45 protein-coding genes, 1 tRNA gene and 2 pseudogenes (1 of these 48 running past the window's edge) are annotated in these 49048 nt (G+C 71.7%); 30 read left to right on the top strand and 18 right to left on the bottom strand.

The annotated features are described in order from the left end of the window. Positions 1-723, bottom strand: partial view of an aldehyde dehydrogenase family protein gene (locus tag ACTWQE_RS07035; RefSeq protein WP_443327933.1) — the 5' end (the start) only. It extends 747 nt beyond the left edge of the window; 723 of the gene's 1470 nt are visible here — the first part of the coding sequence; the start codon lies at positions 721-723; its stop codon lies beyond the left edge, outside the window. 162 nt (positions 724-885) lie between these two features. Here ACTWQE_RS07035 and ACTWQE_RS07040 point away from each other — a divergent pair, with 162 nt between their 5' ends. Both ACTWQE_RS07040 and ACTWQE_RS07045 read left to right on the top strand, forming a co-directional pair. Continuing rightward, positions 886-1131: a WhiB family transcriptional regulator gene (locus tag ACTWQE_RS07040; protein WP_443327934.1), complete on the top strand. Its 246-nt coding sequence runs from the start codon at positions 886-888 to the stop codon at positions 1129-1131. Between the two features lie 53 nt (positions 1132-1184). After that, positions 1185-1258 (top strand) — tRNA-Met (locus ACTWQE_RS07045). 344 nt (positions 1259-1602) lie between these two features. Here the strand turns inward: ACTWQE_RS07045 and ACTWQE_RS07050 are convergent. From ACTWQE_RS07050 to ACTWQE_RS07065, 4 genes are all read right to left on the bottom strand, one after another. Next, positions 1603-2577 carry an acyl-ACP desaturase gene (locus tag ACTWQE_RS07050; protein WP_443327935.1) on the bottom strand — a complete coding sequence of 325 codons (975 nt, stop codon included), beginning with the start codon at positions 2575-2577 and terminating at the stop codon, positions 1603-1605. 121 nt (positions 2578-2698) lie between these two features. Next, complete coding sequence (gene ddaH / locus ACTWQE_RS07055; protein WP_443327936.1) at positions 2699-3475, bottom strand: dimethylargininase; 777 nt, start codon at positions 3473-3475, stop codon at positions 2699-2701. A gap of 96 nt (positions 3476-3571) precedes the next feature. Next, a complete protein-coding gene (locus ACTWQE_RS07060) occupies positions 3572-5191 on the bottom strand; it encodes an ABC-F family ATP-binding cassette domain-containing protein (protein WP_443327938.1) in 1620 nt (539 codons plus the stop codon). Between the two features lie 254 nt (positions 5192-5445). Continuing rightward, positions 5446-5859 (bottom strand): SsgA family sporulation/cell division regulator, encoded by a 414-nt coding sequence (locus ACTWQE_RS07065; protein ID WP_443327939.1) that lies wholly within the window; start codon positions 5857-5859, stop codon positions 5446-5448. A gap of 249 nt (positions 5860-6108) precedes the next feature. Between ACTWQE_RS07065 and ACTWQE_RS07070 the strand changes: the two genes are divergently transcribed. The 4 genes from ACTWQE_RS07070 to ACTWQE_RS07085 are packed head-to-tail and all read left to right on the top strand — an operon-like array spanning position 6109 to position 7774. Continuing rightward, positions 6109-6237 (top strand): hypothetical protein, encoded by a 129-nt coding sequence (locus ACTWQE_RS07070; protein ID WP_443327940.1) that lies wholly within the window; start codon positions 6109-6111, stop codon positions 6235-6237. A 12-nt stretch (positions 6238-6249) separates the two neighbouring features. Then, positions 6250-6939: an endonuclease V gene (locus ACTWQE_RS07075; RefSeq protein ID WP_443327941.1), complete on the top strand. Its 690-nt coding sequence runs from the start codon at positions 6250-6252 to the stop codon at positions 6937-6939. Positions 6940-6960: 21 nt separating this feature from the next. After that, positions 6961-7464: a pyridoxamine 5'-phosphate oxidase family protein gene (locus ACTWQE_RS07080; RefSeq protein WP_443327942.1), complete on the top strand. Its 504-nt coding sequence runs from the start codon at positions 6961-6963 to the stop codon at positions 7462-7464. Positions 7465-7474: 10 nt separating this feature from the next. Continuing rightward, complete coding sequence (locus ACTWQE_RS07085; RefSeq protein ID WP_443327943.1) at positions 7475-7774, top strand: YciI family protein; 300 nt, start codon at positions 7475-7477, stop codon at positions 7772-7774. Positions 7775-8114: 340 nt separating this feature from the next. Here the strand turns inward: ACTWQE_RS07085 and ACTWQE_RS07090 are convergent, their stop codons facing one another. Then, complete coding sequence (locus ACTWQE_RS07090) at positions 8115-9350, bottom strand: saccharopine dehydrogenase family protein (RefSeq protein ID WP_443327944.1); 1236 nt, start codon at positions 9348-9350, stop codon at positions 8115-8117. Between the two features lie 308 nt (positions 9351-9658). Here ACTWQE_RS07090 and ACTWQE_RS07095 point away from each other — a divergent pair, with 308 nt between their 5' ends. The 6 genes from ACTWQE_RS07095 to ACTWQE_RS07120 all read left to right on the top strand — a co-directional run bounded on the left by ACTWQE_RS07095 (position 9659) and on the right by ACTWQE_RS07120 (position 17422). Continuing rightward, a complete protein-coding gene (locus tag ACTWQE_RS07095) occupies positions 9659-10594 on the top strand; it encodes a dihydrodipicolinate synthase family protein (RefSeq protein ID WP_443327945.1) in 936 nt (311 codons plus the stop codon). Positions 10595-10659: 65 nt separating this feature from the next. Then, entirely contained in the window at positions 10660-12087 is a 1428-nt protein-coding gene (locus tag ACTWQE_RS07100; RefSeq protein ID WP_443327980.1) for a sialate:H+ symport family MFS transporter, read from the top strand. Between the two features lie 29 nt (positions 12088-12116). After that, positions 12117-12509, top strand: a complete 393-nt coding sequence (locus ACTWQE_RS07105) for an MmcQ/YjbR family DNA-binding protein (RefSeq protein ID WP_443327946.1) — start codon at positions 12117-12119, stop codon at positions 12507-12509. A 168-nt stretch (positions 12510-12677) separates the two neighbouring features. Then, positions 12678-13808, top strand: a complete 1131-nt coding sequence (locus ACTWQE_RS07110; protein ID WP_443327947.1) for a CaiB/BaiF CoA transferase family protein — start codon at positions 12678-12680, stop codon at positions 13806-13808. Positions 13809-14001: 193 nt separating this feature from the next. Beyond that, on the top strand, positions 14002-15216 hold the full coding sequence (locus ACTWQE_RS07115) for an acetyl-CoA C-acetyltransferase (protein ID WP_443327948.1): 1215 nt from the start codon (positions 14002-14004) through the stop codon (positions 15214-15216). A gap of 34 nt (positions 15217-15250) precedes the next feature. Beyond that, entirely contained in the window at positions 15251-17422 is a 2172-nt protein-coding gene (locus tag ACTWQE_RS07120) for a 3-hydroxyacyl-CoA dehydrogenase NAD-binding domain-containing protein (RefSeq protein WP_443327949.1), read from the top strand. A gap of 95 nt (positions 17423-17517) precedes the next feature. Here the strand turns inward: ACTWQE_RS07120 and ACTWQE_RS07125 are convergent, their stop codons facing one another. Together ACTWQE_RS07125 and ACTWQE_RS07130 are read right to left on the bottom strand one after the other, a co-directional pair. Further along, positions 17518-18036: a hypothetical protein gene (locus ACTWQE_RS07125; protein ID WP_443327950.1), complete on the bottom strand. Its 519-nt coding sequence runs from the start codon at positions 18034-18036 to the stop codon at positions 17518-17520. Between the two features lie 96 nt (positions 18037-18132). Next, entirely contained in the window at positions 18133-18885 is a 753-nt protein-coding gene (locus tag ACTWQE_RS07130; protein WP_443327951.1) for a MerR family transcriptional regulator, read from the bottom strand. A 257-nt stretch (positions 18886-19142) separates the two neighbouring features. Here ACTWQE_RS07130 and ACTWQE_RS07135 point away from each other — a divergent pair, with 257 nt between their 5' ends. Continuing rightward, positions 19143-19958 (top strand): oxygenase MpaB family protein, encoded by an 816-nt coding sequence (locus ACTWQE_RS07135; protein ID WP_443327981.1) that lies wholly within the window; start codon positions 19143-19145, stop codon positions 19956-19958. A 150-nt stretch (positions 19959-20108) separates the two neighbouring features. On the opposite strand, the gene ACTWQE_RS07140 is transcribed toward ACTWQE_RS07135, so the two are convergent. The 3 genes from ACTWQE_RS07140 to ACTWQE_RS07150 form a co-directional block, all read right to left on the bottom strand. After that, entirely contained in the window at positions 20109-21635 is a 1527-nt protein-coding gene (locus ACTWQE_RS07140; RefSeq protein WP_443327952.1) for a M1 family metallopeptidase, read from the bottom strand. Positions 21636-22318: 683 nt separating this feature from the next. Then, positions 22319-23008 carry a permease prefix domain 1-containing protein gene (locus tag ACTWQE_RS07145; protein WP_443327953.1) on the bottom strand — a complete coding sequence of 230 codons (690 nt, stop codon included), beginning with the start codon at positions 23006-23008 and terminating at the stop codon, positions 22319-22321. After that, positions 23005-23346, bottom strand: coding sequence for a PadR family transcriptional regulator (locus ACTWQE_RS07150; protein ID WP_443327954.1), 342 nt, complete (start codon positions 23344-23346; stop codon positions 23005-23007). Before ACTWQE_RS07150 ends, ACTWQE_RS07145 begins: the two co-directional genes overlap by 4 nt. Before the next feature lie 85 nt (positions 23347-23431). On the opposite strand from ACTWQE_RS07150, the gene ACTWQE_RS07155 reads away from it, so the two are divergent. The 7 genes from ACTWQE_RS07155 to ACTWQE_RS07185 all read left to right on the top strand — a co-directional run bounded on the left by ACTWQE_RS07155 (position 23432) and on the right by ACTWQE_RS07185 (position 32389). After that, positions 23432-23905: a hypothetical protein gene (locus ACTWQE_RS07155; protein ID WP_443327955.1), complete on the top strand. Its 474-nt coding sequence runs from the start codon at positions 23432-23434 to the stop codon at positions 23903-23905. Beyond that, positions 23902-24198, top strand: a complete 297-nt coding sequence (locus ACTWQE_RS07160) for a DUF3817 domain-containing protein (RefSeq protein ID WP_443327956.1) — start codon at positions 23902-23904, stop codon at positions 24196-24198. The genes ACTWQE_RS07155 and ACTWQE_RS07160 overlap by 4 nt, the downstream gene beginning before the upstream one ends. Before the next feature lie 106 nt (positions 24199-24304). Next, positions 24305-26305 carry a Xaa-Pro dipeptidyl-peptidase gene (locus ACTWQE_RS07165; RefSeq protein WP_443327957.1) on the top strand — a complete coding sequence of 667 codons (2001 nt, stop codon included), beginning with the start codon at positions 24305-24307 and terminating at the stop codon, positions 26303-26305. Next, positions 26302-27603, top strand: a complete 1302-nt coding sequence (locus ACTWQE_RS07170) for a M14 family metallopeptidase (protein ID WP_443327958.1) — start codon at positions 26302-26304, stop codon at positions 27601-27603. Before ACTWQE_RS07165 ends, ACTWQE_RS07170 begins: the two co-directional genes overlap by 4 nt. 112 nt (positions 27604-27715) lie before the next feature. After that, complete coding sequence (locus ACTWQE_RS07175; RefSeq protein WP_443327959.1) at positions 27716-29437, top strand: BCCT family transporter; 1722 nt, start codon at positions 27716-27718, stop codon at positions 29435-29437. Positions 29438-29648: 211 nt separating this feature from the next. Further along, entirely contained in the window at positions 29649-30674 is a 1026-nt protein-coding gene (locus ACTWQE_RS07180; RefSeq protein WP_443327960.1) for an oxidoreductase, read from the top strand. A gap of 77 nt (positions 30675-30751) precedes the next feature. Further along, positions 30752-32389 carry an ABC-F family ATP-binding cassette domain-containing protein gene (locus tag ACTWQE_RS07185; RefSeq protein WP_443327961.1) on the top strand — a complete coding sequence of 546 codons (1638 nt, stop codon included), beginning with the start codon at positions 30752-30754 and terminating at the stop codon, positions 32387-32389. Between the two features lie 319 nt (positions 32390-32708). On the opposite strand, the gene ACTWQE_RS07190 is transcribed toward ACTWQE_RS07185, so the two are convergent. The 3 genes from ACTWQE_RS07190 to ACTWQE_RS07200 all read right to left on the bottom strand — a co-directional run bounded on the left by ACTWQE_RS07190 (position 32709) and on the right by ACTWQE_RS07200 (position 36428). Further along, positions 32709-35114 carry a Tex family protein gene (locus ACTWQE_RS07190; protein WP_443327962.1) on the bottom strand — a complete coding sequence of 802 codons (2406 nt, stop codon included), beginning with the start codon at positions 35112-35114 and terminating at the stop codon, positions 32709-32711. A 217-nt stretch (positions 35115-35331) separates the two neighbouring features. After that, on the bottom strand, positions 35332-35466 hold the full coding sequence (locus ACTWQE_RS07195; RefSeq protein ID WP_443327963.1) for an LPFR motif small protein: 135 nt from the start codon (positions 35464-35466) through the stop codon (positions 35332-35334). A gap of 95 nt (positions 35467-35561) precedes the next feature. Next, positions 35562-36428 carry an SCO6745 family protein gene (locus tag ACTWQE_RS07200; protein WP_443327964.1) on the bottom strand — a complete coding sequence of 289 codons (867 nt, stop codon included), beginning with the start codon at positions 36426-36428 and terminating at the stop codon, positions 35562-35564. A gap of 237 nt (positions 36429-36665) precedes the next feature. Between ACTWQE_RS07200 and ACTWQE_RS07205 the strand changes: the two are divergent. Together ACTWQE_RS07205 and ACTWQE_RS07210 are read left to right on the top strand one after the other, a co-directional pair. Further along, a pseudogene (locus ACTWQE_RS07205) lies at positions 36666-36842 on the top strand (DJ-1/PfpI family protein); the annotation flags it as partial. Positions 36843-36943: 101 nt separating this feature from the next. After that, a complete protein-coding gene (locus ACTWQE_RS07210; RefSeq protein WP_443327965.1) occupies positions 36944-37075 on the top strand; it encodes a hypothetical protein in 132 nt (43 codons plus the stop codon). 3 nt (positions 37076-37078) lie between these two features. On the opposite strand, the gene ACTWQE_RS07215 is transcribed toward ACTWQE_RS07210, so the two are convergent. Beyond that, positions 37079-37828: an enoyl-CoA hydratase/isomerase family protein gene (locus ACTWQE_RS07215; protein ID WP_443327966.1), complete on the bottom strand. Its 750-nt coding sequence runs from the start codon at positions 37826-37828 to the stop codon at positions 37079-37081. Between the two features lie 362 nt (positions 37829-38190). Here ACTWQE_RS07215 and ACTWQE_RS07220 point away from each other — a divergent pair, with 362 nt between their 5' ends. Further along, positions 38191-38706 (top strand): ATP-binding protein, encoded by a 516-nt coding sequence (locus ACTWQE_RS07220; protein WP_443327967.1) that lies wholly within the window; start codon positions 38191-38193, stop codon positions 38704-38706. Between the two features lie 293 nt (positions 38707-38999). Here ACTWQE_RS07220 and idi read toward each other — a convergent pair whose 3' ends face one another. The 3 genes from idi to galE all read right to left on the bottom strand — a co-directional run bounded on the left by idi (position 39000) and on the right by galE (position 41951). Beyond that, positions 39000-39593, bottom strand: coding sequence for an isopentenyl-diphosphate Delta-isomerase (gene idi, locus ACTWQE_RS07225; RefSeq protein WP_443327968.1), 594 nt, complete (start codon positions 39591-39593; stop codon positions 39000-39002). A 168-nt stretch (positions 39594-39761) separates the two neighbouring features. Beyond that, a complete protein-coding gene (locus ACTWQE_RS07230) occupies positions 39762-40706 on the bottom strand; it encodes a cation diffusion facilitator family transporter (RefSeq protein ID WP_443327982.1) in 945 nt (314 codons plus the stop codon). 258 nt (positions 40707-40964) lie between these two features. Then, positions 40965-41951 (bottom strand): UDP-glucose 4-epimerase GalE, encoded by a 987-nt coding sequence (galE, locus tag ACTWQE_RS07235; protein ID WP_443327969.1) that lies wholly within the window; start codon positions 41949-41951, stop codon positions 40965-40967. Between the two features lie 382 nt (positions 41952-42333). On the opposite strand from galE, the pseudogene ACTWQE_RS07240 reads away from it, so the two are divergent. The 7 genes and pseudogenes from ACTWQE_RS07240 to ACTWQE_RS07270 form a co-directional block, all read left to right on the top strand. After that, a pseudogene (locus ACTWQE_RS07240) lies at positions 42334-44211 on the top strand (DUF5941 domain-containing protein). Next, a complete protein-coding gene (locus ACTWQE_RS07245; RefSeq protein ID WP_443327970.1) occupies positions 44208-44945 on the top strand; it encodes a phosphocholine cytidylyltransferase family protein in 738 nt (245 codons plus the stop codon). The pseudogene ACTWQE_RS07240 and the gene ACTWQE_RS07245 overlap by 4 nt, the downstream one beginning before the upstream one ends. Continuing rightward, entirely contained in the window at positions 44933-45994 is a 1062-nt protein-coding gene (locus ACTWQE_RS07250; RefSeq protein ID WP_443327971.1) for an iron-containing alcohol dehydrogenase family protein, read from the top strand. Before ACTWQE_RS07245 ends, ACTWQE_RS07250 begins: the two co-directional genes overlap by 13 nt. After that, on the top strand, positions 45972-46757 hold the full coding sequence (locus ACTWQE_RS07255; RefSeq protein WP_443327972.1) for a CDP-alcohol phosphatidyltransferase family protein: 786 nt from the start codon (positions 45972-45974) through the stop codon (positions 46755-46757). Before ACTWQE_RS07250 ends, ACTWQE_RS07255 begins: the two co-directional genes overlap by 23 nt. Then, a complete protein-coding gene (locus ACTWQE_RS07260; protein ID WP_443327973.1) occupies positions 46754-47686 on the top strand; it encodes a glycosyltransferase family 2 protein in 933 nt (310 codons plus the stop codon). The genes ACTWQE_RS07255 and ACTWQE_RS07260 overlap by 4 nt, the downstream gene beginning before the upstream one ends. Positions 47687-47789: 103 nt before the next feature. Beyond that, the gene (locus ACTWQE_RS07265) at positions 47790-48725 is read left to right on the top strand and encodes an ABC transporter permease (RefSeq protein WP_443327974.1); all 936 of its coding nucleotides are present in this window, start codon (positions 47790-47792) and stop codon (positions 48723-48725) included. Next, a partial coding sequence (locus ACTWQE_RS07270; protein WP_443327975.1) for an ATP-binding cassette domain-containing protein occupies positions 48718-49048 on the top strand: 331 nt, incomplete at its 3' end. The genes ACTWQE_RS07265 and ACTWQE_RS07270, both read left to right, overlap by 8 nt.

Below are 49048 nucleotides of genomic sequence, written 5' to 3' on the forward strand. Positions count from 1 at the left end.
CGGCGCGGCCGCGGCCATGATGCGCCGCCCGGTGGCGAGCCCGCCGGTGAACGACACCATATCCACCCGCTCGTCGCTGGTCAGCGGTGCGCCGACGATGGCTCCGGCTCCCAGCACCAGATTGGCGGCACCGGCGGGCAGCCCGGCCTCGTCGAGCAGCCGCATGAGCCCGATCGCGGTGTGCGGGGTGAGCTCGCTGGGCTTGAGGACGAAGGTGTTGCCCGCGCCGAGGGCGGGCGCGACCTTCCAGGCGGTCTGGAGCAGCGGATAGTTCCATGGAGTGATCAGCGAGCAGACGCCCACCGGCTCATGGACGACCCGGCTGTCGACGGCGGGGTCTCCGGTGTCGACGACCCGGTCGGTGTCACCGGTGGAGACCAGGTTGCCGAAGTAGCGGAAGCAGTTGGCGATGTCCTCCATGTCGATCTCGCTCTCGACGAGCCGCTTCCCGGTGTCCAGCGACTCGGCTCGGGCGAAGGCGTCCTTGTCCCGTTCCAGGAGATCGGCGACGCGGAGCAGGAGGCGGCCGCGTTCGGCGGCGGGTGTGCCGGGCCACGGGCCGCGGTCGAAGGCGTCACGCGCCGCTGCGACGGCCGCCGCGGCGTCCTTCGGCCCCGCCTCGTCCACGGTGGCGACCAGCGTCCCGTCGGCCGGACAGCGGATCTCGCGCACCTGCTCGTCGACGGCTGCGGTCCACCGGCCCTCGATGAAGAGCTCGGGCATGAGGTTCCTCCGGCTCTGCCCGGTTTCCCCGGCCGACGGGGCTCGGCCGGATGCCGTGGCGAGAAGTACGCAGCAGATTCTATGTGGTGCTCGTCACATACGCGCGATGGTGTTGATCGGATGTTGAACTTCCGTTGATCGGTGGCGGCGAGAGTGACCGCCATGTTGATCGACGTCATCGGCCCGGCAGGGCGGGAGCCAAGCTGGCGTGAGCGCGCTCTCTGCGCCCAGACCGGGCCCGATTTCTTCTTCCCCGAGGCAGGCGGCTCCACGCGGGAGGCCAAGCAGGTCTGTCTGGCGTGCGAGGAGCGCGTCCCGTGCCTGGAGTACGCCCTCGCGAACGACGAGCGTTTCGGCGTCTGGGGCGGCCTCTCCGAGAACGAGCGGCGAAGGCTCCGCCGCGGCTGACGCCGAAACGATTTGGTGGGACGGCCCGGAGCGCGTAAGGTCGTGTTCACCGACGCGGGGTGGAGCAGCTCGGTAGCTCGCTGGGCTCATAACCCAGAGGTCGCAGGTTCAAATCCTGTCCCCGCTACTCCGACAGCAGGCCCGGTGCTCAGGCACCGGGCCTGCTGCTTTTCCGGCACCCGGAGGGCGCCGGAACCTGGCCCGGAACGGATGCCCGAGCCGCCGGGCTTCGTGCCGGGCCCCGGCCGGGCGGCCCCGGCGTACGGTCCGCGCCGCGCGGCGCTCACCGCGTGCTCGTCCCCTGGCCGCCGTCGTCACCGGGCCGGGCCGGGTCGTACGGATCGGCTCGCCGTCCCCCGCCGGGGTCTTCGGGGGTCTCCGTTGCCGGGAACGACGGAGGTCCCGCCCGACGGCTTCCCGGGCGGGACCTCTCTCGGCGGCGTCGCCGGTGCGGCGCCGTGCGGTCTCCCGTCAGGCGGAGGCGGCCCGGGCGGCGCGGCGGGCGAGCAGGGCCTCACGGCGCTCGTCGAACTTGGTCGCCTGGTCGTTGAGGCCGCCCATGAACAGGCCCAGCTCCTCCTGGGCCTTCAGCCCCTCGGGGCCCAGCCCGGAGATTTCCAGGACCTTCAGGAAGCGGAGGACGGGCTGCAGTACGTCGTCGTGGTGGATCCGCAGGTTGTAGATCCCGCCGATGGCCATCTGGGCGGCCGCGCGCTCGAAGCCGGGCATGCCGTGACCGGGCATACGGAAATTGACGACGACATCACGAACGGCGCACATGGTCAGGTCGGGGGCGAGCTCGAAGGCCTTCCCGAGGAGATTGCGGTAGAAGATCATGTGGAGGTTCTCGTCGGTGGCGATGCGCGCCAGCATGCGGTCGCACACCGGGTCGCCGGAGTGGTGTCCGGTGTTGCGGTGCGAGATGCGCGTCGCGAGCTCCTGGAACGCCACGTACGCGACCGAGTGCAGCATGCTGTGCCGGTTGTCGGACTCGAAGCCCTCCGACATGTGCGACATACGGAAGCGCTCCAGCTCCACCGGGTCGACGGCCCGTGAGGTCAGCAGGTAGTCGCGCATGACGATGCCATGGCGCCCCTCCTCGGCCGTCCAGCGGTGCACCCAGGTGCCCCAGGCGCCGTCGCGGCCGAAGAGCGTGGCGATCTCGTGGTGGTAGCTGGGGAGGTTGTCCTCGGTGAGGAGATTCACCACCAGCGCTATCCGGCCGATGTCGCTGACCTTGGACTGCTCGGGAGCCCAGGCCTCGCCCTCCATCACGCCGTCGAAGTTCCTGCCGTCGCTCCACGGCACGTACTCGTGGGGCATCCACTCCTTGGCGACCTTCAGATGCCGGTTGAGTTCGGCTTCGACGACCTCTTCCAGCGCATAGAGCAGCCGGGCGTCACTCCATTCCTCGGAACCGACGAGAGGGGCAGGGGCGATGGACAAAGCGGCTCCTGGTCTTACGGGGACGATGGAACACCTACGTATCCGTAGGTTACGAGCCCGTAGGTTAAACCCCGGTAAGTCCATGGCCAAGGGTCGGGGAAGGGCATCCCGATTCCTCCCGCTATGCGTAGAGGCCCCGGAGCCGTACCGAGAGGCATGTGACGCATCCCTCCAGCTTCTCGAACTCTCCGATGTCGACCGGGCACGGTTCGTAACCGAGACCGGCGAACAGCTCGGCGCTCTTCGGCGCGCTCGCCGCCATCAGCAGCCTCCCGTCGCCGAGCAGCACCACATGCGCGCCCGACGCCTCCGGCACCGGCAGGAAGTGGGGAAACACCGACGGTTCGTCGACGAGGGGCGGGTATCCGACGACCGTGCCGTCCGGCAGTGCCGTCACCGCGGACTTCAGATGGAGCACCTGGCTCACCGGGACCGCGATCACCCGCGCGCCCAGCGGTTCGAAGGCCGCCCGCAGTTGCTGCACCCCGGCGGCGTTCGTGCGCCCGCCCCGGCCCACATAGATCGTGTCCCCGATCTTGAGGACGTCCCCGCCGTCGAGTGTGCCCGGCTCCCACACCCAGTTGATCGAGCAGCCCAGCCGGGCCACGGCCTCCTCCACCGCCACGGTCTCCGGCTTGCGGGAGTCGGCGCCGGGGCGTGCGATCAGCGCGACATTCCGGTGGACGACCACCGTGTCCTCGATGAAGACGCTGTCCGGGCAGTCCGCGGCGGGCTCGACCTCGAAGGGCTCCCAGCCGTGCGCCAGCAGTGCCTGCACGTAGCCCTCCCACTGGCTCAGCGCGAGGGCGGCATCGACCGGCGACCGGTCGATATGGGTGACGAGTCCTTCCGCCAGGCGGGGGCTGGGGCGGCGGATCAGCGCCTTCTTGCTGGGCACGGTGGGGCTCCCTCGAGATCTGCGGACGGCGTCCTACGACCCCCATCCTGGACGCGGCCGGGCAGTTCCTCCAGGGCCCCCACCACCCGGCGCTGTTCACACCTCCCCGGGATCCAGCGGTGACAGCTCCCCGTCCAGCCGTACCCAGCGGGTGATCCCGATGCCGCGCAGGAACGGCACGTCGTGGCTCGCCACGATCAGGGCCCCCTCGTACGACTCCAGGGCGACGGTCAGCCGCCGGACCGACGCCATGTCCAGGCTGTTGGTCGGCTCGTCGAGCATCAGCAGCTGCGGCGCGGGCTCGGCGAGCAGCAGCGCGGCCAGCGACGCCCGGAACCGCTCCCCGCCCGACAGGGTGGCCACGGGCCGGTCGGCCCGTGCACCCCGGAACAGGAAGCGGGCGAGCCGCGCCCTGATCCGGTTGTCGGTCGCGGCCGGCGCGAAGCGCGCGACGTTCTCCGCGACGGTCAGCCGGTCGTCGAGGACATCCAGCCGCTGCGGCAGACAGCGCAGCGGTACGTGCGCCAGCGCTTCACCGGCCACGGGTTCCAGCTCGCCGGTGATCGTCCGCAGCAGCGTCGACTTGCCCGCGCCGTTGGGCCCGAGCAGGGCGATCCGCTCCGGGCCGCGCACCTCGAAGCCGGCGACCCGGGCGCCGTACGGCAGCTCCAGCTCCCGCAGCGTGAGGACGCTCCGGCCCGCCGGGACGGCCGTGTGCGGCAGGTCGACACGGATCTCGTCGTCGTCCCGCACCGCCTCCACGGCCTCGTCGAGCCGCTCCTTGGCCTCCTCCAGCTTCTCGGTGTGCATGATGCGGTGCTTGCCCGCGGAGACCTGGGCCTCCCGCTTCCGCGCGTTCATCACGACTCTCGGCTCGCGCTTGGTGTCGTACATCTTCTGGCCGTAGCGCACCCGCCGGGCCAACTTCACCCGGGCTTCGGCCAGTTCCCGCTTCTGCCGCCTCACATCCGCCTCGGCGGCGCGTACCGTCCGCGCGGCGGCGTCCTGCTCCACGGCGAGTGCCTCCTCGTACGCGGAGAGGCTCCCGCCGTACCAGCGGACCTCGCCGTCCCGCAGATCGGCGATCCGGTCCACCAGCTCCAGCAGTTCACGGTCATGGCTGACGACGACCATCACCCCGGACCAGGACGCGACCGCGTCGTACAGCCGCCGTCTCGCCTCCAGGTCCAGATTGTTGGTCGGCTCGTCGAGCAGCAGGACGTCCGGCCGGCGCAGCAGCAGTGCCGCCAGCCGGAGCAGTACGGACTCGCCGCCCGAGACCTCCCCGATGGTGCGGTCCAGGCCGATGTGGGCCAGACCGAGCTGGTCGAGGGCCGCACGGGCGCGCTCCTCGACGTCCCAGTCGTCGCCGACGGCGGTGAAGTGTTCCTCGCTCGCGTCGCCGCGCTCGATGGCGTGCAGCGCGGCGCGGGTGTGGGCGATGCCGAGGGCCTCGTCGACCCGCAGGGCGGTGTCGAGGACGAGGTTCTGCGGCAGATAGCCGGTCTCGCCGGTGACCCGGACGCTTCCCGCGGCCGGAGTCAGCTCCCCGGCGAGGAGCCGCAGCAGCGTCGACTTGCCCGCGCCGTTGAGGCCGATGAGTCCGGTCCGCCCGGGCCCGACGGCCAGGTCGAACCCGTCCAGCACGACGGTCCCGTCGGGCCAGGCGAAGGAGAGTCCGGAGCAGCGGACGGATGATGCGTCGGAATGAGCCATACAGGCCTCCCGGTAGCTCGAAGTGATCTGGCATCACGGGAGACACCGGGAACGTGGCGACGACGGAAGGCCCCACCGAGGGGCGGAGGACGGCTCATGGCCGAGGTCGCACACGGCTCACGCGCGCAACGCTGCGGAGCACGGTGTCCCAGAACCTCAGACGAGCAACGTCCTTCTCCGTTCGGCGACGACAAGGGCCGGGAACGACCGTACGCACACGGCCGTCCACCGGCAACGCCTTTTCACACGGGCCGTCAGGCCTCGCGCAGCAACGCGGCCAGATCCGCGTCCACATCCAGCTCCAGATGCTCATTCCCCGCGGGCACCAGCACATACGACCGCTGCAGGAAGCGGCGCAGATCGGCGGACTCCATCCGCACCATCGCCGTCCCGACGGCCGCGTGGAACTCCATCACCGTCGCGCCGGCCCCGAAGGGCCGTACGTGCACGTCCCCGTCGCCCGTCGGCGCCTCCAGCCCCGCGGCCAGCAGATCCCGCGCGAAGACCCACGCCACGTCCGAACCCACCAGCGAGGCACGCGGAGGGAAGCAGACCCGGACGGCGAGCGGATCGTCGCGCCGGTAGCGCAGGACCGCCGGAATGTCCTGCACCTGGGCCTCGGCGGTGATCAGGCCGGCCTGGACGGCTTGGTGAATGACAGGGGACAACGCCTGACTCCTCGCGCTCGTGCGTTCCGTGTCGCTGCACCTGGTGAGACGACGGAGCGGACGGTTCCGTGCATTCGCGGGGTGAGTGACGTCGGTCACGGACCGGAAGCCGTCCCGCGCGGGTGCGGAGAAGCGGCCGCGCCACCGTGCCCCGCGCCCGTGACCGGGGCACTCGGGGCGCCATCGCTCAGGTCCGCCTGAGTACGGGCACTCATGTGGGGGGCGCGCGGCCGGGACCACGATGGGCCCATGAACAAGATCACGTACCGGGAACACTCCCTCCTCGAAGGCGCGGTCCTGGCCGTGTCGGCCGTCGCCGCGCTGGTCTGGCTGGTCTCCATGGTCGTGACCATCGTGGTGTGGGCCTCGGCGACCTGATAGGACAGCCCCATGGCAAGGACTGGTGGGCAGTGGCCGGGCTCCGAGGCGGCGGCGGTCGCCGAGCAGCAGCGGCTGCGCGGACTCGTCGACCTGGAGAGCGCGGGCCCGGTGCCGGGATCGTCCGGCAGAGTCGCCGGCGTGGACGTGGCGTACGACGAGGACACCGACCGGGTCGCGGCAGCCGCGGTCGTCCTGGACCTGGAGACCCTCGAGGTCGTGGAAGAGGCCACCGCCACCGGCCAGGCCTCCTTCCCGTACGTCCCCGGGCTGCTGGCCTTCCGTGAACTCCCCCCTGTCCTCCAGGCGTTGGAGAAGCTGGCCACCCCGCCCGACCTGGTGGTGTGCGACGGCTACGGCATCGCGCACCCGCGCCGGCTCGGACTCGCCAGCCACCTCGGCGTCCTCACCGGCATCCCGTCCTTCGGCGTGGCGAAGACACCCTTCTCCTTCTCCTACGAGCCGCCGGACGCGGCGCGCGGGGCATGGACGCCGCTGGTGGACGGCGGTGAGGTCGTCGGGCGGGCGTTGCGCACCCGGGACGGGGTGAAGCCGGTGTTCGTCTCCGTCGGCCATGCGATCGGTCTGGAGCACGCCTGCGCCCACACCCTGCGGCTGACCCCGCGCCACCGGCTGCCGGAGACCACGCGCCGCGCCGACGCGCTGTGCCGCCGCTCCCTGGCCGCCGCGCTCGCCGGCTGAGCCCGGCGTACGGTGGGACGCATGGACCCCCTGCCCGCGCCGGTCGCCGAGACGCCGGTGATGTTCGGCGCGCCGGGACCCGCCGGGGAGTTGCTGCCGTGGGAGTGGGCGTACGGCCGGCTGGTCGCCTCCCGCACGTACTGGATCGCCACGACCCGCCCCGACGGCAGTCCCCACACCCGGCCCGTCTGGGCGGTCTGGCTGGAGGGCGGTCTCTGGTTCAGCACCGGCTCGGTCGCCCGGCGCAACCTCCCCGCCAACCCCGAGATCACCGTTCATCCGGACGACGGCGACCGTCCGGTGATCGTGGAAGGAACCGGCGAACGGGTCGTGGAAGCGGGGCCCCTGGACCGGTTCGTGGCCGCGTACAACGCCAAGTACGCCTGGGACCTGACAGCGGCGGACGGGGGCGTCGACGTCGGCTCCGGGGTCGTGGGCCCGGTCTTCCGGGTGCGGCCGCGGCGGGTCTTCGGCTGGGACACCGGGATGCGGGCCCCCACCCGGTGGCGGTTCCCCGGCGCGTAGGCTCGGGATCATGTTTCTACTCGAGCTGTCCTACACCGCACCCGTCGACGAGGTCGACGCACTCCGCGCATCCCATCTGGAGTGGGTGAACGAGCAGTACGAGGCCGGGGTGTTCATGGTCTCCGGGCCCAAGAAGCCACGGGACGGCGGTGTGATCCTCGCTGTCGGGGACGACCGCGACCGGATCGAGGCGATCGTCGCCAGCGACCCCTTCGTCCAGGAGGAGGTCTGCGGGTACCGCATCACGGAGTTCACCGTGACCAGGACGGCTCAGGGGCTCGAGGAGCTCCGCCAGCAGCCGGTGAGCTGACACGGGGCGCCCGCCGATGGGTGGGGGGCGCGGCGGGTACGTGGCGCCCCCGGGCGCGGGGGACGGGCGCCCGAGGGGCGTGGGCACAGCCGCGAGCTGGACGCTCCGCGCGTCGGACGGGGCCGTACGGGGGGTGGCCGGGCCGGGGCTGGACGCTCCGCGGGTCGGACGGGGCCGTACCGGGGGGTGGCCGGGCCGGGGCTGGACGCGGCGGCCGCCGGAGCGGGCCGTCGGCGGAGGTTGCCGGACCGGGACGTACCTGGCGGGCGACTGGTCGTCATCTGGAGGGCGGCCGGCCGTCGGGCCGGGGCTGCGCCCGGGGGACAGGCGAGCCGCCCTCTCAGCCCGCTTCGCCCAGCACCCGGAACGTCATCCCCGCGGCCCTCAGCCGGGTGATGAGCGCCTCGCCCATGGCCACCGCGGTCGTCACCTGGCCCCGCGCCTCCGGAAGCTCGTCGAAGGCCAGACACAGCGCCGATTCCGCCAGTATCTTCGACGTCTCGTCATAGCCCGGGTCGCCTCCCGCCACCTCGGTGACCACGCGCCGGCCGCCCCCTTCACCGACGAAGCGGACCGTGAACCAGCTGCGCGCCCGCCGCTCCGGGCCCGGCCCCTCGCCCGGCTTGCGCCGCGCCGACAGCCACCGCCGGGCCCAGGGGATTTGGGCCAGCGCGGCGAGCGCACCGACACCCACGACCCCGCCCACGGCCATGGGCAGCCACTTCACCGCCGCGTAGTGCCGATAGCGGAAGTCCGGACCGTACCGCGCCAGAGCGGCCGCCGACCGGGCCACGATCTGCGGGTCGATGGTCGGTAGCGGCAGCGCCCAGGCCCGCACCGCCCGGCTGCGGCGCGGCGCGGGCAGCGGCGCACGCACCCGGCGCCCCGCCTCCGGGGCCGCGCCCGCTCCCGCCGCAGTACGCACTCCCGCCGCGGCACGCGCCCCCGGGCGGGACTCGCTGCGTCCGCGCGCCCGGGCCGCGCGCACCATGGCCACAGGCCGGGACAGCACGGTGAGCGCGGAGGCGAACGTCCCGCCGGAGAAGGTCGCGTTCGACCGTACGAATCCGTCGATCCGCAGCGGTAAGCCGTCCGGCAGCTGCCCGACGGTGAAGTAGACCCCCAAGTCGTGCGGAACCGAGTCGAAGCCGCACGCGTGGACCAGCCGGGCCCCGCTCTCCCGCGCCCGCCCGTCGTACCGCAGATACATCCGGTCGACGAACTCCGGCTCCCCGGTCAGGTCCGCGTAGTCGGTGCCCGCCTCGGCGCAGGCGGCGACCAGGGGCTCGCCGTAGGTGGTGTACGGACCCACTGTCGTGGCCACCACCCGGGTCCCGGCCGCGACCCTCCGCAGCGCCTCCGGGTCCGTCGCGTCCGCCTGGAGCAGCGGCAGCGTCGCGCAGGATGGGTTCAGCTCGACCAGCCGGTCCCGCAGCCGTTCCAGCTTCGCCGTGCTGCGGCCCGCCAGCGCCCACCGGCAGTCGGCGGGGGCGTGCCGGGCGAGGTACTCGGCGGTGAGTCCGCCGGTGAAGCCCGTCGCGCCGAACAGCACGATGTCGTAGGTTCGCTTCCCCACAGATCAGCCTTCCGTCGCCCTCATCCACAGCCGGCACGCCCGTCACCCGAACGCCACACACCCCGTCGGATCACTCACGCGGTCCCGCGGGCCCCTGAACCGCCCCGGACCGGCCACGCCCCGCCCCGTTCCCTCAAGTTACGCAACGGTAGGTAGTCCCGCATCCGAGGTCAACACGCCCTGCGGGCCACGCCCGGCCGGGTCTTGACGCGGCGTTGCGGCTCGGGCACTGTCAGGCTCAGGACATGGGACGTCCAACGTCCAAGTCATCCGCACTTCTTGATGCTTGTCGGAAAGTTGGAGCCGTCATGCCCCTCCCCACCCCCCTGTCCGGTGTCGTCCCCCCGCTGTGCACACCGCTCACCCCCGGCGGCGACATCGACGTCCCCTCCCTGCGCGCACTGGCCGAACGCCTCATCGGCGCCGGTGTCACCGGCCTGTTCGCCCTCGGCTCCAGCGGCGAGACCGCCTATCTCAGCGACGCCCGGCGCCGTACGGCCCTCCGTACGGTGGTCGAGGCGGCCGCCGGTCGTGTCCCCGTCCTCGCCGGGGCGATCGATATGACCACCGCCCGCGTCCTGGACCACGCCCGCGCCGCGGCCGGCCTCGGCGCCGACGCACTCGTCGTCACGGCCCCGTACTACACCCGGACCCACCCCCTCGAGATCGCCGGCCACTTCCGCCGCATCCGCGAGGCGGTGGACCTGCCGCTCTTCGCCTACGACATCCCGATGGCCGTGCACACCAAGCTGCCGTCCCGGACCGTCCTCGAACTCGCCGCGGACGGCACCCTCGCCGGGCTCAAGGACAGCAGCGGGGACGACGGAGCGCTGCGCCGCCTCCTGGTCGAGCTGCGCCGCCGCGGTCTCGACGCCACCTTCTCCGTGCTGACCGGCTCGGAGCTGACCGTCGACGGCGCACTCCTCGCCGGCGCCCACGGGGTCGTACCGGGTCTGGGCAATGTCGACCCGGAGGGATATGTACGGCTCTACGCGCACGCCCGCGCCGGCCGCTGGGCCGACGCGGCGGCCGAACAGGACCGGCTCGCGGCGCTGTTCGCCATCACCGATGTGGGGGACGAGGCCGTCATGGGCCGCAGCTCCTCCGCGCTCGGCGCCTTCAAGACCGCCCTCCATCTGCTCGGTGTCATCGACTCCCCGGCGACCGCGGCCCCCCAGGTACCGCTGGGCGATGCCGCCACCAAGTCCGTGTGCCGGCTGCTGGAGGACGGAGGCCTGCTGTGACCGCATTACCCCCCGCAGCGCCGGGGCGCTGGTACCGCGAGATATCCGGCCGTCAGTGGAAGGCGATGTTCGCCGCCTGGGCCGGCTATGTCCTGGACGGTTTCGACTTCGTGCTCATCACGCTGGTGCTCACCGAGATCGCCGACGACTTCGGGCTCGGCACCGTGCAGTCGGCGAGTCTCGTATCCGCCGCCTTCATCACCCGCTGGCTCGGCGGCGCCCTGCTGGGCGCGATGGGCGACCGCTACGGCCGCAGGCCCGCGATGGTCGCCAGCATTCTGCTCTACTCGCTCGGCACGTTCGCCTGCGGCTTCGCCTGGGGCTACACCAGCCTGTTCGTCGCCCGGCTGCTGATCGGCATGGGGATGGCGGGGGAGTACTGCGCCAGCGCCACCTACGTCCTGGAGAGCTGGCCGACCCGGCTGCGCAACCGCGCCTCCGGCTTCCTGATCTCCGGTTACGCCGTCGGTACGGTCATCGCCGCCGAGGTCTACCAGTGGGTCGTACCCGCCCTGGGCTGGCGCTGGATGTTCTGGATCGGCATCCTCCCGGTGCTGGTCGCGCTCTGGGTGCGGCGCACCCTGCCCGAGGCCGACGACTGGAGCGCCGAGGTGGGGGCTGCCGGGGGCCGGCCGCACCCGTTCCGGCCGCTGTTCGCCGGACGTGGCCGGGCGGCGGTGAACACGGTGCTCACCCTGGTCGCCTGTACGGCTCTCTTCTGCGTCTTCACTCCGGCCGGGGCGGGGATGGTGCCCGCTCTTTCGGGAGCGGCCGCGGCCTGTCTGATCGCCTTCGCGGTGCAGCTGGGCGGCCGCAGGGGCTGGGTGCTGTATGTGGCGCTGATGGTGACGGTCTTCTGTGCCTTCCTCTACAGCTGGCCGATCCAGGCCCTGCTGCCGACCTATCTCAAGACCGAGCTGGGGTACGCCCCGGAGCAGGTCGCCGACGTCATGTACTACGCCGGGTTCGGCACCATGTGCGGCTGCTGGCTCGCGGGATTCGTCGGCGACCGGCTCGGCACCCGCCGGGCGTACGCCGTCACGCTGACCGCCTCGCTCGCCTTCGTCTTCCCCGTCTTCGCGGTGCGGGACAGCCTGGCCGGGCTCGGCGCGCTGCTCTTCTGCCTGCTGGCGCTCAGCCAGGGCATCTCCGGCATTCTCCCCAAGTACATCGCGGGCCACTTCCCGACGGCGACACGCGCGGCCTCCCTCGGATTCGTCTACAACACCGGGGCGCTGGGCGGCGCCGTCGCTCCGGTGCTGGGCGCGCACCTCGCGGAAGGCATGCCGCTGGGCCGGGCGCTGGCCGTGCTCGCCTTCGGGCTGACCACGGTGGTGATCGTGCTGGTCGGCGGCAACATTCCGCACCGGCTGCATGCGCTGACCGACGGTACGGCCGAGGAGGACCACCTCGTGCTCGCGCCGATGCCGGTGTCGGTGCCAGGGCCTAGCGTGAGCGGTGCCGGCCGTTCGACCGAGGAACGGACCGGCTGACCGGCGTGCCGACCGACTCCGGAGGACAGATGGCCGCGGCGAAGGACGCACTCAAGGGTCCGCTGAGGGTGCGGGAGAAGGTCAGGGAGTTCGCTCTCGGGCTGCCCGGCGCGATCGAGGAGTTCCCCTGGGGCGAGAGCGTCATCAAGGTCAACAAGAAGGTCTTCGTCTTTCTGGGCGTCGACGACGGCAGTTATCCGCCGGGCATCACGGTCAAACTCAAGGACGACGCGGTCCATGAGCACGCGATGTCGGCTCCCGGCGCCGAGCCGGCGGGCTACGGTCTGGGGAAGGCCGGATGGGTGTCGGTGCCGCTGGCGGAGCGGGGAGCCCCGGAGGCCGAGCTGCTCTGCGACTGGGTGGAGGAGAGCTATCGGGTGATCGCCCCCAAGCGCCTGATCGCCGAGCTGGACGGCGACTGACGTCAGGAGGCGCCCGGCGCGGCGTACGGACCGCGGCGCACCGCGGATGCGGCGGCCCCGTGGTGGCCGCCGCCATCCGCGTTTCACGCCGCCGGGGCTTGTGCGAAGTGGAACACGTTCTTAGCATCACTGATGTTACATCACATGTGTCATATACCTGGGGGCTTGATGGGAGCGTCAGGGAGCGGTCCGCTGGCCGGGGTGCGCGTCGTGGAGCTGGCCGGTATCGGCCCCGGCCCGTTCGCTGCCATGCTCCTCGCCGATCTCGGTGCCGATGTCGTACGCGTCGACCGGCCGGGCGGTGCCGGGCTGAACATCGACCCGGCCTATGACGTCACCAACCGCAACAAGCGCTCCGTACTGCTCGATCTGAAGTCCCCGGACGGCCCCGCGGCCGTACTCGACCTGGCCGAACGCGCCGATGTGCTCCTCGAGGGCTACCGCCCCGGCGTCGCCGAACGCCTCGGTGTCGGCCCGGACGCGTGCCTCGCCCGCAACCCGCGGATGGTGTACGGCCGGATGACCGGCTGGGGGCAGGAGGGCCCGCTCGCCGACCGGGCCGGCCATGACATCGGCTATATCGCGATCACCGGGGCGCTCGGCATGATCGGCCGGGCCGACGAGCCGCCCGCCATCCCCGCGAACCTCCTCGGGGACTACGCCGGCGGCTCCCTCTACCTGGTCATCGGGGTTCTGGCCGCCCTCCAGCACGCCCGTGCCACCGGCACCGGCCAGGTCGTCGACGCCGCGATCGTCGACGGCACCGCGCATCTGACCGCGATGATCCACGGAATGATGGCGGCGGGCGGCTGGCAGGACCGCCGCGGTGCGAACCTCCTCGACGGCGGCTGCCCCTTCTACGGCACCTACGAGACCGCCGACGGCGGCCATATGGCGGTCGGCGCACTGGAGCAGCGCTTCTACGACGAGTTCGTCCAGCTGCTCGGGATCGCGGACGCGGCGCCCGCGCGCATGGACTTCGACCGCTGGGAGGAGCTGCGCGCTGCCGTCGCCGCCCGCTTCAGGACCCGTACACGCCACGAGTGGACGGCCGTCTTCCAGGACTCCGACACCTGCTTCGCACCAGTGCTCTCCCTGCGCGAGGCTCCCGCCCATCCGCACCTCGCCGCCCGCGGCACCTTCACCGACCACGCCGGCATCACCCAGCCCGCCCCCGCCCCGCGCTTCTCCGCCACCCCCGGCGCCGTACGCCGGCCGCCCGCCCGGCCCGGCGCGGACACCGCCGAGGTGGCCCGCGACTGGGAGGTTCCGCGGCTCGCCGGGCAGGAGGAGCTGTGACGCCCCGGACGGTCACCGCTGGGCACGACGCCTTCCGTGGGACCGCCCGTCCGTGCCCGACGATCCACCGCGAAACCACCGGGACCATGACGGAGATCGCCGGCCGTTCTCCGCTCGACCGCCGCTCCCCGCTGGATCGAACCTCCGCCCGTGACGGGCGAACCGGATCTCCTCATGCTGCGAAAGGCTTGATGTGAACACCGAAGCGTATGTGTACGACGCCATCCGCACCCCGCGGGGGCGCGGCAAGGCCAACGGTGCGCTGCACGGCACCAAGCCCGTCGACCTCGTCGTCGGGCTCATCCACGAGATCCGCCGCCGCTTTCCCGAGCTGGATCCGGCGGCCGTCGACGATGTCGTGCTGGGGGTCGTCAGTCCGCTCGGCGACCAGGGCTCCGACATCGCCAAGGTCGCCGCCATCGCAGCCGGTCTGCCCGACACGGTCGCCGGCGTTCAGGAGAACCGGTTCTGCGCCTCCGGTCTGGAGGCCGTCAACCTGGCCGCCGCGAAGGTGCGTTCGGGCTGGGAGGACCTTGTCCTCGCGGGCGGTGTCGAGTCGATGTCGCGCGTCCCGATGGGCTCCGACGGCGGCGCCTGGGCCATGGATCCGATGACGAGCTTCGAGACCGGTTTCGTCCCGCAGGGCATCGGTGCCGACCTCATCGCCACGGTGGAGGGCTTCACCCGGCACGATGTGGACGCGTACGCCGCCCAGTCGCAGGAGCGCGCGGCGGAGGCGTGGAAGGACGGACGCTTCGCCCGCTCGGTCGTCCCCGTCCGGGACCGCAACGGCCTCACCGTTCTCGACCGCGACGAGCATCTGCGCCCGGGTACGACCGCGGAGAGCCTGGCGGGGCTGAAGCCGTCCTTCGCCACGATCGGCGAGGCGGGCGGCTTCGACGCCGTGGCCCTGCAGAAGTACCACTGGGTCGAGAAGATCGACCATGTCCACCACGCGGGGAACTCCTCGGGCATCGTCGACGGCGCGGCCCTCGTCGCGATCGGCAGCCGGGAGGTGGGGGAGCGCCACGGGCTCACCCCACGCGCCCGTATCGTCTCGGCCGCTGTCTCCGGCGCCGACCCGACCATCATGCTCACCGGCCCCGCGCCCGCCTCCCGCAAGGCGCTCGCCAAGGCGGGTCTGACCATCCACGACATCGACCTCGTGGAGATCAACGAAGCCTTCGCCGCGGTGGTGCTGCGCTTCGCCCGCGAGATGGGCCTGAGCCTGGACAAGGTCAACGTCAACGGCGGCGCCATCGCCCTGGGCCACCCCCTCGGCGCGACCGGCGCGATGCTCCTCGGCACCGTCATCGACGAGTTGGAGCGCCGCGATCAGCGGTACGGCCTGGTCACGCTCTGCGTGGGCGGCGGGATGGGCATCGCCACCGTCGTCGAACGCCTCTGACCCGTCCGTCCATCCCCCTTACGGAGCACACCACATGAGCGAGTCCACCACCATCCGCTGGGAACGGGACGAGACCGGCGTCGTCACCCTCGTCCTCGACGACCCCGCCCAGTCCGCCAACACCATGAACCAGGCCTTCACCACCTCCCTCACCGCGGTCGCCGACCGCCTCGAGGCCGAGAAGGACTCCACCCGGGGCGTCATCGTCACCTCCGCCAAGAAGACGTTCTTCGCGGGCGGCGACCTCAAGGACATGAGGAAGGCCGGGCCCGAGCGGGCCCGGCAGGTCTTCGACACGGGCATGGGCATCAAGCGCGACCTGCGCCGTCTGGAGATCCTCGGCAAGCCCGTCGTCGCCGCCCTCAACGGCGCCGCGCTCGGCGGCGGATACGAGATCGCGCTCGCCTGTCACCACCGCGTCGCCCTCGATGCGCCCGGCTCAAAGATCGGCCTGCCCGAGGTCACGCTCGGCCTGCTGCCCGGCGGCGGCGGAGTGGTTCGTACGGTACGGCTGCTCGGCATCACCGACGCCCTGCTGAAGGTCCTGCTCCAGGGCACGCAGTACCCGCCGCGGCGGGCCCTGGAGGCCGGACTGATCCATGAGGTCGTGGACTCGCGGGAGGAGCTGATCGCACGGGCCCGTGCTTTCATCGACGCCCACCCGGAGGCACGGCAGCCCTGGGACACCGAGGGCTACAAGATCCCGGGAGGGACCCCCGCGCACCCGGCGTTCGCGGCCAATCTCCCGGCCTTCCCCGCCAATCTGAAGAAGCAGGTGAACGGCGCGCCCTACCCGGCTCCGCGCAATATCCTCGCGGCGGCCGTGGAGGGTGCGCAGGTCGACTTCGAGACCGCGCAGACCATCGAGGCGCGCTACTTCACCGAGCTGGTCACCGGCCCCATCGCGAAGAACATGATGCAGGCGTTCTTCTTCGATCTCCAGGCCGTCAACTCCGGTGTCAGCCGGCCGTCGGGCATCGAGCCCCGCACGGTCCGCAGGGTGGCGGTCCTCGGCGCGGGCATGATGGGCGCGGGCATCGCGTACTCCTGCGCCAAGGCGGGTATCGAGGTCGTCCTCAAGGACGTCTCCCCGGAAGCCGCCGAGCGGGGCAAGGCGTACTCAGCAGGTCTGCTCGCCACAGCGCCGGCGCGCGGCCGTACCACCGAGGCGGAGCGGGACGCGCTGCTGGCCCGGATCACGCCGACCGCCGATCCGCAGGACCTCGCGGGCTGCGACGCCGTGATCGAGGCGGTGTTCGAGGACCCGGCCGTCAAGCGCAAGGTCTTCCAGGAGGTCGAGGAGGTCATCGCGCCCGACGCGCTGCTCTGCTCCAACACCTCCACCCTCCCGATCACGCTGCTCGCCGAGAGTGTCCAGCGCGGCCAGGACTTCATCGGTCTGCACTTCTTCTCGCCCGTCGACAAGATGCCGCTGGTGGAGATCATCAAGGGCGAGCGGACCGGCGACGAGGCCCTGGCCCGCGCCTTCGACCTGGTCCGGCAGATCAAGAAGACGCCCATCGTCGTCAACGACTCACGCGGCTTCTTCACCTCGCGGGTCATCGGCCACTTCATGAACGAGGGTGTGGCGATGGTCGGCGAGGGCGTGGACCCGGCGTCCGTCGAACAGGCAGCGGCCCAGGCCGGTTACCCGGCGAAGGTGCTGTCCCTGATGGACGAACTCACGCTCACGCTGCCGCGCAAGATCCGGGAGGAGTCGAAGCGCGCCGTGGAGGAGGCGGGCGGGGTCTGGGAGCCGCACCCGGCGGATGCCGTCATCGACCGGCTGATCGACGAGTTCGACCGTCCGGGCCGCAGCGGCGGCGCGGGCTTCTACGACTACGAGGACGGCAGGCGCACCGGTCTGTGGCCGGGCCTGCGCGAGCACTTCACCAACCCCGAGGGCTGCGTGTCCTTCGAGGACATGAAGGAGCGGATGCTCTTCGTCGAGGCGATCGACGCCGTCCGCTGCCTGGAGGAAGGAGTGCTGACCTCCGTCGCCGACGCCAACATCGGCTCCATCCTGGGCATCGGGTTCCCCGGCTGGACGGGCGGCGTTCTGCAGTACATCAACGGTTACGAGGGCGGTGTCCCGGGCTTCGTGGCCCGCGCCCGGGAGCTCCAGGAGGCGTACGGCGACCGCTTCGCGCCTCCCGCTCTGCTGCTGGAGAAGGCGGAGCGTGGCGAGACCTTCCACGACGCCTGACCGCGGACGCGTTGACCGGGCCCGGGCGGGCCGGGACATGAGTCCCGGCCCGCCGGCGCGGACGCCTCGGGCGGTGCAGCGGGCGGCTCAGCGGCTCAGGGGCGCGGGCGCGTGAACCAGAACGTGGAGGGCCGCTGGGCGAGCATCACGATGATGACGATCCCGCACGCGATCTCGAGCAGACCGGCCGGCTGGCGCTGGCCCAGGGCGCCGAGACCGAAGAGGACCATCAGCGAGGCGAAGACGATCGCCGTGACCTTCGCGCCGTTGCCCGACCGGCCGAAGCAGAGGGCACAGATGAAGCCGCCGATCACGGGAAGGTTCGCGCCGATCACCTTCCCCGCCGCCTCGGCCCCGACGGCCGCCCCCGCGACGAACACGCCGATGACGACGAGCCCGGCGAGGACGAACGACAACACCTGGGCGGTGCGGACCTGGCCCGGCATGGCCATCGGAACGGCCGGGTAGCCGCCCGGCCCCGGCGGGTACGGCGCGTAGGCCCCGTACCCGGGCTGCTGAGGATACGGGTAGGGCTGATGGCCCCCGGGTGGCGGCGGGGCACCGTAACCACCCGCCTGGGGAGCACTCCAACCGGGCTGCTGCTCATACGACATGGCCGTAGGCTATCCGACGTCTGTTCGAGGCGGGTCGCGCGCCGGGCCTTCGCGGCCGCCGCTCCTGCCGTGTGCCACCGCCGGCCGCGGGTGACCTCAGCCGCCGCCCTTGCCGAGCCAGGTCCGGAGCTCCTCCTTCATCGACCGCTGGAAGGCGGTCACCAGCGCCTGGACCACGAGCGGCTGCATATGCGCCGACAGGGACCTGGTCCGCGCCACCCGCTCCGGATCGGGCGCCCCCTCCCCGGACGGCTCCCCCACCTCCTCCCGGAAGAGGCGGCTCAGCTCGCGGGCCGCCGAGCGGGTGTGCTCCACCATGACCGTACGGGCCGCGAGGATCGCCTCGGGCGAGATCGGGACGTCCAACAGCCGTATGCCCAGGGGGAGAAGGGCTGCGTCGGTCTGGAAGACCGCGGGGTCGTCGGTCCGTACGAGGACGCTCATCGCCGTGAGCCGGTCCAGGTCCTCGTCCGACAGAGCGCGGCCCATGCGCCGCTCCAGCCGTTCGCGCGTGATCTCCTCCGCGCGGTCCGGCACCCAGGAGGCCACGAGTGCGCGGTGGATGGCCAGGTCATGGGCGCTCAGGTCCGACGGGAGCTGCTCCAGATAGCGTTCGATGGCGGCCAGCGTCATGCCCTGGTGCTGAAGCTCCTCGATCAGCGCGAGCCGGGAGAGGTGCTCATGGCCGTACCGGCCGACGCGGCGCGGGCCTATCGCGGGCGGGGGCAGCAGACCGCGGGTGCTGTAGAACCGGACCGTACGGACGGTGACCCCGGCGCGCGCCGCCAGCTCGTCGACCGTGAGGGCGAGCTCCCCGGGGCGGGCGTCCGGGGTGGTCTGCTGGGTCATCGGCTGTGCCCCTCTCTGCTGCACCGAACCAGTTCAACAGTATTGCTGTCTCACCGCCGATGTGAAACCTTCTCCGCCGTCCTCGCGGGCTCCCCGCCGCACCCCGAATCGTGTCGAGGGCCGCCCCGGCCGTCGCCCGGAGAGGGGTGGCGGAGGCGGGGGTGATCGCGGAGAGCGATGATGGAGGGGTGGTCACCGCACATCCGGACAGAGCCTCCCGCAGTGCCGGGCCCCCCGAGCCGCCGCCGGCCGGCGGCATGCTGTGGAGCGTCGCGGGGGAGATCCGGTCGGTGATGGCGCTGCCCGCCGCACTCACGATGCAGGTCGCGCACCCCGCCGTCGGCGCGGGCGTGGACGACCACTCCGTCTTCCGCACCGACCCCTGGGGCCGCGCCGAGCGTTCGCTGGCGTCCGTGCAACGGTGGGTCTACGGCGGCGAGGCCGCAGCGGAGGAGGGACGCCGACTGCGCAGGCTGCACGGGGCCATCCGGGGTACGGACGCCCACGGTCGCCCGTACCACGCGCTCACCCCCGCCAACTACACCTGGGTGCACGCCACCGGCTTCCCCGTCTACCGGCACGCGCAACGCATGCTCGGCCGCCGGCCGTACACCGAGGCGCAGGAGCACCGGCTGTACGCCGAATGGCTTCAGGTCGGCCGGGTTCTGGGCATCGACGACCGCGATGTGCCGCAGACCGTCGAGGAGTTCTGGCCGTACTACCGGCAGCGGCTGGGGGAGCTGGAAGCGACGGTCGTCGTACGGGAGCTGGTCGCCACCGATGTGCCCGTACCGCCGCCCGACCGGGGCCCGCGGCCGCTGCGCCGTGCGGTGCGTGCCGTCTGGCCGCTGTTGCTGCCGCCGCTTCTGCGGGTGCGCCGCTTCCTCACCATCGGGCTGATGCCGCCGGACGCCCGTGAGGCGATCGGCCTGGAGTGGAGCGCCCGGCAGGAGCGCCGGCTGCGCCGCCTCGGAAGGGTCGTGAGCGTGGTGGTGCCGCTGCTGCCCGAACGGCTGCGCTATCTGCCGTACGCGCGCGAGGCCCGCCGCGCCCTGAGGCGCGGCGGGCGGTGAGGCGTCCCGGGTGATCCCTTACGGCGTCGGGCCGTGCGTCGGCCCGGACACGGCGAGCCGTGACGCGCGGCCGCCGTGCGGCAGGGTCTGGTGCGGGCGTGCGTCAGGTCCGGATGGTTCTTATGCGATCGGGCCCCACGCGGCCGGATCTCAGCGGTGGCTGCCCGCGCCGTGCCCGTGGTCGTGCACGGTGTCGGTCGCGCTGATCTTCTTCCAGGACCGCGGCTCGGCGGGGGTCGGTTCCTCGCCGAGCCCGTGCCGCGCCGCGGCGGGTGCGGCCGGCTTCGCGGCGGTGTAGAGCCAGGTCTCGAAGAGGTCCGCCAGCGGCTTGCCCGACACCTTCTCGGCGTACCGGACGAAGTCCGCGACCGAGGCGTTGCCGTACGCGTTCTGCTGCGGCCAGCCCTTGAGGATCGCGAAGAAGTCCTTGTCGCCGATCTCGTTGCGCAGCACCTGGAGGGTGAGGGCGCCCCGGTCGTAGACCGCCAGGTGGAACTGGTTCTCCGGGCCCGGGTCGCCGGGCCGGACCTTCCAGAACGGGTCGTCGGCCGGGTACTGCGCATAGACGTGGTCCGCCAGCTCCTGGCCGGTGCCCTCGCCCTCCTTCTCCGACCACAGCCACTGGGCGTAGCGGGCGAAGCCCTCGTTGACCCAGATGTCCTTCCAGCCCTTGACCGAGACGCTGTCCCCGTACCACTGGTGGGCCAGCTCGTGGACGACCACGGAGACGTTCGCGCCCTTGGCGAACTGCGCGGGGCTGTAGAAGGGCCGGGTCTGCGTCTCGAGCGCGTAGCCCGTCTTCGTGTTGGGGACGTAGCCGCCGAGTGCGTTGAACGGGTACGGGCCGAAGACCTCGGTCAGCCATTCGGCGACCTCGGGCGTGCGCTCGATGCTGGCCCGCGCCGCACCGGCGTTGTCGCCCAGGTCCTTGCTGTAGGCGTTGAGGACGGGCAGGCCGTCGGCCGTGGTGCCGGTGGTGATGTCGAACTTGCCGACGGCGAGGGTGGCGAGATAGGTCGCCTGCGGCTTGTTGGAGCGCCAGTTGTAGCGGGTCCAGCCCAGCCGTGAGGACTGCGAGGCCAGCACGCCGTTGCTGATGGCCTGGGTGCCGTCGGGCACCGCCACGGAGATGTCGTAGGTGGCCTTGTCCAGCGGGTGGTCGTTGCTGGGGAACCACCACCAGGCGGACTCGGGCTCGTTGGCGCCCACACCGCCGTCGGGAGTACGGAGCCAGGACGTGAAGCCGTCGACCTTCACCTGGGACGGGGTGCCGGAGTAGCGTACGACCACGCTGATCCGCTGGTCCTTGGCGAGCGGTGCGGCCGGGGTGACCTCCAGCTCATGGGCGCCGGACCGGGTGAATGCCGCCTTCCTGCCGTCGACCCGTACCTCGCTCACATCGAGGGCGAAGTCGAGATTGAAGCGCGACAGCGCCTGGCTGGTGGTGGCGAGCAGCGTCGCGGTGCCGTCGAGGCGGTCCGTCGTCGGCTGGTACTTCAGACGCAGGTCGTAGTGCGAGACGTCGTATCCGCCGTTGCCGTAGTCCGGGTAGTAGGGGTCGCCGAGGCCCGGGGCGCCGGGCGCACCCTCCTGCGAGGTGGCCGTCGCCGCTGATGCCGGGATCGCCAGCAGCAGGCAGGCGGCGAGTGCGCTCGGAGCAAGAAGTCTGCGGTGCACGAGTCCTCCAACTCGTCGGGGTGAAGGAGCGGTTCGACACTATGCGGCACGGGGGGCGAAGGCATGTCCAGGGCCACGCTTGTCGCAAGATCGCCATGCCGGGGACACGGTCCTACCGGGGACGCCGTCCTGCCGGGGCCCGGGCCCCGGCGGCCGGGGCCGGCGGGGCGGCGGAGCACGGTGGTGCGACCCCGGAGATCCCTGCCGGCCATGCCCGGCCCGCGTACCGCAGCACCCGGCGCAGAACGGGCGGGCGAGGAGACCGCCGACGCCTGACACCGCCGGCCGGTGAAGGATGTGAACGCGAAGAACGGGTCGCCGGCGTGCGTCGGGGGGTGTCGTAGACCTTCGCGTACACGACGGTCAGCTTGTTGGCCAGGGCCCGGGTACCGCTGGAGGAGGGTAGGGGCAGCTAGGGCGTGTTTCGAAAGTCCCTCCCCCAGACTCCGTCCGGGAGGTGCCCCCAGGCTCGCGACGCCTGGCACGCACGCTCGCTGCGTTGTCGGGCTCGTCCGAGTACGCCCAGTACGAGGACGACCTCCCCCAGCCTCCGGCCGGGGGTACCCCCACCGCCTTGCGATCGCACGCACCTGGGGGCACCGCCCAGCGGTAGCCGGGGGAGCCGCGGACCCCGCCCTTCGGGCGGACGGCGCTACTTGCGAAACACGCCCTCCAGTGTCGCATCAGGCAACATTCGCCCTCTGAGTGGTGGGCAGGCGGGCGCAGTGACGGCAGGCACGGGCGGAAGCTGCTACTGCGGCGTGCGAGGCGGCGGCGAGCATGCCGGCGAACGTGAGCAGTGGCCACTTCGTGGCCAGGGCGGAGGCGGTGGCGAGCGCGAGCGTTGTGACCGCCATGGCAGCGCTGGCGGTGGTACCGGCCCAGGCGACCACGAGCGGCAGCCGATGCGGCGTGGGCAGCCGGCGGGCGAGGGCCCCGGTAGCGGCCAGCGTCGCTGCGGCGAGCAGCGCGGCGACGGTCGCAACACCGGCCAGATGAACGGCCAGCAGTTGAGCCGTGCGCGGCAGCAGCCCGGCCTGATCGTGGTTGGCGGTCCAGGCCAGGTACCAGCAGGCGATCAGGAAGGGGGCTGTGAGGGCGACGGCGCGGGCGGTGTGCCGGGCCTGGGCGATGGTCAGTTCCCGTTGGCAGCTCGGCACGAGCTCGTCGATGGTCCCGAACTCCCGGACTGCTTGGTGGGCGGCGTGTTGGTAGGGCATTCCTTCGCTGGTGTGGGCCGCAGCCGTGTCCGCGAGGCCGTCGCGTATCTCCTCGACCATCCGGGACTTGGCCCGGGCCGGTCCGTGCAGGGCGGCTGTCAGGGCCGCCACGTACTCCTCGATGAGGTCGGTTTGCCGGCCGGTGGCGTTCACGTGGCCAGCCCGGGCGGTGTGGCGGGGTTCAGGACCGAGCCGATCGCTGCGGTGAACTCGCTCCACGCCGTCCGCTCGCTGGCCAAGGTGCGCCGTCCCGCGTCGGTGAGCTCGTAGCACCGACGACGCCGTTCGCCGGCAGATTGCCAACTGCTGCTCAGCAGTCCGAGCCGCTCCAGCCGGTTCAAAGCCGGGTAGATCGTGCCGGTGCGCAGCTCGAGTACGCCCCCGCTGCGGCGTTGGACCGCGGCGATGATCGCGTAGCCGTGCAGCGGCCCCGGCTCAAGCACGGCCAGCAACAGTCCATCCAGGTGTCCTCGCACCGCATCCGCCCTCATGGGTAGGCAGTCTACCCAAGATTGCCGTAGGTAGGGTATGTATTGGTAGCCAATATATTCGAGCTCTGCCTTGGAGGCGCCCGCAGTGACCAAGCTGCTGTTGTCCGTACACGTCCTCGCCGCGATCCTGGCGATCGGGTCGATCACCGTGGCCGCCTCGATGTTCCCGCGCTATGCGCTGCGGGCATCCAGTGGCGAGGAGCAGGACGGCCGATCCGCCGGGATCGCCACACTTCTGCACCGAATCTGCCGCGGCTATGCTGTCGCCGGTCTCGCCGTCCCGGTGTTCGGGATAGCCACCGGCGCCCAGCTCGGCGTCCTCACCGACGCCTGGCTGATCGCATCGCTCGCACTGACCGCGATCGCCGCGGCCCTCCTCGCATGGGCCATCCTGCCCGGTCAGCAGCGCCTGCTCGCCTTGGCCCAGGACGTGCCCACCCAGGAATCAGCGCGTCCCACGGCGACCCGCCTGACGATGCTCACCGGCATCTTCAACGTCCTCTGGACGATCGTCGTCGTCCTGATGATCGTCCGCCCCGGTTCCACCACGGGTGCGTGATTCCGGTGCGCACCCTGCGGATCGCGGCCGGCGCCGAAGCCGTATCTCTCGCGATCCTGCTGGGCAACCTGCTCAGCACGCACACGCAAGCGATCGCGGCGCTCCTCGGCCCGTTGCGCGGCACCGCCTACCTCGTCGTCATCGCAGCCACGTGGATGATCCCGTCGGTCACCCCGCCCGGGGCCCGATGGCGCGTCCTCATCCCGTGGAGCACGGGTGCGGCGTGCAGGCGAGGCAGTGCGGCATGGATGTGGTGGACGTGGCCGGCCGGCGGAGGGGTGACAACCGGCTGATGACCCGTCAGGCCGACGGGCGTGTCGGCGAAGTGGTGCGGTCCGGTCTCAGCCGAAGGCAACTGGCCCCTTTCTGCACAGGAGTTGACCGGAGTACCGTCCGCCCGTGGCGATACGCGCGCGGGTCACCCGCATCCAGTGGAGAACGCTCGTGCCGGCGGCCCTGGCCGCCCTGATGGCCGTGCTCGTCCAGCCGCCGGCCGGGGCCGAGGCCGCCCCCGCCGCCCTGGGGGAGAGCAGGCCCGTCTACTCGTACGACGGCGCGCTACGCGAGTCCGTCTGGGTCGACACCGGCGTCGACGGCGACACGGACGGAAGGGCCGACCGCGTCGCCGTCGACATCATCCGGCCGCGGGAGCCCGCGCAGCAGGGCCGGCGCATACCCGTGATCATGGACGCCAGCCCTTACTACTCCTGTTGCGGCCGGGGCAACGAGAGCCAGAAGAAGACCTACGACGCCGCCGGAAACCCGGTGCAGTTCCCGCTCTTCTACGACAACTACTTCGTGCCGCGGGGCTATGCGACGGTCCTGGTCGACCTCGCCGGCACCAACCGCTCCGACGGCTGTGTGGATGTCGGCGGCCGATCCGACATCCAGTCCGCCCGCTCCGTCGTCGACTGGCTGAACGGCCGCGCCCGCGGCTACAGCTCCCGCACCGGGGGCCGCGCCGTCACCGCCGGCTGGTCGACCGGCGCCGTCGGCATGATCGGCAAGAGCTACGACGGCACCGTCGCCAACGGCGTGGCCGCCACCGGAGTCAGGGGCCTGAAAACCATCGTGCCGATCGGGGCCATCAGTTCCTGGTACGACTACTACTTCGCCGAGGGCGCCCCGCTCCACGACAGCGGCCCCGACTGGCTGTCGGACTACGTGGAGAGCCCCGCGGCCCGCGACCGCTGCGCCGCCGTACAGCAGCGACTCGTCGACGGGGCGCCGCGGACCGGCGACTGGACACGGCTGTGGAAGGAGCGCGACTACCTTCCGGACGCGAGCCGGGTGCGCGCCAGTGTCTTCGCCGTCCACGGTATGCAGGACCTCAACGTCCGTACCCGGCACATCGGCCAGTGGTGGGACGCGCTGGCCCGGCACGGCGTGGAGCGCAAGATCTGGCTCTCCGGGACCGGCCATGTCGACCCCTTCGACTTCCGCCGCGCCGCGTGGGTGAAGACCCTGCACCGCTGGTTCGACCACTATCTGCTGGGCGTCGACAACGGCATCGAACGCGAACCGATGGCCGATGTCGAAGGCGCACCCGACCAGTGGTCCACCGACCGCGTATGGCCCGCGGGCGGCACCCGCGCCACCACGCTGCGGCCCCGCACCGGCGACACCCCCGGCGTCGGCACCCTCGGCCTGAGGCCCGCACGCCCCGGCGCCACCGAGACCTTCACCGACGACCCGGCGTCGGGGGAGACCGACTGGGCCGCGGACCTCGGCACCTCCACCCCCGCCAAGGCCGCGTTCACCACCGGTCCGCTGCGGAGGGACCTGCGCCTGTCCGGATCCGGGACGGTCACCGTCACCGCGACGCCGTCGACGACCAGTGCCCATCTGTCGGCCGTGCTCGTCGATCTCGGGCCGGACACCATCCGCGACTACGCCGCCCCCGGCGAAGGCATCAGCACCCTTCCCGAACGCAGCTGCTGGGGCAGCAGCTCGGCAGGCGACAGTTCCTGCTTCAAGAGAACAGAGGCCAGGACCACGGACGTCGACTACACCATCTTCAGCCGCGGATGGGCCGATCTGGGCAACCACGCCTCCGAGCACACCGGGCGGCCGCTGACACCGGGCAAGAAGTACACGATCACCCTCGACCTCCCAGCGAGCGACCACGTCGTACCGGCCGGCCACCGGCTCGCCCTGATCGTCGCCGGTACCGATGCCGGGCTCATCGACCCACCCGCCACCACCCCGCGACTCACCCTCGACCTGGCGCGCACTTCCGCCCACCTCCCGCTCGTCGGCGGCCCGGAGGCCTTCACCCGCGCCACCGCGGGTACGGCACCCGCCGCCGCTCCCGAGGGCGCCCCGCGGCGCGGCGTCCGTGACCCGCGCACCATCCGGCCGGTCCCGTTCTCCACCAGCCAGGGAGGCACGACCTCGTGACACCTCGCGCACTCGCCCTCGGCGTCCTCGGCGCCGCGCTCACCGCGCCCCTGCTCGTCGCACCCGCGGCGGCGGACGTCCGGGAAACACCCCGCACCGGTTTCGAACGCAGCGGCGGCGCCCGCTGGACCACCCAGCCGGAGGAGCAGGAGCTGCTGGCCCGGGTGGACCGGGACAGCCCGCGGGTCGCCGTCGACCGGGTCGGCACCACGCGCCGAGGGCGCCCGCTCCAGCTGGTACGGATCGGCGCCACCACGCCGCCGACAGCGGCCCGTACCGCCCGCGGCAACTCCGTCCTCCTGCTGTGCACCCAGCACGGCGACGAGCCGTCGGGCCGCGAAGCCTGTCTGTCGACCGTCCGTGACCTCGCCTACACCAAGGACCGCCGGACGCTGCGCTTCCTGGAGCGCACCAGTGTCCTGGTCGTCCCCACCGTCAACCCCGACGGGCGGGCCGCCGGCACCCGCGGCAACGCCGACGGCACCGACATCAACCGCGACCACATCGCCCTGCGGACCGCCGAGGCCCGCACCGTCGCTGCGCTCCTGCGCGACTACCGCCCCGACACCATCCACGACCTCCACGAGTACGGTCCGACACCGCCGTACTACGTCAAGGACCTGCTCGCGCTCTGGCCACGCAACCTCAACACCGCGGCCGCTGTGCAGGACGAGGCTCGCACCCTCTCCGAGCGGTACGTCCGCCCGAGCGCCGCCGCGGCGGGCTTCAGCACCGGCATCTACGGCATCTGGACCGACCCGGTGACCGGCGAGCCCGTGCGGCAGGTCGCCGGCGACGGCCAGGAACGGATCCTGCGCAACACGGCCGGAATCAAGCACTCCGTGGGCCTGCTGGCCGAGACCCGCACCGATCCCCTCACGGAGGAGGAGAAGGCCGACCCGGCCCTCAACAACCGGCGCCGCGTCCACTCCCAACAGGCCGCGCTCACGGGCCTGTTCGACTTCGTGGATCAGCGGCGCACACGGATCGAGGCGGCCACCGGCCTCGCCCGGCTCGCCGGGTACGCCGACCGCGGGCCGGTGTACCTGGGCGGCGCCGACAACGATCCGGCCACCCCCGAGGAGACCCTGGAGGACCCGCCCTGCGGCTACCGGCTCACACGGGGGCAGTACGCCGAGGTCGCGGACGAACTCGAACTGCACGGCGTACGGTCGCGGGCCGACGGGGACGGCGTCCTGGTACCGCTGCGTCAGTCCCTGCGCGATCTGGTTCCGCTGCTGCTCGACGAGCGGGCCGCCTACCACCTCACCGCAGCGGACCCCGCGAACACCTGCTGACATCGGCCCACGGCGGCAGGCGAACGGATCCCTGCCACCGCGGTGGAATGAACCCGGCCCCGGCGGTAAGGGGTAGCGGGCAGAACGGTTTCAGCCACGGAAGGGCGATACGTTGCCGGACCAAGAGAATGACACGGGGGACGCGGCCGACCAGGTGGTGGTGAAGCACCTGCCCGGCAGTCCGCACGAGACCCGCCGCCCGCGGACCGACCGCACGGTGTTCGGCGTGACGGCCGCGCTCACGCTGGCCTTCGTCCTCTGGGGTGCACTCGCCACCGACACGCTGGAGAAGGCGTCGAGCACGCTGCTCGACGGGCTGATGCACAACGCGGGCTGGGCCTTTGTGCTGGCCGCATCCGGATTCGTCGTCTTTGCCCTGTGGCTCGCCATCAGCCGTTACGGCCGGATCACCCTGGGGGGTGAGAACGAACAGCCGGAATTCCGCACCGTGTCCTGGGTCGCCATGATGTTCAGCGCGGGCATGGGCATCGGCCTGATGTTCTACGGGGTCAGCGAGCCGCTCTCGCACTTCGTCACGCCCCCGCCCGGCACCGATCCGGCGGACGCGGCCGAGGCCAGGGGCACCGCGATGGCCACCACCCTCTTCCACTGGACGCTCCACCCGTGGGCCATCTACGCGGTCGTGGGCCTGGCCATCGCCTACAGCACCTTCCGCCGAGGCCGCCGGCAGCTGATCAGTGCCGTCTTCGAGCCCCTGATCGGCACGGAGCACGCCAACGGCTGGGGCGGCCGGATCATCGACATCCTGGCCATCTTCGCCACCCTCTTCGGCTCGGCCGCCTCGCTGGGTCTGGGCGCTCTGCAGATCGGCAGCGGCATCCAGGAGCTCAACTGGACGGAGAACGTCGGCACGGGCGTCCTCGTCGCCGTCATCGCCGTGCTGACCGTGGCCTTCATCGCCTCGGCGGTGTCCGGTGTCGCCAAGGGCATCCAGTGGCTGTCCAACATCAATATGGTCCTGGCGATCGTGCTCGCCGCCTTCGTGTTCGTGGCCGGACCCACGATCCTGATCCTGGACCTGCTGCCCACCACCGTGGGGACCTACCTCGGGGAACTGCCGCAACTCATCGGCCGTACCGAGGCCTCCAGCGGGAAGGGCGTCGCCGACTGGCTGTCGAGCTGGACCGTCTTCTACTGGGCCTGGTGGATCTCCTGGACGCCGTTCGTCGGGATGTTCATCGCGCGGATCAGTCGCGGCCGTACGATCCGCCAGTTCGTCGGCGGGGTGATCCTGGTGCCCAGCGCGGTCAGCCTGCTGTGGTTCGCCATCTTCGGCGGCTCGGCCATAAAGCTGCAGGAGATGGGGAAGCTCAAGGGCGAGTCGACGCCCGAGGGCCAACTGTTCGGCGTGCTCCAGCAGTACCCGGCCGCCACCCTGATGAGCATCATCGTGATGGTCCTCGTCGGAATATTCTTCGTCTCCGGAGCAGATGCCGCGTCCATCGTGATGGGGACGCTCTCCCAGCGGGGTTCCTTCGAGCCGACCCGGCCCGTCGTCGTTTTCTGGGGTGTGGTCACCGGTGCGGTCGCGGCCATCATGCTGCTGATCGGCGGCGGCCAGGACGATGCGCTCACCGGACTGCAGAACCTCACGATCCTTGTCGCGGCGCCCTTCACCCTGGTCATGGTGGGGCTCTGTGTGGCCCTGATGCGAGATCTGCGCCGGGACCCGCTGATCGTACGGGGGGAGCAGGGCGAGGAGGCCGTGGAGACAGCGGTCATCGCCGGGCATGAGCAGTTCGGCGGCGACTTCGAGCTGCGGATCGGCCCCTCCACCGAGGACGGCGAGGACAGACAGCCGGCCGAGCGCTGACCGGCGAGGCGACGGAGCGGCGGACGGCGTCCGCTCCGTGGCCTCGCGCGTGCCACGAGCAGCCCCACCGCTGTGGCCGAACCCGCCCCGCGGTGCCCGTAGTTGGGCGACAAAGAACGGAAGGAGAATACTCCGCCCCGGACTGTGCGTGTATATGGACCAATCTGCGCGGTTGCGCTCGGAAGGCCTCCAGGACGGGGATACTCAGGACATGTCTGCCGAATACGCCTACGCGACCTTCGGCCTGGCGCCCGCGACGCGCGCCGGGGGCGTCCTGTCCAACGGTGACTACCAAGTCCACCGGGAATTCCTGGACTTCATCGTCGACGGACGGCCGCTGCTGCTCCGGCTCGCGGACCTCGACGCCGTCTCACCGCTCGCCTCGGACGTGGGGCCGTCCATCTTCACCACGCACGTCCGGCTGCTGCTGCTGGAGTCCGAACCGCCGCTGCCGGGGGGCCGGTACGTCCTCTACGGCTGCCCGGAGTGCGAGGGCCTGGAGTGCGGCGTGGTGACCGCGGTGATCGAGCGGGACGGCCCTGACATCGTATGGCGGGACTTCGCCTGGCAGACCGACGACGTGCCCGACCTCGCCCGCAACGGCTACCCGGGACTGGGGCCGTTCCGCTTCCGCGCCGGCCAATACCGGGCCGCGCTGGAGCGGTTGCTCCTCGACGGCGAGCCCGCGCCCGCCCGCCGTGTGCTGCTCGTCGGCCGGCGCGTGGCCCTGCTCGCCAAGCTCGCCGCCGCGCTGCGCACCATCGGTATCGGCGCGGAGATCACCCGGGACGCGGCCGGTGCGCACTCAGATGAGCTGCGCCGGTACGGTGCCGTGGCCTTCGGCGACTCGGTGGACGCACGGGAGCGCGCCGCGGTGCGCCGAGCCTTCCAGGCCGCGGGCTGCGACGCCGTCTTCGTCGAAGGTCTCGCCCCTCTCGTCCCCGTGCTCGTCGCGCAGATAGAGGAGGCGCTGAACCCCTGCCCGTCCGGCCGGGGGCTGACCGCGCTCTCCGCCGAAGAGGGCGGAATCACCGTCGAGGTGGCCTCGGCCTGCCGGGTCCAGCTCGTCGCCCACCGCCTCGACCGGCTCTCCCGTGCGCACACCGACGAACTCCTCGACGGACAGCTGGAGCAGGGCCGCCATGTGATCGAGGCCGACGGCACGCTGGTGAAGGGCAGGTCCTTCGTGGTGGCCCGCACCACGGGGGGAGTCCTGGTGACACCGGTACCGTCCTGAGCGCCGTACCGGCGGGGAGTCCGCCCCGCCGGGCGCCGGGAGGCCGGGCGGGCACCAGGCCGTAAAATCTGGCCTTGATGACTGCCACCCTCGTCGCCAAGGACCTCGCCGCCGGACACGGCGACCGCTCGCTCTTCTCCGGGCTCGATGTGGTCGTCGCCCCCGGCGATGTGATCGGTCTCGTGGGCGTCAACGGCGCCGGAAAGTCGACGCTGCTCCGCCTGCTCGCCGGACTCGACACCCCCGACCACGGCTCCCTGCGGCTCAGCCCGCCGACCGCCACCGTCGGCTATCTGCCCCAGGAGCCCGAACGGCGGCCGGGGGAGACCGTACGGGACTTCCTCGCCCGCCGCACCGGCGTGGCCGCGGCACAGCGCACCCTCGACACGGCCACCCAGGCCCTGGTCGACGGCGCGCCCGGCGCCGACGACGCGTACGCCACCGGGCTGGAGCGCTGGCTCGGGCTCGGCGGCGCCGACCTGGACGAGCGTGCCGAGGAGGTCGTGGAGAGCCTCGGCCTCACCGTCGGGCTCGACCGGCCGATGACCGCGCTCTCCGGGGGCCAGGCCGCCCGCGCCGGCCTCGCGTCCCTGCTCCTCAGCCGCTACGACGTCTTCCTGCTCGACGAACCGACCAACGACCTGGACCTCGATGGCCTGGAGCGGCTGGAGGACTTCGTCACCGGGCTGCGGGCGGGGACCGTCCTCGTGAGCCACGACCGGGAGTTCCTGACCCGTACCGTCACCAGGGTGCTCGAACTGGACCTCGCCCAGCAGCAGGTCAACACGTACGGCGGCGGCTACGCGGCCTATCGGGAGGAGCGCGAGGTCGCCCGCCGCCACGCCCGCCAGGAGTACGACGCGTACGCCGACACCCGAGCAGCTCTGGAGTCCCGCGCCCGGATGCAACGCGGCTGGATGGACAAGGGGGTCAAGAACGCCCGGCGCAAGGCGGGGGACAACGACAAGATCGGCCGGAAGTTCCGTTCCGACGCGAGCGAGAAGCAGGCCGCCAAGGTACGCCAGACACAGCGTCTGATCGAGCGGCTGGATACGGTCGAGGAGCCGCGCAAGGAGTGGGAACTCCGCATGGAGATCGCCTCCGCGCCCCGCTCCGGGGAGATCGTGGCCACGCTCACCGGGGCGGTGAAGCAGCGTGGCTCCTTCACCCTCGGACCGGTCGATCTGCGGATCGACCGGTCCGACCGGGTGGCGATCACCGGAGCCAACGGCTCGGGCAAATCCACCCTGCTCGCCGCCCTCCTGGGCCGGGTCCCGCTCGACGCGGGCAGGTCGGCCCTCGGGCCCGGCGTCGTCGTGGGCGAGGTGGACCAGGCACGGGCCCTCTTCCTGGGCGACGCTCCGCTGATGGAAGCCTTCGGCGCCGCGGTGCCCGAGATGGAACCGGCCGACATCCGTACCCTTTTGGCCAAGTTCGGTCTGAAAGCGGCCCATGTGCTGCGGCCGGCGGCCACTCTCTCACCGGGTGAGCGAACGCGAGCCGCCCTCGCTCTGCTCCAGGGCCGCGGCGTCAACCTCCTGGTGCTGGACGAGCCCACCAATCACCTGGACCTACCGGCCATCGAGCAACTCGAATCCGCCCTGGCGACCTACTCCGGCACATTGCTTCTGGTCACACATGACCGCCGCATGCTGGAAGCGGTGCACACCACTCGCCGCCTGGAACTGGCTGACGGCAAGCTCACCGAAACCTGATCGCTGCACCGTTCGGCCGGAGCCGAGGGCTTCCGGCACGCCGGCACGCCTTCACGAGGCCCAGGGGCCCAATGGCCCGGCCAGGACGAGGACGAGACGTGAGGGGGGACGGGCCGGTAGGGACGGGGTTCCGCAGGCTTCCGCGGAGGTGTGGGCCGCCGGGCCCGTGACCAGGCGTTCCAGGACCACCCCGTTCCCGGGGGCCGACCCCGGAGGGCCCGGTCCTGGCCGTAACCGACGGCGGCCCGGCCCCTGGCCGTTCACTCGAGAGGGCCCCAGGCCCGGCCCCGGGGGCCAGGCCCCGCGCCCCTCCCCGAACTCAGCGCCGCTTGGGATCCACCAGCCCGGCCCGCCTCAGCGCGTCGGCCATCGCACCGTTCGCGGGTGCCTCACGCCCGCCCTGCCGCTGCTGCGGCGCCCCTCGCTTCGCGCCACCCCGCCCTCCGTTACGGTCGGAACCCCGCCCGCCGTTACGGTCGGATCCACGGTCGCGGTCACCGCGCCCGCCGCCCGTACGACCCCCCGTACGACCGCTGCCCGCACCCGACGGCGCCTCGTCCTCCAGCCGCAGCGTCAACGAGATCCGCTTGCGCGGGATGTCCACTTCCTGGACCTTCACCCGCACGATGTCGCCCGGCTTCACCACATCCCGCGGGTCCTTCACAAAGGTCCGGGACATCGCCGAGACATGCACCAGCCCGTCCTGGTGGACACCGACGTCCACAAAGGCTCCGAACGCCGCCACATTCGTGACGACGCCCTCGAGGATCATCCCCGCCGTGAGATCGCCGATCTTCTCCACGCCTTCCTTGAAGGCCGCGGTCCTGAAGGCCGGTCGCGGGTCACGCCCCGGCTTCTCCAACTCCCTCAGGATGTCGGTGATCGTCGGCAGACCGAAGGACTCGTCCACGAACTCCTCGGGCTTCAGCCCGCGCAGCACCGCCATGTTGCCGATCAGCGTCTTCACATCCGCGCCCGCCGACGTCACCATCCGGCGCACCACCGGGTACGCCTCGGGGTGCACGCTCGACGCGTCCAGCGGGTCGTCTCCGCCGGGGATGCGGAGGAAGCCCGCGCACTGCTCGTACGCCTTCGGGCCCAGCCGGGCCACGTCCTTGAGCGCCTTCCTCGTACGGAAGGGGCCGTGGGCGTCGCGGTGCGCCACGATGTTCTCGGCGAGTCCGGCGCCGATGCCGGAGACCCGGCCGAGCAGTGGCGCGGAGGCGGTGTTGACATCCACCCCGACGCCGTTCACACAGTCCTCGACGACCGTGTCGAGCGAGCGTGACAGCTTCACCTCGGAGAGGTCGTGCTGGTACTGGCCGACACCGATCGACTTCGGGTCGATCTTCACCAGCTCGGCGAGCGGGTCCTGGAGCCGGCGGGCGATCGACACCGCGCCGCGCAGCGACACATCCATGCCGGGCAGTTCCTGCGAGGCGAAGGCCGAGGCCGAGTACACCGACGCTCCCGCCTCGGACACCATCACCTTCGTCAGCTTCAACTCCGGCTGGCGCGCGATGAGATCGGCCGCGAGCTTGTCCGTCTCGCGGGACGCGGTGCCGTTTCCGATCGCGATGAGCTCGACGCCGTGCTCACGGGCGAGCCGGGCCAGGGCGGCGAGCGACTCGTCCCACTTCTGCCGTGGCACGTGCGGGTAGATCGTCTCGGTCGCCGCGACCTTGCCGGTGGCGTCGACGACGGCCACCTTCACCCCCGTGCGGAACCCGGGGTCGAGGCCCATGGTCGCGCGGCTGCCCGCGGGGGCGGCCAGCAGCAGATCCCTGAGGTTCGCCGCGAAGACGCGCACCGCCTCGTCCTCGGCGGCCTGCCGCAGCCGCAGCCGCAGGTCGATGCCGAGATGCACCAGAACGCGCGTACGCCAGGCCCATCGGACGGTGTCCGCGAGCCAACGGTCCGCCGGGCGGCCGCGGTCCGCGATCCCGAAGCGGCGTGCGATCGCCTGCTCGTACGAGCTGGGCCCGGCCTCGTCGGAGGGCTCCTCGGGCTCCAGGACCAGGTCGAGGATCTCCTCCTTCTCCCCGCGGAACATCGCCAATACCCGGTGTGAGGGCAGTTCCGTGAAGGGTTCGGCGAAGTCGAAGTAGTCGGCGAACTTCGCGCCCGCCTCCTCCTTGCCCTCGCGGACCTTCGCGGACATCCGTCCCTTCGTCCACATCCGCTCGCGCAGCTCGCCGATGAGGTCGGCGTCCTCCCCGAACCGCTCGGTGAGGATCGCGCGGGCGCCCTCCAGCGCGGCGGCGGCGTCCGAGACACCCTTGTCGGCGTCGACGAACGCCGCGGCCGCCGCCTGCGGCTCCACCGAGGGGTCCGCGAGCAGCCCGTCGGCCAGAGGCTCGAGACCTGCCTCCCGGGCGATCTGGGCCTTGGTACGCCGCTTGGGCTTGAAGGGCAGATAGATGTCCTCCAGCCGGGCCTTGGAGTCCGCGGCCCGGATCTGGGCCTCCAGCGCCTCGTCGAGCTTGCCCTGTGCACGCACCGACTCGATGATCGCGGTGCGGCGCTCCTCCAGCTCCCGCAGATAGCGCAGCCGCTCCTCGAGCGAGCGCAGCTGCGCATCGTCGAGCATCTCGGTGGCTTCCTTGCGGTAACGCGCGATGAAGGGCACGGTCGATCCACCGTCGAGCAGCTCGACGGCTGCCTTCACCTGCCGCTCCCGTACGCCGAGCTCCTCGGCGATCCTGCTCTCGATCGACGTCGTCACGATCTCGTTCCGCCTTGTCGTTGCGCTTGTGCCTGCATTGTGGCAGGTGGCCCCGACAAGCGGCCTCAGACGTGGCTCGGGCGCGGCCGGGGCGCGGTTCCGCCCCTCGTCGGGCGCCCCTTCGGACGCCGTCATCGGGCGTCCGCGTCGGACGCCTCTTCTCGGACGCCGCTCATCCGCGGTGTCGGACGCGACCGGTGAACCGGCCCGTCGTGGCTCAGACGCGCCGCGACCGGCCCGCGGAGTCGGACACGCCGCCGAACAGCCGGGCGACGGCGCGGAAGGGAAGCGTCACCACGGCCGCGAGGGTGCCGCCGATGGCGCGAAGGACATCTGCGATGGCGCGGAACACGAGCTCCTCCAGAAGTCGTTGTGGAAATGCCGTGTCACGCGGGTTGCCGCGCAGTGCTGCCGCAAACGTTCTCGCCCTTCCGGCCGTCCGCGGCGTCAGGCCTGGCCGAAGAGGTCCGCCGGGAAGGCGCCGGCGGCGAAGGCGGTCGTCAGCCAGCCATTCGCCAGCTCGGTGAGGCGCGCGACCCCGGCCTCTCCGAGGTGTTCGTACGGGGCGCGGTCGAGGCGGTCGGTGTCCGTCTCGAGCTGTCGGCGCAGTTCGGTTCCGGTCTCGCTCAACCCGCCTTCCGCGTCCATCAGTCCGCGCTCGCGCAGCCGGTCCTCGGCGGCGGTCCAGTCGTCCTGGCTCCAACCACGGGTGCGCAGCAGCCACTTCGCGGCCTGGCCCTTGCCGCTCGCGGAGTGGCTGACGATCGCCTCCAGAGCATCCAGCTCGGCAGCCATGAGGACGACGATATGGCCGTCGCCACGGTGCTCGCGCAGCAGTGTCGCCGCGTGCCAGAACGCGAGGTGCGGCTGCTCGGGCACGGGGAGGTCGGCGTGGGCCGCGTACAGGGGCCGGGCGGGACGGGTACACGCCTCGACCGCGCGCAGTGCCAGCTCGGCGGACTCCGCCATCTCCGCGGACGCGACCGCCTCGTCGCCGAGCAGCCGGCGCAGGGTCGTGTCGACGGCCCTCATCCGGGCGGTGAGGACCGCCTCGGGCTCGGCGGTCCGCCAGATCTGCGGGACGTGCCGGCCCACGAGTTCGTGGTTGAAGTTGTAGAAGGTGGAGGTGACGACGGCGGCGCCCACCGGACCCATCGCGGCGGCCCGCGACGCGAAGTAGACGTCGGAGGGATGGCCGAGGCCGAGGGATCCCAGCTCCGTGCCGAGGTCGGGGGAGAAGTAGACCGCGGAGTGCAGGAGGTTGAGGGCGTTGTGACAGCGGCGCCCCGCGCGCGCGGGCAGTGAAGTACTCATGGATGCACGTTACCCACAAGTAGCAGCCGCTTGTAGCCAGGTCGCAGATACCCGTCATGGCGGGTGAAGTCCGCATGATGCGAGGTCGGAGAGGTCCTGAAAGTCCGAGTCCGGACGGGCGGACGGGCGGCGAGGACCGGTGCGCCGACGGGCAGCCCGGGGCTCGTCGCCGACGCGTCCCCGGCCGGTGTGCCCCGGCGTCGTACTCGTGCCCGGCGGCCCGGGCAGACGGCGCTCATGGAGGACGGTCCGGTCCACGCGTGGCTGCGGACGGTGGACACGGGCACCGCCTGGACCGCGTCGGTGTGCACCGGCTCCCTGGTCCTGGCCGCCGCCGGACTGCTGAAGGGCCGCCGTGCCACCTCGCACTGGCCGGCGGCGGACCAGCCTCCCGCGCCGGGCGTCGAGCCGGTGCGGGAACGCTTCGTCGTCGACGGGAAGTACGTCACCTCGGCAGGGGCGTCGGCGGGTGTCGGCATGTCCCTCGCGCCGGCCGGGCGGTTGCCGGGGACACCGTGGCCCAGTCGATCCAGCTGGGCCACGAGTACGCTCCGCAGCCGCCGTACAGCGCGGGGTCGCCCGGCACCGCGCCGCCGGAGGCCGTCGAGGCGCTGCGCTCCCGCAGCCGTTTCGTGCTGCGGGGGTAGTGATCACCCCCGCCAGGTGAAACGCGGGGTACGACGCTCGAGGAAGGCGGTGACGCCCTCCTCGGTGTCACCGCTGCCGCGCGCCTGCTCCGCCCAGTGCGCCACCCGCTCCGGCCCCACGGGCCCGCCGGTGAACTCCTTGGCCGCCGCCTGGGTGAGCAGCGACCGCGACGCCAGGGTCCGCGCGAACTCGGCCACCCGCTTGTCCAGACCGTCCGGCGGCAGCAACTCGTCCACCAGGCCTGTCCGCAGGGCCCGCTCCGCGTCGATCAACTCCGCCGAGAACAGCAGGTACTTGGCGGTGGACGGTCCGACGAGGGCGGTCAGCCGCCGGGTGGAGGGCGCGGGATAGATGATGCCGAGCTTGGCCGGGGTCACGCCGAAGGACGAGCCCTCGGCGGCGAACCGCAGGTCGCAGGCGACGGCGAGCTGGCAGCCGCCGCCCACACAGTAGCCGCGGACCGCGGCCAGCGTCGGCTTGGGGAAGGCGGCCAGGGCTTCCTCGGCGGCCACGGCGAGGCCCTGCGACTCGTCCGACGACTGCCGCAGGGAGCCGATGTCCGCGCCCGCGCAGAAGGTGTCCCCGGCGCCGGTCAGCACCAGCGCCCGTACCTCCGGGTCGTCCGAGAGCCGCTCGAGCAGGCGGGGCAGTTGCCGCCACATGGCCGTGGTCATGGCGTTGCGCTTGGCGGGGTGGTGTATGACGACCGTCGCGACACCGTCGGCGAGGTCCAGCTGCAGTCCTGGCTCCATGCGCCGGATGCTATCCGGACGGCCCGGACCGGTGATGAGGAGCGGTGTGCCACGGGGGGCGCATGGCCCCGCGTACGAGGGCAGAGGCAGGCCGCCGGGCGGATCGTCGGGACGGGCGCTGACAAACCGACTGGTGCGTGAAGGCGGAACAGGACGGACAGGAGCAGTCGCACAACTGACCCGGGCATACGCACGCGGGCAGTTTCCGTCGATACTTGGTGACTTCCTGTCAGCGGACCGGTACGGACCAACCCGTTCCCAACACTCGACCTGTGAGGCGGACTCGTCCGTCGCCCGGCGAAGAGCGCCGCGGGTGCGACGGCGGAGCTGCGGGGATCGTGGCCTGAGAGTGGGTGCCGGACATGGAGATCCGCGGGAGCGTCCCGAACGACCCGGGACAGGCCGCATCCAGAACCCCCGTCGCGGACGGACCGGGCACCCGGCGGCCCTACGAAGGGGTCTGGCGCTTCACCGCACCGGCTCTGGAATCGTCGGTCCCGCAGGCCCGGCACGCCGTGCGCGACCTGCTGCGGAACCAGCGGGTCCCCGTCCAGGACGATGTTGTCCAGGGCCTGCTGCTGATCGTCTCCGAGCTGGTCACCAACGCCGTACGGCATGCGGCGCTGCTCTCCCCGGAGGTCGCGGTGGAGGTCTCCGTCGGCGCCGGCTGGGTGCGCGTGGCGGTCGAGGACAACCACCCGTACCGACCGAAGGCGCTGGTGGCGGACCAGGGCCAGACGGGCGGCCGCGGACTGCTGCTCGTCAAGGCGGTCACGGCCGAGGCGGGCGGGGTGTGCGACGCCGAACGCACGGCGAACGGCGGAAAGGTGGTGTGGGCGGCGCTCCCGCTGGGGGTCCTGCGCTCCCCCTCGCCGTAGGACCCCGTATCGCGCCGCATGTCTGCCCCGGCCCGTTGGACGGGGCCTCAGCCCCTTGCGCGTAAGCCCTGGGCATCAGCCCCTTGCGCGCAGGCCCTGGCCCGTTGTCCTGGCCGCGCGCAGGCCCTGGCCCGTTGTCGTGGGCCTCAGCCCCCTTGCTCCTTGCCCTGCCCTTGCCGTGGGGCCCTCTCCCGCGCCGCAGGTCCGAGGCCCTGCCGTGGCCCGGTCTCACCTCGCCGCAGTGCCCCCACCCCCCCCGTGGCCCCTGCCGCGGAGTCGCCGGGACCCGGCGTTCACCAGCCCGCCGACGGCCCGGTCAGCTCCCTGATCGCCGGTCGCGCGGCGTCCAGCACGGTCATGAACCACGCCGAGAAGGGGCGGTCCTCGTGCAGCTCCGCCAGCTCCGCGGCGGTCACGAAGGCGGTCTCGCCGACCTCCTCCGGATCGGGCTTCGGCTCGCTCTGTACGAGACCCACGAACAGATGGTTGTACTCCTGCTCCACCAGGCCCGACGCCGGGTCCGGGTGGTTGTAGCGGACCGTGCCGGCCGCGCACAGCAGCGACGGTGACACCCGCAGCTCCTCGGCCGTACGCCGGGCGGCGGCGGTGAAGGGGGCCTCACCCGGGTAGGGGTGGCCGCAGCAGGTGTTGGACCACACGCCGGGGGAGTGGTACTTGCCCAGCGCCCGCCGCTGGATGAGCAGACGGCCCGAGGCGTCGAAGAGGAAGACCGAGAAAGCCCGGTGCAGCCGGCCGGGCGGCAGATGGGCGGAGAGCTTCTCCGAAGTGCCGATCGTCGCGCCGTTCTCATCGACCAGTTCGAGCATGATCGGTGCTGCGACGCCGTTCGGCGAGATGTCCGCCGGGGAGGCTGGTGTGGTCGGCATGGTCATCCTTCGGTTGGGCTACGAAGCTCAAGTCTGCCGTACAAATCGGGTGCGGTTCCGCTGCGCGCACCGCATGTCAGGCTGAGCGACGGTTCATAGGCCGAACGGGGCCGTACCGCGGGCAACCGGTCGGTGACCTGCCCCCGACAGGCCGGATCCGCGCCGCCCTCAGTGGCACAGCTTCGCCTCGTGTACGGCGTGTCCCGACGGCTCCAGCTGGAAGGTGCAGTGCTCCACGTCGAAGTGCTCGCCCAGGCATCCCTGAAGATCGTGCAACAGCTTCTCGTGCCCGGCCGCGTCCAGGGCCTCCTGGTCCACGACCACGTGCGCGGAGAGCACCGGCAGACCCGAGGTGATCGTCCAGGCGTGGAGATCGTGCAGCCCCTCCACCCCCGGAAGGCCGAGGATGTGCGACCTGACCTCGGCCATGTCCACATCCTTCGGTGCCGACTCCAGCAGCACGTCCAGCGCTTCGCGCAGCAGCTTCCACGTCCGCGGGACGATCATCAGGCCGATCGCCAGTGAGGCGATGGGGTCCGCCTGGCGCCAGCCCGTCGCCGTGATGACCGCCGCCGAGAGGATGACGGCCAGCGAGCCCAGCGCGTCGGCCAGCACCTCGAGGAACGCCCCGCGCACATTGATGCTCTCCCGCTGACCGCGCATGAGGACGGCCAGTGACAGGAGGTTCACGACCAGACCCACCAGACCGAAGACCACGGTCAGCCCGCCATCGACCTCGGCGGGGGTGATCAGCCGGCGTACGGCCTCGTACAGGATGTAGCCGCCGACGCCGAACAGCAGCAGACAGTTGGCGAGCGCGGCGAGGATCTCGGCGCGGGCGTAGCCGAAGGTGCGGCGCTCGCTCGGCGGGCGGTTGGCGAAGTGGATCGCCAGCAGCGCCATCGAGATCCCGACGGCGTCCGTCGCCATGTGCCCGGCGTCGGCGAGCAGCGCCAGCGAGCCGGTCACCACGGTGCCGACGATCTCCGCGACGAGCACGGTGAGGGTCAGGCCCAGCGCGATCCGCAGCCGTCCGCGGTACGCGGCGGCGGCCGTGCCCGTCGCGCCGGACGGCGGCGCGTGCGTATGTCCGTGGTCGTGGCCTGCCCCCATACCGACTGCCTCCCGGGTCCCTGCGAGCTGTACGCCGCTGAACGCGGCGTGACCGGCGTTGCCGGTCGTGATCACAGTCAACTACTGGTGCCGGGTGTCCGGCAACACGGCACTGAACACCGTTATCACTGCACTGACCTGCTGTTTTCCATCACTCCGATGGTCGGCGGGGTGCTGCGGCACTCCGGTGACCGGCGGGTGCGGGGCACTCCGGTGACCGGCCGGTGCGGGGGCGCTTCGCCCGGTGGCGCCCCACGGTCAGCGGGAACGCGCCTCCGGGTGCCGCAGGCACCAGCCCTCCCACGCCGACTCGACCATCTCGCGTACTCCGTGCCGGGCGGTCCAGCCCAGCTCCTTGGAGATCAGCTCGGCGGAGGCGACCACCCGGGCGGGATCGCCCGCCCGCCGTCCCACGACCCGAGGGGCCGGGTCCGTACGCCCGGTGACCTCCGCGATCAGATCGGCCAGCTCCCGGACCGACACTCCGCGGCCGGTCCCGATGTTGACCGTCAGATCGCCCGCGCCCTCCCGGGACGCCAGCCGCCGGGCCGCCACGAGGTGGGCGTCGGCCAGATCCTCGACGTGGATGTAGTCGCGAATACAGGTGCCGTCCGGCGTCGGGTAGTCGTCGCCGAAGATCAGCGGTGCCTCGCCGCGGGTCAGGGCGTCGAAGTACATCGGGATGATGTTGAACACCCCGGTGTCGGCCAGCCCGGGGTCCGCGGCGCCCGCCACATTGAAGTAGCGCAGGCAGGCGGTGGCGATGCCATGTGTGCGGCCGGTGGCCCGTACGAGCCACTCGCCCGTGAGCTTGGTCTCGCCGTAGGGGTTCATGGGCAGGCACGGGGTGTCCTCCGTGACGAGGTCCACATCCGGCATCCCGTACACCGCGGCGGAGGAGGAGAAGGCGAAGCGCCTCATCCCGGCGGCGACCACGGCCTCCAGGAGCACGGTCAGGCCGTGCACGTTCTCGCGGTAGTACCGCAGCGGCTGCTCGACGGACTCGCCGACCTGCTTCCGGGCGGCGAGATGCACCACTCCGGAGACCCGGTGGTCGGCGAACGTACGGTCCAGCAGTTCGCGGTCCAGCACCGTGCCCCGGACGAGGGGGATGTCGTCCGGCAGGCGCTCCGGGCGGCCCGAGGTGAGGTCGTCCAGTACGACGACGTCCTCCCCGGCGTCCGCCATGGCCCGCGTCACGTGCGCTCCGATGTAACCGGCTCCACCGGTGATCAGCCATGTCATGCGCGGCAGCGTAACCGTCGTTTGTGGTCGGCCGCCGTGATCGACCATGATGCTCAAGGTGGATCTTCTTCGGTCGGCGTCCGAACCTCTACAGCCTTATGCGGGCGTAAACGGGCGATGAACGACCGCTTCCGAGGATCAGATAGCCTCTGCCGACGTGCCGCCCGCCCGTGACGGAGCCGAGGCGCGCAACGACCGCTGTCCGGGCGTCCCGAGTCCCGCCGCGGCCATGCCAGCAGCCAAGGAGTGAGTTCGTCTGTCGACCGCCATCCTCACCGGTCCGCCGGTCGCCGGGTCGCAGCTCGAGGGCGACCTGCGGTCGCTGGGCTTCACCGTGGTCGCGGCCGCGGCCGGGGACGACCTGACGGCGCTGGTCACCGCTCTGCCCGCGACCGAGCGCATCGCTCTGGTCGACCCCCGGCTGCTCGCTCACCGGTATGCCCTGCGGCTGGCGCTGACCGACCCCCGCTTCCCCGCCGCCGCGGTGGGGGGTGCCGTCACCGTCCAGCAGGAGGGGCGCCCGCAGCTGCTGCGGGCGCTCGGCCACGCCGCGGCGCCCGCCGCCGCTGCCAGAGCCGGGCGCGAGCCACGCCCGGAGGCCCGCGCCGCCGCAGACGCACCGGACCCCGCTTCCGCTGCCGCGAACGCCGCTTCCGCTGCGAACGCCGCCTCCGCTGCCGCGGCCGCCGCCGGCACCTAGGGCCCCGGAGCGCACACCGCCTCCACCGGCACCTCCGGGGAATCCCCTTCCACTCCCGGTCCCGGGCCGGCCGCTCCTCCCGTCGACGGGTCCGGCACGGAGCGCCTCGCCGTCGCGCTGGACGCCGCGGGCCTGTCCGTACACCGCCCCGAGCTGGGCGTCCTCGTCGCCCGCGTGCCGGCCGGCAGCGCCGAGCGCGCCGAGGTCCAGGCCCTCCTCGACGCCGTCGACGACGAGCAGGTGCGGCTGCGCACCGCCGTGAAGGCCCGCGACGGCTTCTTCACGACGTTCTGCATCAGCCCGTACTCCCGCTATCTCGCCCGCTGGTGCGCCCGGCGCGGCCTGACCCCCAACCAGGTCACCACCGCCTCCCTCGTCACAGCGCTGATCGCGGCCGGCTGCGCCGCCACCGGGGAGCGGGGCGGTTACCTGGCGGCCGGGGCGCTGCTGCTGTTCTCGTTCGTCCTGGACTGCACCGACGGGCAGCTGGCCCGCTACTCGCTGCAGTACTCGACGATGGGCGCCTGGCTGGACGCCACCTTCGACCGTGCCAAGGAGTACGCGTACTACGCCGGTCTCGCCCTCGGCGCGGCCCGCGGCGGTGATGACGTCTGGGCGCTCGCCCTCGGCGCGATGGTGCTCCAGACGTGCCGCCATGTCGTGGACTTCTCCTTCAACGAGGCGAACCACGACGCGACCGCGAACACCAGCCCCACCGCCGCCCTCTCCGACAAGCTCGACAGCGTCGGCTGGACGGTCTGGCTGCGCCGGATGATCGTCCTCCCCATCGGCGAACGCTGGGCGATGATCGCTGTTCTCACGGCCCTGACCACCCCGCGTATCGTCTTCTACGCCCTGCTGATCGGCTGCGCGGCGGCCGCCTGCTACACCACCGCGGGCCGCGTGCTCCGCTCCCTCACCCGCAAGGCGGTGAGGACCGACCGCGCCGCCCGGGCCCTGGCCGACCTCGCCGACTCCGGCCCGATCGCCGAGTGGCCGGCCATCCGCCCGAAACGGGTCCGGCCGTACGCCGCCCCGCTGTGGGCCGCGCTCGGCACGGCGTTCCTGCTCGCCGCCGTGCTGTCCGAGCCGTTCGGCAGCCGGCCGGCGGTGGTCGGCGCCGTCCTCTACGCGCTCTGCGCCGGCCGGGCCGTCGCCAGGCCGCTCACGGGCCCGCTCGACTGGCTCGTGCCGCCCCTCTTCCGCGTGGCGGAATACACCACCATCCTGATACTCGCCGCCCGCTCCGAGGTGAACGGCGCCTTGCCTGCGGCTTTCGGGCTGGTGGCTGCCGTCGCCTACCATCACTACGACACGGTGTACCGCATCCGCGGCGGCACCGGCGCGCCCCCGCACTGGCTGGTGCGGGCGATCGGCGGGCACGAGGGGCGGGTTCTGGTGGTCACGATCATCGCCGCCCTGCTGCACCACACAGGTTTCACGATCGCGCTGACGGCCCTTGCCGGGGTCCTGGCGCTGGCGGTGCTCATCGAGAGCATCCGCTTCTGGGTGTCCTCCGGGGCACCCGCTGTACACGACGAATCAGGAGAACCCGCATGATCGGCCTCGTGCTGGCAGCCGGCGCCGGACGGCGTCTGCGCCCCTACACCGACACCCTGCCCAAGGCACTGGTGCCGGTCGATGGCGACACCACCGTCCTCGACCTCACCCTCGGCAACTTCGCCGAGGTGGGACTGACCGAGGTCGCCATTGTCGTCGGCTACCGCAAGGAGGCCGTGTACGCGCGCAAGGAGGCCCTGGAGCAGAAGTACGGCCTCAAGCTGACGCTGATCGACAACGACAAGGCCGAGGAGTGGAACAACGCCTACTCCCTGTGGTGCGCCCGTGACGCGATCAAGCACAGCGTGATCCTCGCCAACGGCGACACCGTGCACCCGGTCTCCGTCGAGAAGACCCTGCTCGCCGAGCGCGGCCAGGGCCGGAAGATCATCCTCGCCCTCGACACGGTGAAGCAGCTCGCCGACGAGGAGATGAAGGTCATCGTGGACCCGGAGAAGGGCGTCCAGCGCATCACCAAGCTGATGGACCCGGCCGAGGCCACCGGTGAGTACATCGGTGTCACCCTGATCGAGGGAGAGGCCGCCGAGGAGCTGGCCGACGCGCTGAGGACCACCTTCGAGCGGGACCCCGACCTCTACTACGAGGACGGCTACCAGGAGCTCGTCAACCGTGGCTTCACGATCGACATCGCCCCGATCGGCGACCTCAAGTGGGTCGAGATCGACAACCACGACGACCTGGCGAAGGGGCGGGAGATCGCGTGCCAGTACTGACCCGGCTCATCCCCTCGCCGCTGGTCGTCGACATTCGGGCCGGGGCGCTGGATGATCTCGCGGGCGTACTGGCGGACCAGCGGATCTCCGCGTCGGGAAAGCTTGCCATCGCGATCAGCGGTGGCTCCGGGGCCGCGCTCCGCGAGCGGATCGCCCCGGCGCTGCCCGGCGCCACCTGGTACGAGGTGGGCGGCGGCACGCTGGACGACGCGATCAAGCTCGCCGACGCGATGAAGTCCGGTCACTACGACGCGGTCGTGGGGCTGGGGGGCGGCAAGATCATCGACTGTGCGAAGTTCGCGGCCGCGCGCATCGGGCTGCCGCTGGTCGCCGTCGCGACGAATCTGTCGCACGACGGTCTCTGCTCGCCGGTCGCCACCCTGGACAACGACGCGGGCCGCGGCTCGTACGGCGTTCCCAACCCGATCGCCGTGGTCATCGACCTCGATGTCATCCGCGAGGCCCCGGTCCGCTTCGTACGGTCCGGCATCGGTGACGCGCTGTCCAACATCTCGGCGGTGGCGGACTGGGAACTCGCCAACCGCGAGAAGGGCGAGCAGATCGACGGACTGGCCGCCGCGATGGCACGCCAGGCCGGCGAGGCCGTGCTCCGTCACCCCGGCGGCGTCGGCGACGACGGTTTTCTGACCGTGCTGGCCGAGGGCCTCGTCCTCACCGGTATCTCCATGTCGGTGGCGGGCGACAGCCGTCCGGCCTCCGGCGCCTGCCATGAGATCAACCACGCCTTCGACCTGCTCTTCCCCAAGCGCGCCGCCAGCCACGGCGAGCAGTGCGGCCTCGGCGCCGCCTTCGCCATGCATCTGCGGGGCGCCTCGGAGGAGTCCGGCCTGATGGCGGAGGTGCTGCACCGGCACGGTCTGCCCGTGCTGCCGGAGGAGATCGGCTTCAGCGTGGACGAGTTCGTCCAGGTGGTGGAGTACGCACCGCAGACCCGCCCCGGGCGCTACACGATCCTCGAGCACCTGGACCTGTCCATCGACCAGATCAGGGACGCATACGCCGACTATGCCAAAACCGTCGCTAGCTGAACTCCGCCCGGTCGTCCACCCCTCGGGGCTGAAGGACCGGCGCAGCGGTGAGCACTGGGCCGGGCGCATCTACATGCGGGAGATCTCGCTGCGGTGCACCCGGCATCTGGTGCACTCCCGGATCACGCCCAACCAGTACACCGGACTGATGATCGTCGCCGGTGTCGCGGCCGGTGCGGCACTGCTGGTGCCGGGGCTCGCCGGGGCGGTGCTCGGCGCGCTGCTGATCCAGCTGTATCTGCTGCTCGACTGTGTGGACGGCGAGCTGGCCCGGTGGCGCAGGCAGACCTCGATCACCGGTGTCTACCTCGACCGGGTGGGGCACTACCTCAGCGAGGCGGCGCTGCTGGTCGGCTTCGGTGTGCGGGCTGCGGACATCTTCCACCGGGACGGCGCCTCCACCCAGTGGCAGTGGGCCTTCCTCGGCACGCTGGCCGCGCTCGGCGCGATCCTGATCAAGGCGGAGACGGACCTGGTCGACGTCGCCCGTACGCGCAGCGGCCTCCCGGCCGTGAAGGACGAGGCGTCGGTGCCCCGCTCCTCCGGCCTGGCCCTGGCCCGTAAGGCCGCGGCCGCGCTGAAGTTCCACCGGCTCGTCGGCGGCGTCGAGGCATCGCTGGTGATCCTGGCCGCCGGCATCGCGGACTTCGTCCAGGACGATCTGCTGTTCACCCGGATCGCCGTCGCGCTGCTCGCCGCCATCGCGGTGCTGCAGACGGTGCTGCACCTGGTGTCGATCCTCGCCTCGAGCAGGCTCACATGACGGCCGCCTCGACGCACCGGACTCCCCGGGGAGACACCCCGTACCCCGCCAAGGTCGGAGCGGTCGTCCTCACCATGGGCAACCGGCCCGAGGAGCTGCGCGCGCTGCTCGACTCGGTCGCCAAGCAGAACGGCGACCGGGTCGAGGTCGTCGTCGTCGGCAACGGCTCTCCGCTGCCCGAGCTGACCGGCTTCCCGATGGCCGTCCGCACCGTGGAGCTGCCCGAGAACGTGGGCATCCCGGCCGGCCGCAACGTCGGTATCGAGGCCTTCGGCCCCGGCGGCGGCGAGGTCGACATCCTGCTCTTCCTCGACGACGACGGTCTGCTGCCGAACGTGGACACGGCGGAGCTGTGCCGTGAGGCCTTCGCCGCAGATCCGGAGCTCGGCATCATCAGCTTCCGGATCGCCGACCCCGACACCGGCGTCACCCAGCGCCGGCACGTCCCCCGGCTGCGCGCCTCCGACCCGATGCGCTCCTCGCGGGTCACCACCTTCCTCGGCGGTGCGAACGCGGTCCGTACGACCGTCATCCAGCAGGTCGGCGGGTTGCCGGACGACTTCTTCTACGCCCACGAGGAGACCGACCTCGCCTGGCGGGCCCTCGACGCGGGCTGGATGATCGACTACCGCTCCGACATGGTGCTGTACCACCCGACCACCGCTCCCAGCCGGCATGCGGTGTATCACCGGATGGTCGCCCGGAACCGCGTCTGGCTCGCCCGACGCAACCTCCCCGCCCCGATCGTCCCCGTCTACCTCGGAGTATGGCTGCTGCTCACGCTGGTGCGCCGGCCGTCCCGTCCCGCGCTGCGCGCCTGGCTCGGCGGCTTCCGTGAGGGCTGGACCACTCCGTGCGGTCCCCGTCGCCCCATGAAGTGGCGTACGGTATGGCGGCTGACCCGACTGGGCCGACCTCCTGTGATCTGACAAGCTCGTGTCTGAGAGCATCGGGCGTATTCCGGGCCCGGCAGACGCCACAGGTCCGCTACGCCCGATCCGGCTGTGCATCTGAAGACGAAAGTTTCCTTTGGTGAGTGACACAACGCACGACGGTGCGGTCGCGGTGAGCGCCCCGCCATCCCCCGACGGCGGCCTGTCCCCGGCCGAGCTCGCCGCGAAGTACGGGCTGTCGGTGAGCGGGGCCCGTCCCGGCCTGGTGGAGTACATCCGTCAGCTCTGGGGCAGGCGGCACTTCATCCTGGCCTTCTCACAGGCCAAGCTGACCGCGCAGTACAGCCAGGCGAAGCTGGGCCAGCTGTGGCAGGTGGCGACGCCGCTGCTCAACGCGCTGGTCTACTACTTCATCTTCGGCCTGCTGCTGGGCACCAAGGAGGGGATTCCGCAGAAGGTGTTCGTCCCCTTCCTGGTGACGGGTGTCTTCGTCTTCACCTTCACCCAGAGCTCGGTGATGGCCGGTGTCCGTGCGATCTCCGGCAATCTCGGCCTGGTCAGAGCGCTGCACTTCCCACGCGCCGCACTGCCCGTCTCCTTCGCACTCCAGCAGCTCCAGCAACTGCTGTTCTCCATGATCGTGCTGGTGACCGTGGCAGTGGCCTTCGGCAGTTTCCCCGCGTGGTCGTGGCTGCTGGTGGTCCCCGCGCTGGCCCTGCAGTTCCTGTTCAACACCGGGCTCGCCCTGGCCATGGCGCGGCTGGGCAGCAAGACCCCGGACCTGGCCCAGCTGATGCCGTTCGTGCTGCGGACGTGGATGTACGCCTCCGGCGTGATGTTCAGCATCCCTGCCATGCTCGCGGAGAAGAACGTGCCGGGCTGGGTCACCGATGTGCTCCAGTGGAACCCGGCCGCCGTCTACATGGACCTCGTCCGGTTCGCCATGATCGACGGGTACGGCTCGGAGTACCTGCCGCCGCACGTCTGGGCCGTCGCTGCGGGCTGGGCGGTCCTCGCGGCCGTCGCGGGGTTCGTGTACTTCTGGAAGGCTGAGGAGCGGTACGGCCGTGGCTGAGCAGATCAGTGTGTCCGAGGCGCGGGTGCCCACCGTGATCGCGGACGAGCTGCACATCGTCTACCGGGTCAACGGCGGTCCCCGCGGCAAGGGCAGCGCGACCGCCGCCCTCAGCCGCATGATCGGCCGCAAGGGCCCCGCCGGCGTGCGTGAGGTGCATGCGGTGCGGGGGGTGACGTTCACGGCGTACCGGGGTGAGGCGATCGGTCTGATCGGTTCGAACGGTTCGGGGAAGTCGACGCTGCTGCGGGCGATCGCGGGGTTGCTGCCGGCGGAGCGGGGGAGGGTCTACACCGATGGTCAGCCCTCGCTGCTGGGGGTGA

Origin of the sequence: Streptomyces sp. 8N706, from assembly GCF_052245415.1 — a bacterium.
Taxonomy (GTDB): Bacteria; Actinomycetota; Actinomycetes; order Streptomycetales; family Streptomycetaceae; genus Streptomyces.

Excerpts from the sequence above, each read along its gene's own strand:
- ACTWQE_RS07135 (WP_443327981.1), top strand. The coding sequence starts at position 19,143 with ATGCTGTGGAGCGTCGCGGGGGAGATCCGGTCGGTGATGGCGCTGCCC.
- ACTWQE_RS07200 (WP_443327964.1), bottom strand. The coding sequence starts at position 36,428 with ATGAGTACTTCACTGCCCGCGCGCGCGGGGCGCCGCTGTCACAACGCC.
- ACTWQE_RS07150 (WP_443327954.1), bottom strand. The coding sequence starts at position 23,346 with ATGAGGGCGGATGCGGTGCGAGGACACCTGGATGGACTGTTGCTGGCC.
- ACTWQE_RS07080 (WP_443327942.1), top strand. The coding sequence starts at position 6,961 with ATGGACCCCCTGCCCGCGCCGGTCGCCGAGACGCCGGTGATGTTCGGC.
- galE (WP_443327969.1), bottom strand. The coding sequence starts at position 41,951 with ATGACATGGCTGATCACCGGTGGAGCCGGTTACATCGGAGCGCACGTG.
- ACTWQE_RS07220 (WP_443327967.1), top strand. The coding sequence starts at position 38,191 with ATGGAGATCCGCGGGAGCGTCCCGAACGACCCGGGACAGGCCGCATCC.
- ACTWQE_RS07100 (WP_443327980.1), top strand. The coding sequence starts at position 10,660 with ATGTTCGCCGCCTGGGCCGGCTATGTCCTGGACGGTTTCGACTTCGTG.
- ACTWQE_RS07180 (WP_443327960.1), top strand. The coding sequence starts at position 29,649 with ATGTCTGCCGAATACGCCTACGCGACCTTCGGCCTGGCGCCCGCGACG.
- ACTWQE_RS07085 (WP_443327943.1), top strand. The coding sequence starts at position 7,475 with ATGTTTCTACTCGAGCTGTCCTACACCGCACCCGTCGACGAGGTCGAC.
- idi (WP_443327968.1), bottom strand. The coding sequence starts at position 39,593 with ATGCCGACCACACCAGCCTCCCCGGCGGACATCTCGCCGAACGGCGTC.
- ACTWQE_RS07125 (WP_443327950.1), bottom strand. The coding sequence starts at position 18,036 with ATGTCGTATGAGCAGCAGCCCGGTTGGAGTGCTCCCCAGGCGGGTGGT.
- ACTWQE_RS07075 (WP_443327941.1), top strand. The coding sequence starts at position 6,250 with ATGGCAAGGACTGGTGGGCAGTGGCCGGGCTCCGAGGCGGCGGCGGTC.
- ACTWQE_RS07040 (WP_443327934.1), top strand. The coding sequence starts at position 886 with ATGTTGATCGACGTCATCGGCCCGGCAGGGCGGGAGCCAAGCTGGCGT.
- ACTWQE_RS07070 (WP_443327940.1), top strand. The coding sequence starts at position 6,109 with ATGAACAAGATCACGTACCGGGAACACTCCCTCCTCGAAGGCGCGGTC.
- ACTWQE_RS07230 (WP_443327982.1), bottom strand. The coding sequence starts at position 40,706 with ATGGGGGCAGGCCACGACCACGGACATACGCACGCGCCGCCGTCCGGC.
- ACTWQE_RS07110 (WP_443327947.1), top strand. The coding sequence starts at position 12,678 with ATGGGAGCGTCAGGGAGCGGTCCGCTGGCCGGGGTGCGCGTCGTGGAG.
- ACTWQE_RS07120 (WP_443327949.1), top strand. The coding sequence starts at position 15,251 with ATGAGCGAGTCCACCACCATCCGCTGGGAACGGGACGAGACCGGCGTC.
- ACTWQE_RS07060 (WP_443327938.1), bottom strand. The coding sequence starts at position 5,191 with ATGGCTCATTCCGACGCATCATCCGTCCGCTGCTCCGGACTCTCCTTC.
- ACTWQE_RS07245 (WP_443327970.1), top strand. The coding sequence starts at position 44,208 with ATGATCGGCCTCGTGCTGGCAGCCGGCGCCGGACGGCGTCTGCGCCCC.
- ACTWQE_RS07095 (WP_443327945.1), top strand. The coding sequence starts at position 9,659 with ATGCCCCTCCCCACCCCCCTGTCCGGTGTCGTCCCCCCGCTGTGCACA.
- ACTWQE_RS07130 (WP_443327951.1), bottom strand. The coding sequence starts at position 18,885 with ATGACCCAGCAGACCACCCCGGACGCCCGCCCCGGGGAGCTCGCCCTC.
- ACTWQE_RS07185 (WP_443327961.1), top strand. The coding sequence starts at position 30,752 with ATGACTGCCACCCTCGTCGCCAAGGACCTCGCCGCCGGACACGGCGAC.
- ACTWQE_RS07255 (WP_443327972.1), top strand. The coding sequence starts at position 45,972 with ATGCCAAAACCGTCGCTAGCTGAACTCCGCCCGGTCGTCCACCCCTCG.
- ACTWQE_RS07260 (WP_443327973.1), top strand. The coding sequence starts at position 46,754 with ATGACGGCCGCCTCGACGCACCGGACTCCCCGGGGAGACACCCCGTAC.
- ACTWQE_RS07105 (WP_443327946.1), top strand. The coding sequence starts at position 12,117 with ATGGCCGCGGCGAAGGACGCACTCAAGGGTCCGCTGAGGGTGCGGGAG.
- ACTWQE_RS07215 (WP_443327966.1), bottom strand. The coding sequence starts at position 37,828 with ATGGAGCCAGGACTGCAGCTGGACCTCGCCGACGGTGTCGCGACGGTC.